The organism is Paenibacillus sp. MZ03-122A (assembly GCF_024213325.1).
Taxonomy (GTDB): Bacteria; Bacillota; Bacilli; order Paenibacillales; family Paenibacillaceae; genus Paenibacillus; species Paenibacillus polymyxa_B.
Map to the genome: position 1 here is coordinate 1 of NZ_JANAVI010000006.1, position 57,671 is coordinate 57,671.

A 57,671-nucleotide genomic window follows, 5' to 3' on the forward strand; every position below is an offset into this window, starting at 1 on the left:
CGTTCGTCCTGAGCCAGGATCAAACTCTCCATTAAAGACCAACCGAAGTTGGTTTATAGAAAGAGCGATAAGCTCATGTTGAAACTGACGAGATAAAATATCTCTTGTTTGATTTTGCAAGCAAAATCGTTTTACTCACTCGTTGTTCAGTTTTCAAAGATCAAACCTACATAATATCTTACTCTGTTTCACCACCGCATCTCAGCGGCGACTTAAATAATATATCATGTTTTCTAAGTCTTTGCAACACTTTTTTTAAAAGAATTTTTTAATCAATTCTGCTTTGTTTTCGTGTTGCTAACTATCTTGCAAAAGACAGCTATAAGAATATACCACAAAATTACGCTAATAGGCAACACCTTTTTTAAATTATTTTCTCATCTTTAGAATTAATGCATTTAAATAAAGAGACCATTATTCCCACAAGCAGAATAACAGTCTCTTTAACATTCATTTCTTCCTCTTAATGAATAATAAAGCCGGGCACTACCAGGAGGTTCCTCTCCTTTTACATATAGCCACGTCAGTCCTTAATCCACGGATTTTTACGCGAACGTGCATTATAGGATGAGGAGCCGGATTTTTGCTTTTTATTAGTAGCATTTTTACTGGAAACCTTGGCTTTGGATGTCTCTTCTTTGGATGTACTGCCAGAGCTGTCTTTTGATTTACCTTTACGCACGCTACGATCCTTTGATTTAGAAGAAGAACCAACTTCATTTTGGGATGCAATAGTCAGATTGTTACCAATCTCCTGCGATCCTGGAATTGCTGGTGCCGACTGGACGTTCTCTTCCCGGCATCCACAGTCTGGCATAAACATGTAGGGTGTTGTATATCCCTCTAATGGATACATAGGTGCATTCCCATGCGCAAACGGATGATAAGGGGAATTCGCAGATTGTTGTCCTTGTAGTTGGCTATAGTCGGACACGTGCCCACCCGCAGGCGAACCATATGGAGGTCCTCCCCATGCCTGGCTCCATTGACTGCCCTGGACTGTACTCTCTGGATACTGCTGTGGATGCCCTTGATGGATAAATGGAGGATAGACAGGGTAGGATGCATTTTCAGACGCCTCATGACTCGGATAATATCCAGGGGCGCAGCAATCTGAATAGGCAGGATAAGGTGTTGGATGGGCATTTATAGGTGGTGTCTGCACAGGCCCCCAGCACCATGGATGCTCACAATCATGATGATAGCCCTTATCAGAAACTACAGTAGGAGAGGCGTGTTCTGCTAAGGAGGTATTTATAGGCGCATTCCCCCAAGTTTGAGGAGACTCAATCCCCGGATACCACGAGTTCGGCATTGCATTTATTTGTGGGCTATAATCAAATGTCGGCTGTTGTATCGACCACTCGGAATTTACCATCGGCTCCGATTTTGTGCAGCCGCAAAATTTTTCAGCTACAGGTTGCTTCACAATAGTTATAGGAAGCTGTGGCTTAGATGCGATGGGTTGGGTAACTATAGGTTGCATTTGAGGTGGAGCAGGTGGAGTAACTATGGGCTGCATTTGAGGTGGAGCAGGATTTACGGGTGCCATAGGAACTTCAGGCAGTTTTAATTCAGGAAGCTTAGGAGGATTCACTGTTTCTTTCGGCTGTGTCATCTCTTCTTTGGGGCTAGGCATATTTTCCTGCTTAGGCTGCGTTAACTCCTCCTTGGGCTGGGTAAGTTCTTGCTTGGTTGGGGATTCAGGTTTAGGCTGTGTCATCTCTTCTTTGACTGCGGTATTTTTTTTATTCTCCGTAAAATCAGACGTCTCTTCTTTGTAGTGTGGAATATTAACTGTTTCTCCAACCAGAAGTGCGTTCGGGTTTTTAAGCTGGGAATTGGCATCAATAATTAGCTTAAGCGGTACGTTCCACGCCTTGGACAATTTCCACAATGAATCTCCTTGCTTAACCTTGTGTTGATATACCGTTGACGGCTGTGTTTCCATCGTAACAGGGTCTGTTGGAATTTTAATTTTCTCGCCGATACTCAACTGATTAGGGTCTGCCAATTGGGGATTGGCGGCAATAACTTTCTCCAGCGTCACATTATACTTCTGTGCCAGCAAGTACAGAGTGTCACCTTTTTTGACGATGTGTATTTTCACAGGTCACAAACCTCCTAGACTTTCGTTCGGGCGGGATAAACGCCCGGCTTCTGTTATTACATCCTATGCACCTCCCGGGCGAATGACCCCATACAAACAAAAAAATCCTTTTAACCGAATACTCACGCGAGCATTCAGTTAAAAGGATTCGGTTTTATTTTAGTCCTGCCACACTTTGTAGCCATCCTGATCCACAATCTTACGGAACTCAGCCAAGAGCTTCAAAGTCACTGGGCCAGCAACGCCGGAGCCGATCGTACGACCATCCACTTCATAAGCTGCAATAACTTCTGCCGCAGTTCCTGTAAAAAACACCTCGTCCGCAACATATACATCATGCAGTGTAAAAGGTTGTTCCTTAAGGGGGTATCCAAGCTTAGCACACAAATCGATAATAGCATTACGAGTAATCCCTTCAAGCGCCCCCAAATAGCAAGGAGGTGTATATAACACTCCGTTTTTGACAATGAAAATGTTGTCCGCAGAGCCTTCCGTCACATACCCTTGGGAATTGAGCATAATAGCCTCACCTACACCAGCATAGTTAGACTGGATCTTCACGAGGATATTGTTGAGATAGTTCAATGATTTAATCTTCGGATTCAAAGCGTCTGGGATGTTGCGACGCTGAGAGACAGAAATTGTCTTCAGGCCAGTCAAGTAAGCTTCTTCCGGGTAAATGGCGAGCTGCTCCACGATAATGATGACACTCGCCTTCGCACAACGAAGAGGATCTAAACCTAGATTTCCTGCACCTCGGGATACAATCAGACGGATATATCCGTTACGCATTTCGTTAAGACGAATCGTTTCAGCCATTGCTTCCAACATTTCATCAGGAGACAAAGGAATGTTTAACTGAATGGATTTCGCAGAATCATACAGACGCTCCAAGTGCTCCTTACATTTAAAAACATTCCCGTTATAGATACGAATGCCCTCAAATATACCGTCTCCGTACAAGAATCCATGATCATATACGGAAACCTTTGCGTTTTCCTTAGTCACATGCTGCCCATCCAGATAGATCCATTGTTCTGCCATTAAAACCACACCTCCGATTAATGTTCCTTTAAAATAGGTTCGATCGCTGCTTCAACATACTTGTAGCTTGGATAAGAGCCAAGAACACGTACATGGCACCCCAAAGCCTCGATCTCTGCAAAGGCTGCCGGAAGCAGCACGGAATGCAGAGATTCCAAAACTTCAATGTAAAAATAATAATTCCCCAATTGCTTTTTGGTCGGACGCGATTCAATACGGGACAGATTTAACCTGCGCCATGCAAATGCGGATAAAACCTGATGCAGCGCTCCCGGGAAATCCTGCGGCGGCGTGACCAAAATACTGGTTCGCTGACCTTCAGGCGTACCCGGGAGACTTATAGGTTGATGACCGATCAAGACAAAGCGGGTAAAGTTGTTATCGTGATCCGTCACTTTGCTGGCCAAAATATCCAATCCGTGTTTGGCAGCCGCAAGCTTGGTTCCGAGAGCGGTCCAGCCTTTACCGGGGTTATGTTTAACAATTTCGACGGCTTCTGCCGTACTTCCTGCACTCTCCAACTCGGCCTGAGGAGCGGAAGCCTGTATGAATTCTTTACACTGGGGAAGCGCCACAGGATGAGACATAATTTTGACCACTTTGCTCAAATCCAGCTTGTCCAAATCCTTCGTAAATTCACTGCGATGACCAATAAGATTTTGAATTGAAGGATATACCCATTCCGCCTGCATTTGAATGTCTACTTCATGTACAAGCCAATCCATATGCAAACTTACAGAGCCATCAATCGTATTTTCAATGGGAATTACACTATAGTCTGCCTGACCCTTGTCTACTGCCTGAAATACGTCCGCAATATGTTTGTAAAAAAGTAATTCATGGGACGTATCTCCTAACAAATACTTAATCGCTTCATGAGAAACAGTCCCCTCAGGAAGAAGTGCAATTCGTTTCATATCGTAAGTTCCCCTTTAATCATATCCATAAAAGAGAGAGTATTCCCTTCTGTATATACTTTAACTCCTTCATTCTCAGGGCGCAATTTTAAAACAGAAGCAGTGATCCCCTCTTTGTTCATGGTATCCGTTAAATACTGCTCCAGCTCTGCTTTCCGATTTTCCCGCCGATCTGTCAATGCCAGCAACGTTGGTCCAGCCCCACTTAGAGCCACACCCAAAGCACCATAATGGTGCGCATCCTGCAAGATCTCTGTCATACCTGGCACAAGTGCCGCGCGGTAAGGCTGATGAAGCTGATCACGCATCGCTTCGGCGATTAAATCGGTTCGTCCTGACGCCAATGCTGCTACCAGCATGGAAGCATGACTTATATTATATACAGCATCCTTCAACGATACATGAGCGGGTAGAACCTCTCTGGCTTTCGACGTGGACAGCTGAAAATCTGGAATAACTACCATAACCTCCAGATTGGCATCTGGTTCAAGCCGTAAATGCCTAGCATGCTCGCCGTCCCACATCGCTGTAATAATACCACCAAACAGGGAAGCCCCAACATTGTCCGGATGTTTTTCAATGGCGCTTGCCATATCGAACAGCTTGGAATTCGGCAGAGGCGAGCCAATCAACGTATTGGCAGCGACCAAGGCGCCCACAATAGCAGAAGCACTGCTGCCCAAACCACGAGTCAGCGGAATATCAGAGTACATCGAAATATCGAGCTCAGGAACAGATACACCTGCTTCCCGAAAAACCATTTGTGCTACCTTGAAAATCAGATTAGTTTTATCTTGGGGAACACCATTCATTTCATCTCCGTATAAATGAAAAGCCGTCTGTTCGGCCTCCTTCATTTCAATCCATGCATATAAGGACAATGCCATGCCCAATGTATCAAAGCCGGGACCCAAGTTGGCCGTACTCGCAGGCACACGCACTCTTGCTGTTTTTAAAACGGTCATACAGACAATTCCTCCTGCTTTTATTGACTATCCCTCTACTCGATATACGCTCTTGATGCGACGAATGACGTCTAAAGTTTCAAAATGCTCCAAAACCTTTTTCATACTCGCTTTACTGGCTAAATGAGTCACGATAATAATTTCAGCATCGGGGTTAACCTCATTCGGTTGCTGCACAACAGATGCCAGACTGACATTAAATTCAGCAAATACTTGCGTAATCCGTGCCAACACCCCTGCTTTATCATCCACATGCAGAAGCACGAAGTTTTTGAAATACACATCTTCGTCGTTACTAATTTTTTTAGGGTTGTAAGGAACGATGGCTTTAAGCCCATTGACACCAAGTTTGAGATTTTTCACTACAGCTACTAAATCAGCTACAACCGATGTTGCCGTCGGCATTTCACCTGCACCCGCACCATAAAACATGGTTTCACCCACTGCTTCACCATGCACATACACCGCGTTGAATACCCCGTTCACCGAAGCCAATGGATGCTGCTTGCGTACCATGGTCGGCTGAACATTAATCGTAAATTCATCACCCTGACGCTCTGCAATGCCGAGCAATTTCATTTCATATCCTAGTTTTTTAGCAAAAGCAATATCTTCACTGGTTACCTTTGAAATGCCACTGACACTTACATCCTTGAGCTCTACATTAGAGCGGAAACCGAGCGTGCCGAGAATTGCCATTTTACGAGCTGCATCCAGTCCTTCCACGTCTGAGGTCGGATCGGATTCAGCATACCCAAGCTCCTGCGCTTCCTTGAGAACTTCCTCGTACGAGGCCCCTTCCTGACTCATTTTTGTTAAAATAAAGTTGGTCGTACCGTTCACAATCCCCATAATGCGGGTAATACGGTCGGAGGAGAAACCTTCAATGAGTGTACGAATAATCGGGATACCGCCTGCTACACTAGCTTCATAAAAAATATCACATTGCTTTTCCTGCGCCTTTGCCAATACTTCAGAACCGTGCAAAGCCATTAAGTCCTTGTTAGCTGTTACGATGTGTTTACCCCGCTCCAACGCTTCAAGAATGTACTCCTTCGTCTGATCAACCCCGCCCATGACTTCGATAATTACATCAATTTCAGGGTCTCGAATAACTTCCCATGGGTCCTCAGTAAGCTTGGCCGTGTCCACTTCAATGGAACGATATTTTTCTATGTTTTTTACAGCTATTTTTTCAATGATGATCGGTGAACCGACTTGTCTGCTCAAATCTTCCTGATTGCCTTCTACGATTCGAACGACTCCCGTTCCTACCGTCCCCAAACCTAACAATCCTACTTTGACCGGTTTCATCCATTCCCCTCCCGCAAACTTATATCTAATGAACTGTATTGCCTTAACCTTGCCCAATCAGGCGAACACGTTTGACTCCAGAGATGTCCTCCAAGCCCTCCAGTAGAACACCCAACTCTTCACTGAGTCTGGACATTTCTACCGAGATAACTACGTTGGCTCTGCCTTGCAGTGGAATGCTTTGCTGGATCGTCAGCACATTGCCTCCGAAATCAGCCACTCTGCCAAGCACCCTGGACAACATTCCGGATTGATGTTCTAAATCAATAGAGATATTGACAATTCGCTCACGCTCCAGCTGGTTAACCAAATGTATGCCATCCTTATATTTATAAAAGGCGCTTCGGCTTAGCCCAACTTGCTCCACGGCATCATGCACGGTTTTAACATCTCCTGAAGCCAGCAGCAGTTTCACCTGTATGGTCTTAACAATAGCTTCAGGCAAAATATCTTCCCGTACCAAGTAATAGCGCTCTTTCAAGAACGTCCTCTCCTCAAAGACTTATGTTTTTGTATAGAGGACATTATATCGAAACTCATGAAAATCGGCAAGCTAACAATGCAAAAAACGGCTACTGCCTTCTATAGAGTTTCCTATAGTACAGTAACCGTTCAGGTTTTAGACCTTTATTTGATTTTTAGTAGTAGCTGCTGCCTTCAACAAATTCGAACTCGAAATCAGCAATGCGTACAGATGTACCATCTTTGGCGCCACGCTTGCGTAACTCAGCATCCACACCCATGTGGCGTAACGTTCTTGCTAATTTCAAAATGGCATCATGCGAGTTCAACTGCATGCGCTTCATCATGCGCTCAATTTTAGGGCTCTGCACCACGAATGTGTCGTTTTCACGTACAATTGTAAAGCCATCGTCTTCTGCTGTATCCAGCTTAAATACCTTACGTTCATTGACTTCTGCTACTTCCTCAACAACTGGCTCGTCCGGTATTTGATCCAACAAATCAGCAGCCCGGTAGAGCAGTTCCTTCACACCTTGACGTGTCAGTGAGGAAATAGGCATGACTTCAAGATCAGGACGTATAGAAGCAATCTTCTCTTTGAAGTGAGCCAAGTTTTCTTCAGCTTCTGGCATATCCATTTTATTGGCCGCTACAATTTGCGGACGCTCAGCCAATGCTGCATTATATTGCTTCAATTCGTCGTTAATTTTAGTCCAATCTTCAAACGGGTCACGTCCTTCGGAGCCCGCCATATCCACGACATGGATAATAATACGCGTGCGCTCAATGTGCCGCAGAAATTCATGTCCCAGCCCAATACCTTCATGAGCTCCTTCAATCAAACCAGGCAAATCCGCCATCACAAAATTACGATGATCACCCACATCCACAACACCCAGATTCGGAGTAATCGTTGTAAAGTGGTAGGCCCCAATTTTCGGTTTTGCGGAAGATACAACCGACAACAAGGTAGACTTCCCAACACTAGGGAACCCGACCAAACCTACGTCAGCCATTACTTTTAACTCAAGCGTGATATAACGTTCTTGTCCCTCTGCACCGTTCTCAGCCAACTCAGGCGCTGGATTACTCGGCGTAGCAAAACGGATGTTCCCGCGTCCTCCGCGTCCTCCTTTAGCTACGACGACTTGTTGACCATGACGTGTCATATCTGCTACTACTTCACCAGTATCATCATCTATGATGACCGTTCCCGGTGGTATACGTACGATCATGTGCTCCGCATTGGCTCCGTGTTGGCTTTTGTTGCGACCTTTTACTCCACGCTGGGCTTTAAAATGACGTTGGTACCGAAAATCCATCAAGGTACGCAAACCCTCATCCACACGGAAAATTACATCTCCACCGTTCCCTCCGTCACCACCACCTGGGCCACCTTCAGGAACGTATTTCTCACGGCGAAACGCAATTAATCCGTCTCCACCGTCACCGCCTTTAACAAAAATCTTCGCTTTATCTACAAACATGGTTACACCTTCCTTATGTCTGGCACTGCATCCGAATTTGAAGCATTTCGCCCGTAGGAAGCTTCTCTGTTCGAATGCGTTTACTTCCGGGTACGGATCTGACCTGCTTTAGGATATTCAAATCCGCAGGTATGTCACTTCCTTCAAAACGGACGATAACATCATTCTGATCCATACCGAAAAAAAGTGTCAATCTGCGCACTTCTCCCCAGGACGACCGGCCCCCGCCATATTGATACGCACGCACCGTTTCTATGACGGCCGAGGCAAGCGACTCGCCGTCTTCGGGAGACATGACAGCGTCTAACTTTAACTGCTCCTCAACCTGTACCGACAATTGTAAATTACCGGCGTTCACGCGAAAAGACTGCAAATAAAACACCAGTGAGGGAATACCCAACTTAGATATTTTACTGTCTTCCGCCACGCGCCCTTTTATTGTTTCCACATAAGCAACAGATTTATCATGCTTATTCATACGAATATATCCATAAAGCACCTGTAAGTCATTCATCCAGTCATGCCGATGATGGTTAAGCATTGAAATCGCTGTACGTTCAAAAGAACGCAAAGCAGCTTTCCGTTCATACTCAACCTGTCTTTGCGTATACCACATACCAAAGCATGCAGCAACTACAGACCATACTGCTAATAAGATAATCGTTAATACTTTAGGATAGAGCAGTGAAAAAACCAAAGGAATCAGAATGGAACCCAACGCCAGATAAGGCGCTCTTATCCGCTGGAACATGGCTTCTCTCCGTTCTGCGAAATTAAATGGATTATTAAAGAACCTTAATCCAGTATAGCACAGACTAACTTTCCAGTTCATTACCATCATGCAAAAAAGCCTCCGACAAAAGTGCCGGAGGCTTTTCAGCGTGTCTAAGCCGCTATTAAGCTTCTACAGTAGCTGCTACTGGAGCAACGTCGATCGGGTAGATGCTCACCTTTTTGCGATCACGGCCCCAACGTTCGAACTTCACAACGCCGTCCACTTTCGCGAACAGAGTGTCGTCCTTACCGATGCCCACGTTCGTGCCCGGGTGAATTTTCGTTCCGCGTTGACGAACCAGGATGCTACCGCCGGTAACTGCTTGACCGTCAGCACGTTTCACTCCAAGACGTTTCGATTTACTGTCACGTCCGTTTTTTGTGGAACCTACACCTTTTTTCGATGCGAATAATTGAAGATCCAATGTCAATTTCAACATGATGTCTACCTCCTTCTTTGATTATTTTCTATTTGAATATACTTACCGTATGATTCAGCAATACTTGTCAGCATAATCACCATGGACTCCAGCAACAGTTGAACCTGTGCGTTCGCATCATGATAACTTTCAGGAGAAAGATACGCGCTTAAAAAGCCGTTTTCCATTTCCGTTTCCATCTCAACGTCCGTAAGAGCTCCAATCGAATTGACAGTTCCTACTGTTACCGCCGAAACGCCAGCACATACGATATCCTCGCCAGATTTAGCGAAATTTGCATGTCCTTTAACGGAAAACCCCTGTATGCTGCCATCCTCCAGTCGTGTAATACGCACGATAATCACTTATCGCACCCTCTTACGCTTGGATTTTTTCAATCGTCACTTTCGTGTACGGTTGACGATGACCTTGCTTCACATGGTAGTTCTTTTTAGGTTTGTATTTGTATACGATGACCTTTTGACCTTGACCATGCTTCTCAACTTTAGCTGTTACAGAAGCTCCAGAAAGAAGCGGTGTACCTGCTGTCAAGCCATTGTCGCCGGACACTGCCAGAACACGATCGAACGTTACAGTTTCACCATCATTAGCTTCCAACTTCTCGATGAACAATACGTCGCCCTCTTGAACTTTGTATTGCTTACCACCTGTTTCGATAATTGCGTACATTTGCTTGCACCTCCTTATGTCTCAGACTCGCCTAATAGCAGGTGGCAGATTCCCTTAGGATACTGCACTTCAGTACCTGATTGGAGCGGTTACAGCATGTGCAGCCAATCTTACGCATCACACATACTAAATGATTGTAGCACAAGCTTGGTACACATTCAACCTTTAGTTTTAAAATGATTTTTGGTTACGCATCCTCTACACGAGCGTCTTTTCCTCACGCACTTTTTTGCGGGTCATTTCCAGCAAACCTAACCGCGTCCAACCGACAACATAAGATTTGGTCCGATCCTTCTTCAATCTTGCTTCCAGCACAGAGGATACTTCCCGACGGTTCTCCTCTTGTTCCATGTCAATAAAATCAATGATGATGATACCACCAATATCACGCACACGTACCAGGCGGGCAATCTCTTCAGCTGCTTCAATGTTAGTCCGGGTCACCGTTTCTTCCAGATTACTGCCTCCCGTAAACTTCCCGGTATTCACATCAATGACGGTTAATGCCTCCGTATGATCAATGACAATGTATCCGCCGCCCTGCAGCCATACCTTTCGCGCAAAATCGCGTTCCAGCTGCTCATGAATGCCATAAGCTTTGAAAATTGTTTCTTCTGGACCACGAAATATACTTACATGAGCTTTCGCAGGACCGATCTGTTGCAGCATTATTTCTGCATCCTTTGCTTGCTCTTCACTGTCAATGACCAGTTCATCCTGTTCAGGTGTAAACACATCCCGAATCAACCGCTGAACAATACTTAAATCCCGGTGTAATTCGCACGGAGCCGAGTGTTCACCAGCTTTACGCTGAATAGCCACCCACTGCTTACGCAGTTGATTTAAATCATTTTCAATCGCCTCTATACTCATGTCCTCCGAAACGGTACGGATTATGAGTCCTTCCTCACTTGTGCGTAGCTGCTCTCCCATTGCTTTCAAACGGGTACGTTCGCCCTCACGTTCGATCTTCTTAGATACGGCCACATAATCAGCACGGGGCATATATACGATCCAGCGACCCGGAAGTGAAAAATGAGTGGTGACCCTGGCTCCTTTACTACCAACAGCCTCTTTTAATACCTGCACTACAATTTCCTGCCCTACCTTTAACACTTCAGAAATGGATGGCTTTACCTCCGGCTGCTTGTCCAAATGAGCATGAAGTACGTCATCTACATACAAAAAGGCATTCTTTCGCTGTCCAATGTCAACAAAGGCGGCTTGCATACCTGGTAGCACATTGACCACCCTCGCTTTGAAAAAAGAACCTAAAATTCCCCGTTTTCGCGGTAGTTCAGCCGCATATTCAACCAATCGTCCCTCTTCCAACAGCGCCATTTGGGTCATCTGCTGCTGGCATTGTACAATCATTTGCTTCATGGTTTTTCAACCTCTCTGGATACAGCCTCTTCCTTAACTCATAAAACATTATTTGGGCTTGGGTTCTCCACCATCTGGCGGGCGTGTCGCAAAATAAGAGCGAATAAGACGTTGCTCCGGCAATACGGCTACAATCCGTCCCTGTTCATTCATAACATAAACCATATGATACCGATCTCTTCTGAAAAGACGCAAAATAGGCTCCAAATGTTTCACTGGCAGGGATACAATAGGTAAGGCAATACTTCCCTTAGCTACTTCGTGGTAAAAAAGCTCGTCCCTCCCCAGCAAAAACCGTATAAAACGGTAAGGGATATTCCGATAATCCACAATATTAGAATAAAGCAAAAAAATCCCTACCGCTAGCAGATTTAAATGGATAGGTCCATTTTGCCTTAACAACGGCGAAATACCATATATACAAAATAGCAAACTCGTTACGATACTGGCTCTAAAAGTCCACACTAATGTGCGGTGATAAGAACAAGATAAGCTAATCAGTGCCTGCAATATTTTTCCACCGTCAAGTGGTAAAATGGGCAGCAAATTAAACAGTGCAATAACTGCATTCCCCTGAATGATATAATTTACATAATCATACTCCAGTCCACTCACATTTCTGAACCACAAAAGGATGATGATCATGATTCCGTTTTGCAGGGGGCCCGCTAGCGCAATGACAATCTCCTTCCACGCATTGAGCTTCCCCTGATCCTCAATGACCGCCACTCCTCCAAAGGGTAACATCTGTATGGAAAGCACCCGCGCACCCAACAACGAAGCAGCTGTCGCATGGCCTAGCTCATGAATAAACACCAATGTAAATAAGGTTATGATCTCGATAAAATGTCCCGTTAATATAGAGGTCAGCATAACCAATACAAACAGTGGATGTAGTGATAAGGTCACCCCTCGGACATTAATCAAGGGCTACCACTTCCGACGGGTCAATGTATTGATCCCCTCTTTGAACTGCCAAAAACAAAGTCGCCGCCTCGCTGCCGCTGTGACTTGCTGGCAGTACACCGATCTCATCTCCCTCCTGAACCCAGTCGTTCACTTTTAAGGTAGAGCGGGAAAGCCTTCCGTAAGTTGCTGTGATACCGCCAGTGTGTCGAATTGTAATCGAAATCCCGCTTTTGGGATGATTTAATATGTCTAATACTCGACCTGCATCTATACTTTTAACAGCGATTGCCCCGTTATCGGTAACATTCGGCGTAATTTCTACCCCTTTAAGGCTCAGTACAAAAGGTTGTGTTATATTGCCTTCAATCGGTGGAGAGCCCTTTCGACTTGCGTCTACCTTGTGCGTTTCATGCTCCTCGCCAAAAATCGGCAAAAAGGAAGGTGCTCCGTCAAAATAAGTTTCATACCATTGTCCGACGGCTGCAAAATCCATATCCTTATTCAAGGCATCCGCAATAAACATTCTCAAATTCACTGCATAGGGAATATCCCAACGAAACATTCCCCATACCATTCCAAATAACACCGTTGCTATGACTGATCTTCGCCAAAAGGAAGTCCAAAAAGACGGACCACGATTCGTCCCAAAAGATTGCTGCCAGCGTTGCCGCTCATTTTTCCACTCAGTTTCTGGGTCTCTGGGCGAGTTGGCACTGTCTATAGGCATCGACTTCATATCTTTATCCCCGTGCCTGTTCTGATATATGCCAGAGGGATACGTCTCCGCTTTGCTTCCCGCGATTAGCTGCTGTATACGTTCTTCTCTGCGCTGCTTGATTCCGGAATTTTTATTCATCCTGTTCAGCCCCCTCAGCGAGGTATGTTTGATACATCTTATGAGGACGGGCTTCAACTTATGTTGTCCGGTTCGGGATTACGCACCTAAAAATCAAAAAAACCGGCGCTAGCGCACCGGATATGTTTTGTATTTATGATATTTATGTAGTGACCCTAAATTTTGAGAAACCGTATTATAGGAATTTAAAAAGATAAACCAAAAACACTTAAATAAGATTATCACTTATTTAAGTGTCTAGTATTACAATTTTCTCATCCACCCATACCAAAAAACTTCTTAAAGCGTGTCATCACGCTTTTCTTTTGGTCTAGCTGCATGAGGGGCACTGTATCGCCCAAGATTCGTCTCGCAATGTTACGATAAGCAATCGCGGCCTGTGAATCTGGATTCATAACGGTAGGCTCCCCTGTATTAGCGGCTTTAATTACCATTTCATCATCCGGCACAATCCCAATAAGGTCTATGCTAAGCACTTGTAAAATCCCATCAATATCCAACATATCTCCGGATTTAACCATGCTATTGCGAATGCGGTTAACCACCAGCTTGGGTGATACCACATGTGAGCTTTCCAGTAAACCAATTACCCGGTCTGCATCGCGTACGGCTGCATTTTCCGGGGTGGTCACAACAATGGCCTGATCGGCCCCGGCAATGGCATTTTTAAAGCCCTGTTCAATACCCGCAGGGCAGTCGATCAATATATATTCAAAATCCTTTTTAAGCTCCAAAATAATATCCTTAACTTGCTCCGGCGTAACAGCACTCTTGTCCTTGGTTTGAGCGGCTGGCAGCATATACAGCTCCTCAAAACGCTTGTCCTTAACCAGTGCCTGATTTAAACGGCAACGACCTTCCGCTACATCAACAAGGTCATAAATAATCCGGTTTTCCAGACCCATTACAACGTCTAGATTACGCAAACCGATATCCGTATCCACCAAACATACCTTCTTGCCGAGCAGTGCAAGCGCTGTTCCTATATTGGCTGACGTCGTCGTTTTGCCGACGCCGCCTTTTCCTGAAGTGACGACGATAGCCTCTCCCATGTGCTACACCCCTTTGAACACGTTAAAATCGCGGCCCAGACGCACAATATTGCTCATTTTATCTATTTGCATAGCGCCATCCTTGAGATACGCAAATTCCATACCGGATTCACGTGTCTCCCATTCGTCTGGTGGACGGCTGATCATTTCGGAAATTCGCAGCTGTGTCGGTGCAAAATAGGAAGCCGCAATGATCGCTTCACTATTTCCCTCCATCCCTGCATGCGCCATGCCTCGCAAAGCGCCGAGGACATAAATATCACCAGTACATGTTATAATTCCGCCCGGGTTTACATCTCCCAAAAAGAGTAGGTTCCCATTGTGATGAAGCACTTGACCAGAACGGATAATCCCTGTCACCGTGTGAATAGGGGGCTTTCCCTGCACTTCCACAGGCAGTCCAGGTGATTCTACAGACCTGATGAGCAGATTCCCCTTTTGCTTCAAGATCTCCAGAATACTTTCCTTCTGTTCCTCTGTCACTTCTCGGCTTCCCAGCTTAATATCCACATGAATGATCGGGCCTGTTAAAATATTTTGATGACTGTGCTCCAGCTTAAAACGCAGCTCACCTAGCAAATCCTCAAACTCGCATTGATCGTCCAGCAGGAATACCAGGCCATCTTTGATGCCTTTAATCGTGACATGATTCGATTTCGCCGCCATTAGCCTGTCCCTCCTATCTCAATCATTTCGTCCCCGGGACGTCAAATCCCTGCTAACCCGGACAAAATGTGTGTAAAAAGACCTAGACGGCCTCTTCCTTTTTCACACGGGTACCCAAACGCTGCAATTGCTTGCGAACTGGGACATAAATGATGAGGGCGAACAGAAAATGGATAAATAAATCAGGAATCATATATTGAGCAAGTGCCCAGTTGAAAGTCTGATGATTCAGCTGGAACAGCTGATCAATGGCAAATAGCATAGAATCCAGCAGGAAACTACCAATCAACACGGCTGCCATCATAATGGGCATCTGCGCACGTCGAGCTGTAAAAACAAGCCCCAATAAGTATGCAGACAACCCCATTGCAAAAGAATAAGGTCCAATGATAAACCCGTAGAACACTACATCATGAATAAGTCCAAAAACAATACCTAGCACCAATGCTGTATGACGGCTGTAATACACAGACACAAACAAGATCACGACATACACAAAATTCGGAACCATTCTTGAATGCCAACTATCCGGAAGAAGCCACGGAAGAATCGTCCCTTCAGCTATAAACAGTACAAACAGCAGCAGTATTAGAACCTGACCGCGCATCTTCATTATTCCGGTACCTCAGGAGTGTAGAGGATGAGCAATTCTTTCCAATCCACAAAGCTGGCTGCCGGTTTAATAATCGCTGTCCGTGTTTTGCCAAACTCCCCAACCTGAATCTTCTCTACCGTTCCGATCATTAGGTTTTTGCGGAATTTCCCGCCTGCACCAGACGTAATAATCTGATCACCCTTTGCGATTGGATCTTTTTCCTCAATGCGAGTCATTTGAAATCTGTTCGTACCCGGATCATAGCTTTCAATCATACCAAACGATTGATTTTCCTTGCCCAAGACTGTCGCTGCAATGGCATAAGAATTCGGATTTTTAGGATCCAGTGTAGTCAACAGTGTAACGGTGGACGTAAAATTCCCCGTTTGACTAATGACTCCTACAAATCCTTCAAGCGAACTGACTTCCTGACCAACCTTCGCTCCGTCCTTCTCACCAATATCGATCACAAGCGTTTTGGAATCATTGCTGACACTGTTCACTTGAGCAACACGATAATCATAATTATTTTTCGCCTTTTGCGTTTGGGTGAACTTCAGTTCATTCTGCAGTCTGGCATTTGTTTCAACATAATTATGGGTCTGAATCTGGTCACGAGTCAGCTTTGCTACAGCAATTTTTAATCGTTCATTTTCTTCGTAGATGCTGCGCATATTTCCGATATCTTCAAAGAAGCCCGCTATTGCTGAAGCGGGCCTGTAAAAGATACCTTGCACAAAGCCAATTGAATCTCTGGCGAACTTCTCGGGCCAGGTTAAGGAATTTCTCTGTCCAAGTGTAATCCCCATAAGGGCAATAAACAGAACGATTCCGATCAATAGAACAAATAGTCTTTTATTGCCAAACAGCTTAAACAGTTCCTACACCCCCGATTCAACGTTTGGAACGGACGGCAGAACTGCTGCGCGATTTGAACAAATGAATATTTTCCAGCGCTCTACCTGTACCGATTGCCACACAATCCAGAGGATTTTCCGCTACGATCACCGGCATTCCGGTTTCACCTGCCAACAGCTTGTCCAGATTACGCAGAAGTGCTCCACCACCAGTTAGTACGATTCCTCTATCCATGATGTCCGCTGCCAACTCGGGAGGGCATTTTTCCAGTGTTACTTTGACCGCATCCACAATTGCATTGACTGTATCCGATAACGCTTCGCTAATTTCATCAGAAGTAATCGTGATCGTCTTCGGCAAACCTGTTACCAGATCACGTCCGCGGATTTCCGAGGTTTCCACTTGCTCTAATGGCATAGCTGAACCAACTTCCATCTTCAGTTGCTCTGAAGTCCGTTCACCAATCATCAGATTGTATTGGCGCTTCACGTATTGGATGATGGACTCGTCCATTTCATCGCCAGCCACACGCACGGAGCGGCTTGTTACAATCCCGCCCAAGGAGATGACTGCCACCTCAGTTGTACCTCCACCGATATCGACAACCATACTTCCTGTTGGCTCCCATACAGGAAGATCAGCGCCAATTGCTGCTGCAAACGGCTCCTCTATCGTATATGCTTCTCTTGCACCTGCTTGCTTCGTCGCATCTTCAACAGCACGCTGCTCCACTGCAGTAATGCCTGAAGGCACACAAACCATCACGTTCGGATGACGTGGAAACAAAGAGCGTTGGGCTTGCGCCTGACGGATAAAATATTTGATCATCGTTGCTGTTGTATCAAAATCAGCAATGACACCATCCTTCATCGGACGAATCGCACGGATATTTCCCGGTGTGCGACCGATCATTTTTTTCGCAGATTCACCAACAGCCTCAATGGTTTTTGTATCTGTACGCAAAGCAACTACAGATGGTTCACGAACCACAATTCCTTTACCTCTTACGTATACAAGCGTGTTTGCCGTCCCCAAATCTATTCCCAAATCTTTTGTAAAGCCACCCAGCATGATGTAATCTCCTTTTCTCTTCCCTGAAATCTGTTATCCATGTATAAACGGTTTATTCAGGCCGGATTATCCGGTCGTGTTTAAATGTTTGATTTAAATATTATATTATATCAGACCTTGTTCCTTCAAACTTACAAAGGTCCCGTCCCCGATCACAATATGATCAAGCACGTCGATACCCACGATGTTGCCCGCTTCCATCAGGCGGCGAGTCAACTGAACATCCTCTGGGCTTGGCTTCGGATCACCGCTCGGATGGTTATGAGCGCAAATTATTGAAGCACTGCTGCATTTGATTGCTGCCCGAAATACTTCACGAGGATGCACGATGGCAGAATTCAGGCTACCCATAGATAGTGTTTCCTGAGCAATGACATGATTTTTAGTGTTAAGGAACAAGCATACAAAATGCTCTTTCTGCAAATAACGAAGCTGCTCAAACAACAGATCTGCCACATCCCGCGGGCAACTAATCACCGGGGTCTCCAAATGGCGAGACAATGCTAATCGACGCCCCAGTTCGATACCCGCTTTTAGCTGTATCGCTTTAGCATCCCCAATGCCCTTAATCTGGGTCAACTCGCTCAAGCTCATATCCACCAGTTGACGCAAATTTCCTGCCTGCTGCAAAATACGCTGCGCTAAATGTACCGAAGACTCATTTTGCGTTCCTGTACGCAGCAATATTGCCAGCAACTCCGCGTTGCTTAAGGCATCCGCCCCATATGTCATCATGCGCTCTCTTGGTCGTTCTTCATGGGGGAGGTCGCGAAGCATCAGTATTGGCGACTCCAGCATATGTTTATCCCCTTTATGGACGCAACACATTCACTCCAAAATCGGACAGCATGTCCGACAGCAAGGAAAGCGGCAATCCTACGACGTTAAAATAACAACCCTGAATAGATTCCACCAGCGTAGCACCCATGCCTTGAATGCCATACGCTCCTGCTTTATCAGACGGTTCACCAGTATTCACGTATGCCACAATTTGCTCTTGACTCAGAGGCTTCATTGTAACCTCCGTTTGGCGATGTCTGACAAGCATTTCGCCGGTTCCGGTATGTATGCAGGCTACCCCGGTGTACACACGGTGTGTTCTTCCCTGCAATGCAGTCAGCATGCGAACCGCGTCCGCATGGTCGGCAGGCTTGCCCAGTACCGAACCATCCAGCACGACAATGGTATCACTGCCAATCACCAGTCCGGCTTCCTTCGACTGAGTGGCGGTGTTCACGACCGCTTCGGCTTTGCGTGCCGCAAGGGTCTCCACGATTTGCTGAGGCGTCCAGCTCTCAGGCGTGCTCTCATCCGCATGACTCGGCACCACCTCAAAGGGGAGTCTCAAAAATGCGAGTAATTCCTTCCTTCTTGGTGAAGTCGATGCCAGAATAATGCGGGGCGTAATTTTCCCGTCCATAAGGGAAGCTCCTTTTCATCAGTTAGAGCCTGCGGTACAGCCAGAACGCGGCAATGATGCCGATCAGACTAAGCAGGCTCAATTCAAAATTTATCGTTATGTTGTAGCTGATAATATCCAGGTCCGCTCTCGGCGACCAAGATATCCTAGTGGGGTGGGTCAGAAAGGAAAGGAATTTGATCGATTGAAGGGCTTTGGCAATCCATGCACCCAGGAGCCAACCGAGCAACAAAAACAGTATAAGCATTCCTACATTTTTTTTCATCCTGATCTTCCCTCGCCATTTTTTGACACCTTCATTATTATACGGTGATTTGTACTGCAATACAAACAGAAATCCGGCATGGGGAACTATTTCCAGTTCCTTGCCGGAAAATATGGCTAGTCTATTGTTTTATGAATTGGATAAATTCCTTCTCACGCAAAACATATTCCATCATGGAGGACTGAATCTCCCAAATGTGTTCCTTGGCTGTATTCTTATTATATTCCCCAAGTGCAGAGATCGCGCTGTTCATCGCCTTTTCAAGTGAGGTTGCGGAAGCAACCGCTTCCTTTGGAAGACCGGTAGGAAGTGCAGTGATAGTTTGTGTCCACTGCTGATGCAGGTCGTTCAGCTCCTTCATGTCGGAGGCTGGCACCGTATTCGCACCTCCTTCTCCCAGCAAGGTTGAGGAAAGTCCGCTCAACTTACCCACCAATGAACTACTTAACTGAAAAAAGCCAGTGAGTTTATCGCCTTGGCCTCCGTAAGCCGCTTTTTCGAATCCAGGCAATTCAAGCTCACGAACATACAATTCGACTCCTTGTATTTTCAACTGATTGCTGAGCAACTTGGCTTGCTCCCTATCCGGTGATATTCCTGCATATACCCGGTTTTGGTCCTCGGTATCCCCTCCTGCTGCAATGCCTGCTTTCAACAGTTCTTCTTTTGCTTGTAAGGCCCGTTCTGGAGTGCTGAAAACCCCATATTGCAGCAAATAGTAGGTTTGTGGAGGTACCTGAGCCTCTATGACAGTGACAGGGACAGAATTCTCTTTTGCAGATATTGCATCCACACCAACGGATTCTTTAAAGACCGGTACAGCCTCCTCTACTGAGGGATCTGCTCCCGGGACCATGCCTCCTCCGTTAAACAGTAACAACATAATATATCCAAACATCCCCCCGGTCACCAGTGCGCTGGCTACAGAACCAACCAGTTTCCATCTAGAAGGGTGGGGCGGACGTTTTCTGTACTCTTGGCCAGAATGATAAGCTTCCTCATTCTCTTCTAGGCTATCTGGTAGAACGTCCGCATCTGACCAAGAAGCCGCCGAACGGCCAAAGGGGTCATCCCATCCCTCTTGTACTCTTAATGTCGGAGCAAAGCGCCGACTTGAAATGCGTTTATTCAGATCCTCAGGCTCATTGAGCTCTGCTTCTTGCGTAGTTACAGTATTTTTCTTCATTCCTCTAATCCGTTCCGTTCCTTTTTGCGGGTTATCAGTTTCACGCTGTTCGTTCGTAATCGACTCGTTTTTGTACGGAAGCACCTGTAGCTTATCCTCCCGGCTTGTCTCCGGCAACTGTTGGTCGAACCGGAATGTCATCTTGGTCTTGTTCATGGATGCACTCCCCCCTTGTCCCATACTTCCTCATAGTCTGTTGTATGAGTCAAGCTAAGAATATATGCCCCAGCATTACAAAAAAAGGTATCCCGAAACACAGTCGTGTTCGGAATACCCTTGAATAAATGTAATTCATTGGCGTAACAGCTCTTTTTTATACGTATTACACTTGCTGTCCGCGAAGATGGCGCGCTAACGCGTCACCTGCTTTCCAGATATCTCCCGCTCCCATCGTCAGCACAAGATCACCCGGCTGTAATCGATCTTTCAACTCCTCGATCACGGCTTCTTTGGTCGGCAAATAGATTGCATTAGCATTGCTGTTTTGGACGATTAAATCCACGAGCTTGGAAGAATGCACGCCTTCAATCTGTTTTTCTCCCGCTGGTGAATAAATATCGGTAATGATGACTTCACTAGCCTCGCTAAACGCACGGCTAAACGCATCGAGCAGGAAAAAGGTGCGGCTATAACGTTGCGGCTGGAATACAGCAATAATACGCTTGCCAGTCGCTCTCGCTGCGCTAATCGTAGCCTCAATCTCTGTTGGGTGATGCGCATAGTCATCAATAATCAGTATGTCATTGCTTTCTCCTAGTACTTGAAAACGACGCTTCGCTCCGTGAAATTCTACAATAGTAGCAGCGATTTGATCGAATGGAATCCCTGCTTCCAAACAGGATATCACAGTAGCCATCGCATTATACATGTTATGTTTACCCGGCACTGATAGTTCGATCGTTCCGAGTGCTGTTCCTTTACGACTCATAGTGAAGCTTAATCGACGGTCACCTAATTGGATATCTGTCGCCATATAATCCGCTTCATGCTCCACTCCATAAGTAATGACCCGAGTCTGGAGCTGAGGCAACATTTCCCGGATGTTCTGATCATCTGCACATACAATAGCCGCTCCATCCGGTCGAATTTGACTCAAAAACTGTACATAGGCACTTTTCAGACGATTAAAGTCGCCATCGTAATTTTCCAAATGATCCGCTTCAATATTGGTTACAATGCCTTGCCAAGGATGATATTGCAGGAAAGAACCATCACTCTCATCCGCCTCAGCAACGACAAACTCGCTTTTACCTGCTTTGGCATTCGTCCCCAAATTCGTGATTTCGCCGCCAATAATATACGTTGGATCAACGTTACATCTTTCCATAACCAGAGCGATCATGGAAGAGGTTGTCGTTTTACCGTGCGCACCCGCAACAGCTATTCCCTTACGTTCGTTAAGCAAGCGAGCCAGCATCTGCGAACGATGCAGAGTTGGAATATTCAATTCCTCCGCTGCCACCCGCTCCACATTGTCACGTGACAATGCTGTTGAATAGACGACGATATCCGCGCCTGCAATATGCTCAGGTGTGTGTCCAATATATATTTTTGCGCCTTTTGCCGCCAGTTTTTCTGTCAGCTCCTGTGATGCCACATCTGAGCCAGTCACGGTATAACCCATCTCCAGCATGACCCGAGCAATCGCGCTCATCCCGTAGCCGCCGATACCGATAAAATGAACATGTTCCGAAGTAATCAACAAATTTCACCAACCTTTTTCCGAATCGGTTTGATACATAAGGGTAGCCCGTACATCCGCAATAAGGTACAGCGTGCCGGACACCACCCCCAGATCTTCCGCTTCCGTATGTGACTGAAGCAGGCCAAGAGCCTTTTTCCAGTCACCTTCTACAATTATTTTTAAATCCGTTTTGGCATAAGACGGCCGCAGCTTCTCCACGAGATGAGCCAATTCAGCGGCATTCATTTTGCGGCGAAAATCGGGCTCGGTCAGGATAAGCGTATCCACTAGTGGCAGTATATGCTGCAAGTATGCTTCATGATGCTTGTTTGACAGCATTCCCATCATTAAAACCAATTTTTTGTACGAATACACTTGAGGAAGACTCTTGGCCAGCGTCTGTGCTCCTTCTGGATTATGAGCTCCATCAAGGACAATCCTCGGCGAGGTACTGACTTGTTCGAGACGCCCTGCCCAGGCAGTTTGCCTAAAGCCCTCCAGCAATTCTGCATCATCCAACACAAAAGCCATATACTGACGTAGGACCTCAAGTGCCATCATAGCTCCTGCCGCATTAGAACATTGGTGCTCGCCTAACAACGTGATGTCAATTTCCATATGTCGGAAGGGCCCCGCGAATGAAAAGGTCTGAGCTGTTTCATCCCCATTTAGCCGTTCATACGTAAACTGTTCTCCTGCCAGGTACAAGGTAGCTCCTTGCTTTGTCGCCGTTTCACGTATGACCTGAATAGCCTCGGGTTGGGAAACACAACTGACGACAGGTACACCCGGTTTGATGATACCGGCCTTTTCCCTTGCAATCTGTTCGAGCGTATCTCCCAAAATATCCGTATGGTCATAGCCGACATTCGTAATAACTGAGACGATTGGATTCACGATATTAGTTACATCCATCCTTCCCCCGAGACCTGTCTCCCATACCACAACATCTGGGAAAGATACCGTAGCATAGTATAAAATAGCCAATGCTGTCGATACCTCAAACATTGTAGGTGATCCCAATTCACTATCTGCGATTTCTTTCACCAACGGATACAAGCGATTGGCAAGCAAAACCAGCGTTTCATCGGGAATATCAGTCCCATTGAATTGAAAACGGTTCGTAAATCGGGTGATGTACGGAGACGTAAAAGTTCCGACATCGTACCCACATTTCAGTAGCACAGAGGTCAGAAAGGCACAAGTTGAGCCTTTACCGTTGGTTCCCGCAATATGCACAAATTTCAGATGTCGTTGCGGATCACCCAATTTACTCATTAGCTGTTCAATTCGTTCCAATCCGGGTCTGATACCAAACGGAATCAAGCCGTTAATCCATTCCACTGCTTCATCATAGCTTTGTAAAGGAGCCGTGTCTCCGCCCCTGATCGTATCTGACATCCTCTTCACCTTCAGGTCATTTTATTGTGAGTGAAATTATCCCTTGAGTTCTTCAATACGTGCGATAACTTTAGCGCGCTTATCTGAGTAATCGGCTTGCTTGGCCTTCTCTTCCTCGATGACTTTAGCTGGTGCCTTTGCCACAAAGCCTTGGTTAGATAACTTTTTCTCCACGCGCTCCACTTCACTGTTCAAATGCTGAAGTTCTTTTTCCAGTCTGCTAATTTCCTGGGCAATATCAAGCAGTCCGGCCAGCGGCAGGTATAGCTCTGCGCCGCTAACTATAGATGTCATCGCTTTATCTGGAACGGTGAATTCTAATCCCGCGTCGAATTCAGACGTATTACAGAATCTACGTACATATTCCCCATTGCGGTTAATGATATCGAGAACGGCTTGATCACCGGGTTTTATGAGTAATTCAATTTTTTTACTCATCGGCACGTTGACTTCAGCACGGATATTGCGCACAGCGCGAATTACGTCGATCAGCAAATTCATTTCTGCAACTGCATCCTTATCCTCAAAAGAAGGATCATAAACAGGCCAAGCGGCCAGTGTAATCGTCTCTCCCGCATGCGGAAGATGCTGCCATATTTCCTCAGAGATAAACGGCATGAACGGATGAATCATGCGCAGTGTCCGATCCAATACATATGCAAGTACGGACTGCGTTTTCTTTTTCGCCTCTGCATTTTCGCCATATAGGGAAAGCTTCGCAAACTCGATGTACCAGTCGCACAAATCATCCCAAATAAAGTTATACAGAAGGCGGCCTGTCTCGCCAAATTCATAAGCATCTATTAGACGCGTGATGTCGCGTGAAGTTTCGTTTAGACGATGCAAAATCCAACGATCAGCAGTGCTTAAGTCACCAGTAATGTCTATATCTGCCGAAGTGACGCCTTCCAGATTCATCAGCGCAAAGCGTGACGCGTTCCAGATTTTATTGGCAAAGTTACGGGCCTGCTCCACACGCTCCCAGCGGAAACGAAGGTCTTGCCCAGGCGTGCTACTGGTAGAAATCATATAACGCATGGCATCGGTACCATATTGGTCAATCACGTCGAGCGGATCAACACCGTTGCCGAGGGATTTGGACATTTTTCTACCGTCCGCATCACGAACCAACCCGTGCATAAGTACGTCCTTGAACGGAATCTCTTCCGTAAACTCCAACGCGGTAAAAATCATACGCGATACCCAGAAATAAATAATGTCATAGCCTGTAACCAAGACATTAGTCGGATAGTAGCGTTTGAGGTCCTCTGTCTGCTCAGGCCAGCCCAGTGTCGAAAACGGCCATAAAGCCGAGCTGAACCAAGTATCCAGCACATCCTCATCCTGTTTTAGCTTTCTGCCAGCATACTCAGGCAAAGTTGTAGGGTCCTCCGCCGATACAATAACTTCTCCGGTTTCTTCATCGTACCAAGCCGGAATACGGTGTCCCCACCATAATTGCCGGGAAATACACCAGTCACGCACATTTTCAATCCAATGCAGATAAGTACGTTCAAAGCGATCCGGTACAAAGTTTACGCCGTTGCCAGCCTTCTGCACTTCAATCGCTTTAGCTGCCAGAGGCTTCATTTCCACAAACCATTGTGTGGACAGATAAGGTTCTACAACTACACCTGTACGTTCGCTGTGGCCTACTTGATGTACGTGCTCTTCAATACGAATCAGTACGCCCTGCTCTTTCAGATCAGCGACGATTTGCTTACGGCAATCGCTACGATCAAGGCCCTGATATTTGCCTGCTTCGGCATTCATCGTTCCCGTTTCGTCCATCACCGTAATTTGTGGTAGCTGGTGACGTTGTCCCATTTCAAAGTCATTCGGGTCGTGAGCCGGTGTAATTTTAACCGCGCCGCTACCGAAATCTTTATCAACGTAGTCATCCGCAATGACCGGAATTTCCCGTCCGATGATTGGGAGCACAAGCGTTTTGCCAATCATTTGCTTGTAACGTTCATCTTCCGGGTGTACAGCTACAGCTGTATCGCCCAGCATCGTTTCAGGACGTGTAGTGGCTACCGTAATAAATCCGCTACCGTCTTTCAGTGGATATTGCAGGTGATACAGATTTCCGTTCACCTCTTTGTATTCCACCTCAATGTCCGATAATGCAGTACGTGCAGCAGGGTCCCAGTTAATGATGCGTTTACCGCGATAAATCAGACCCTTCTTGTACAGTTTAACGAATACCTCACGTACCGCTTGGGACAGTCCCTCATCCAGCGTAAAACGCTCACGAGAATAATCGAGAGAAAAGCCCATCTTTTCCCATTGGTTATGGATATTATCTAGATAAAGATCCTTCCACTCCCACACTTTCTCCAAAAACTTCTCGCGGCCCAAATCATAACGTGTCAGGCCTTCTTCACGCAGCTTTTGCTCTACCTTTGTTTGGGTAGCAATACCCGCATGGTCTGCCCCTGGCAGCCACAAGGCATCATACCCCTGCATCCGCTTGGCGCGAATAATAATATCCTGCAAAGTAAAGTCAAGAGCATGTCCTATATGCAACATACCTGTAACATTCGGTGGTGGAATAACGATTGTAAAAGGCTCTGCCTCTGGATGTTGCCCAGCGCGGAAATAGCCCTTCTCCATCCACGTTTTGTACCATTTTTGTTCTGCTGATTTTGGATCGTACGTTGTTGGCATTTCCAAGGTTGTCTTGTTGTCTTGTTCTGACATATCAGGATACCTCCATGATTTTTCAATTGGCAAACAAAAAAAGCCTTTCATCCTCAAAGGACGAAAGGCTGTTCTCTCGCGGTACCACCTTTGTTTCACCCCTAGTGTATGTATCCACTGATCCATTACACATGGTGTGACACTTTATGCAGATAACGGTTGCGGACCGGCCTTATTCTACCGTGAGCCTCTTATCTTCCGTAGGAATTAAATGAGGAACCGTTCAAACAGGCGACTCCCGGGTGACTTCGGCCAGTAGCTTCCTGCGGAACCTCACAGCGCTGCAATTCCACTCTCTGAAGGGCTTGCTGCCTACTCTTCCCGATCTCAGTCTTTCAATAACTATACCACATCATACATTTCCCATTGACTATAGTCAACACCCGCCGTGCATTTTTCAGCAACCGGATCAAGGGATATACAATACCTGTCCTTCTTCCACATGATGCTCCGCCAATCTGTTATACAGTTGAAGCTCACGTGTGCTGAGCTGATAACGGTCAGCTATGGTTTCCAGTGTATCCTCGCGCTGTACAATGCATAACCGCACCTTGCGAAAAGGTGTTTCATCTTGTGTATGAAAAAAAAGGTTCTTCCACTTGGCATTCTCTCGCTCTTCTTCGGCTTTCTGATCCTGATCCTGCGGCTCCTGCTCCAACTGCTGCTGGTATTCGGCTTCCTTCACCGAACGGCTGGATTGGAGTAATGATGAGTAGACAACCGGGTCTGGCTCGTCTGCCCTTTCATCCTTTTTACTGTTGAGCGCTACACGCATCTCTGGCTTATCCTCAGTAAAGGTGTCATGGGCCTCGTGGTTAACCTGTTCTGACGCTTCAGGCCTGAAGTCGAAGTTATCTACTTGACTCGCTTCCAACTGTGGCTCCAGATAGACCTCGGACTCCGTGGCAGGATGCGGTTCAGACAGCAAAGGTTCATATACTATATTAGGAGATGCGGAAGATACTTTGGGCTCATTTCCCCCTGCCCATGCTTCCTCTTGCTGAAATCCCCACACTTCCGGAGACCCATGCTCATGCTTGACCTCGGGAGAGCTGTCTTCAACTGCTTTGCCCGTCCAAGGCTCATAGAATCGGTTAGGATCTACTGCCGACTCATAAGCTTGCTGTTCCGACAATGACTTCTGTTCCTCATGTTCCTCAGACGGCTGTTCCCAAGAAACGGACTCCTGTTGTGCTGGCACCCTGTAGGAAGTTTCAGGATCTGTAACGTAATCGGAGGACGAGTCATTGGTAGAATAGGCCTCTGCATGATGCTCTCCATCGGCGGAAAGGGATTGAACCGGATGCTCAGGTGCATGCACTACGGTAAATTCCTCATCCAGCCAAACCGCCGTCTCCTCCGCGTGCGAGCTTTCCACGCCATGCAAAGAAAGAACGCCTGTAATGTTTAGACTACGTAAAGAAAGCAGGTCCACATCAAAATTTTCAATCTCGACAGAGATATCTTCCAATCTCCCTACGCGGTTTAGCGGAATGGTAATTTCCACAGGGATCAAATGATGAAGCTCGCTCGTGATCTGTTCAGGTGTGCGGTACACGCCCTCCAGCAGCAAATGCCCTCGCAAAGCGGCATGGTCGCCGTGGGTTACAACCTGAATGCGTGGCAGAAGCTCAATTTCCTCCAACTCAGCAATCCCGGCAGCTTCCTCCGTCAAATGAATGCGTTCATAAATATCAAAACGCAAGCCTTGCGGCTGATCATTCTGTTGTTTGTTCAAGGATGGCATCCTCCTTTGGGCAGTCTCCGCACATCCTCTGACTTCTGGTCAGGCGCACGGAAACTCCATATTGCAAACCGTTTCTAGGTTCAAGTATATGCGCCAAAATAGAAGGCATGCCATCTTTTATAGCTGTTTGTGTAGCTTTTGAAAATCATCCGGCCAAGCATCCTCCACGGTAATCGTTTCGCCACTCAGCGGATGACAGAAAGTAAGACGCTCTCCGTGCAGCGCCTGCCTGCCAAAATCAGTAGCCCGCCCCCCGTATAATACATCCCCAAGCAATGGGTAGCCAGCATGACTAAGATGTACGCGAATCTGGTGCGTCCGGCCTGTCTCCAGCGTCAGATATACGAGACTCACTGCACTTGGACCGCTTCCCCATACTTCTCCGAGTTCAATATGGGTAACCGCCTTTTGCCCAGTTGGAGATACACGACGGCGCTGCTTATGATGCCTGTCCTTGCCAATCGGCCAATCCAACGTTCGCAGCGATGGGGGTACTTTCCCTCGTACCAAAGCCACATACCTGCGGCCTATATCCTTAGCTCGCATTTGCTCGTCCAGCTTGAGCAACGCAAATTCATTTTTGGCATATAGCACTGGGCCCGTCGTATCCACATCCAGACGATGTACATGCCGTACCGCCGCATGAATGCCATTCATCTCATAGTAGGATGCGACAGCATGATCCAACGTCAGCGGACCATCCTGCACAGCGCCATCCGGATGTACTGCCATACCTGCCGGTTTATGCACTACCAGGCAAAAATCATCTTCATACAGTACCTTCAAATCATACCAGCGAGGGGTGATTCCAAGGTTCATTACAGGAAAAAGGGCCAGCCGCAGCCGGTCCCCTGTAAGTTCAATCTCTTTTGCATGACGCAGTCTGCGCCACAGCTTTTCCGGTAATTCCAAACGATTCAGCAACCACTGATCTACAGCATCAGCATTGTTTTTTTCCCCGTCTGTGATTTCCCGTCCTGGCGTGACTTCCAGCCACGGTCCTCTTCTTTTCCAGCCACCTTGCCAGCTCATAGACGTTTGAGCGCGCGATAGTTCGCCTCAATGGTGGCATCAATATCCTCTACCGTATGCACGCCCGACACAAACATACCCTCAAATTGAGATGGTGCCACACTGACTCCCTCATTCACCATTTCAGTAAAGTAACGGCGGAAGTGGTCCTGATTACTCGTTTTAGCTGTGTCAAAATTGACAACCTTTTCTTCTGTAAAAAATGGACAAACCATGGAACCCACGCGATTGATCGTGACAGGGATACCCAGCTCGCTCGCATTACGTTCGAATCCGGCTTGAAGTCTTGCTGCCCGCTCTTCCAGGCGATCGTATACTTCTGGCGTCAGCAATTTAAGTGTCGAATAACCTGCTGCCATAGCCAGCGGATTTCCGCTAAGCGTACCCGCTTGATAAATTGGCCCCGATGGAGCAATCTGTTCCAGAATATCGCGACGTCCGCCGTAAGCACCTACAGGGAGTCCACCACCAATCACTTTACCCAGACAGGTAAGATCCGGCGTCACACCAAAGCGACCTTGAGCCGAATGAAGTCCAACCCGGAATCCAGTCATCACTTCATCAAAAATCAGCAGACTTCCGTACTGCTGGGTTACCTCACGCAAACCTTCCAAAAATCCAGGCTGTGGCGGTACAACTCCCATATTGCCTGCTACTGGCTCGACAATAATTGCGGCAATCTCTTCGCCAAATTTCTCAAAAGCTAGCTTCACCGAAGCCAAATCATTATAAGGGACGGTGATGGTATGGGTAGCTACGACTTCAGGTACACCCGGACTATCGGGCAAGCCTAATGTCGCAACACCAGAGCCTGCTTTAATCAGCAAGCTGTCCGCATGACCGTGATATGATCCCTCAAATTTAAGAATTTTACTACGGCTCGTAAATCCGCGTGCGAGTCGAATCGCACTCATAGTCGCCTCAGTTCCGGAGTTAACCATACGTACAATGTCCATAGAAGGAACACGCTCACATACGAGCTTGGCCATTTCGGTTTCTGCCAACGTTGGTGCGCCGAAGCTGGTTCCCTTTACAACAGCAGCCTGTAGAGCTTTAACCACTTCGGGATGTGCATGGCCCATAATAAGCGGTCCCCATGAACATACATAGTCTAAATAGGATTGACCATCAATATCATATACACGCGATCCTTCGCCATGGTCGATATATACAGGTGTAATCCCAACAGATTTAAAAGCCCGTACCGGGCTGTTAACGCCACCCGGAATGTATTGTTTTGCCTCATCAAAGGCTACTTTGGAGTTCGTATCCTTGCGCACTTTCCGTTGTTCGTCGATCAATCTGACCACTCCTATCTTCTGAAAATAGACTTATTGCTTCAACCATCTTGCCGCATCCTTGGCCGAATAGGTAATAATCATATCTGCACCCGCACGCTTCATGCTTGTCAGAATCTCCAGCACCATTGCTTTTTCATCAATCCAGCCTTGAAGAGCGGCTGCCTTGACCATGGCATATTCACCACTAACGTTGTAAGCCACCATAGGCAGATCAAATTGATTCTTAATCGTGCGCATCACGTCCAGGTAAGAAAGAGAAGGCTTCACCATCAGCATATCCGCACCCTCCAGCACATCAGACTCCGCTTCTCGCAATGCTTCACGTGCATTGGCAGGGTCCATCTGATAGGATTTGCGGTCACCAAACTGCGGCGCAGAATCTGCGGCTTCCCGGAAAGGACCATAAAAAGCAGACGCATATTTGACGGAATACGACATAATCGGAATATGTGAAAAGCCTTCCAGATCCAGCCCCTGCCGAATCGCTTGTACAAAACCGTCCATCATATTAGATGGCGCGATAATATCCGCACCAGCTCTGGCCTGAGAAACGGCTGTACGTACCAGCACCTCCAGAGATTCATCATTCAATACTTCACCGCATACCTCACCATCATGCTCATGCATGTGTACCATACCGCAGTGTCCATGGTCCGTAAACTCACACAAACAAGTGTCAGCCACAACCAGCAGTTCGGGATAACGAGACTTGATCAAACGAGTAGCTTCCTGAACAATACCATCGTCCACAAAAGCCGAAGTCCCTACACTGTCTTTTGTTTCCGGTATGCCAAACAGGAGCACGGCGGGAATGCCAAGCTCACTAATCTCTTTTAGTTCTTCCTCCAGCCGATCCAGAGAAAAACGGTATACACCTGGCATAGAGCTAATTTCCTGTTTCACCCCCGTGCCAAATGTTACGTAGATCGGTTGGATAAAATCAGCGGGATTTAATACCGTCTCACGCACCATACTGCGAATTGCAGCCGACTGACGCAAACGACGATGTCTAGTAAAAGGAACACTCATGAATACAAACCTCCATTTTTTATACATTCATTAGCAAAAACAAAAAATTATAATGTCATAAGAGTACTTGATCGTTTCCAGTCACATAACGATTGGATCAGACTTTCAATGGTTGCCTTCTCTGACATAAAACTCACAGTCAAACCGGCTTGGGTAGCTGTCTCACCGGTCAAAGGACCTATTACAGCAATCGTAACTCCCTCCAGCAGCGTCAACGGATCATGGATCCCCATTTGCCTGAGCGCTTCCAGAAAAAAGGTGACGGTTGAGGAACTCGTAAACGTAATCGCGTGAATGGCTCGTTCCTCAAGCAGCTTGAGGAGCTCGTCATCCTGTGTGTTGGCTGCCAGCACAGTTTGATACAAATCAGCCTCGGTCACATGAAGCCCCATCTCCCTCAGCTTTTCTGGCAGCCAAGGCCGAGCTAGATCACCTCTAGGTAGAAATACATTCTGCCCTGCCTGCAAATCCTGCTCAAACCCTTCGAGCAAACCTTCTGCCTGAAAAGGGCCTTCGATCTGTTCTGCCACAATTCCGTGTGTCCGAAGCGCAGCTGCTGTAGCTGGTCCGACTGCGGCAATACGAGCTTTGAACAGCATGCGTACGTCCTTGCCCTGTTCCTTTAAGTGCGTGAAAAAGTATTCAACTCCATTAACGCTAGTGAAAAACACCCAATCATATTCAGGTAGTCGCGCAAATGCCTCTTTAATCTCCTGTTTGGTTGGCTCGTCCGAGGGGGCTACCGTCTGAATAACTGGAAATTCATATGGCTCGCCACCAAGCTCCTCAATCCGGCGAACCAGACTGCTGGCCTGCGCACGCGCGCGAGTAACCAAAATCCGCTTGCCAAACAAAGGCATGTCCTCAGCCCATTTTAACTGTTCACGTTGATTGACCACTTCTCCGACAACGATGACGGCGGGAGGTTGAAAATTCGCGGCCTTCACCTTAGCTTCAATATCCGCCAGCGTACCCACCAGCGTATCCTGCTCGGCGCGGGTCCCCCAACGGATCAAGGCAACAGGAGTATTTGACGGCTTGCCGTGTTTTATCAGCTGTTCACTGATATAGCCGATCTTGGCTACACCCATCATAAAGATCAGTGTGCCCGTTGCGTTCGTCACTTTATCCCAATGAATACTTTTGTCGAGTTTATCGGGACTTTCATGACCTGTAATGATAGACAGCGATGAGGCCATATCCCGGTGTGTGACTGGAATGCCCGCATAGGCGGGCACACTGATTGCTGATGTGATGCCGGGTATAATTTCATAGGAAATACCATGTTTACGCAGTAGCCCGGCTTCCTCGCCGACTCGTCCAAATATAGTGGGGTCTCCCCCTTTAAGACGAACAACTGTTTTTCCTTCCAAGGCCAAATCCACCAGCAGCTGATTAATTTCCTCTTGCTTCATGGTGTGACGATCTGGCAACTTGCCGACATAGATTTTTTGGGCACCTGGCTTCATCAATCCCAAGAGGCGCGGGCTTGCCAGTCTGTCGTACACAATGACATCGCCCAATTGAATGCATTCCCAACCCTTGACCGTAATTAATCTTGCGTCTCCGGGTCCTGCACCTACCAAATATACTTTTCCTGCCATGCTATCATCCCCTCACCTGCGCAAGAATCTGTTCCGCTCCTTTGGCTATCAAACTGGCCGCCACCGCTTCTCCCAGCTTTAGCGGATCATTTCCCTGGAGCGTTTCCTTCAAAATAACCTCGCCATCTGGCGAGCCTACCATGCCCGTGAGGCTGATTTCTTGATCAGCCCAGACCGCATGAGCCCCAATCGGCACTTGGCACCCCCCATTTAACACGCCTAGAAAGGTTCGTTCTGCCGCAACGGTAGCCGAGGTATCTCGGTCGTTGTAAAGGCGCAGCAAGGCCAATAGCTCTTCATCGCTCGCACGACATTCAATACCTAGCGCTCCCTGCCCAACCGCCGGCAAACAGTCTTCTTCCGGTATATAGGACGTAATTCGCTCTTTCCAGCCCATCCGATGCAAGCCTGCTGCCGCCAAAATGATAGCATCAAAACCTTCCGTCTCCAGCTTTTTCAGACGGGAATCAATATTACCCCGCACAGGCTCCAATTGTAGATCAGGTCGCATGGACTTGATTTGACTGGCTCTGCGCAGGCTGCTCGTGCCCACCTTTGCCCCTTGAGGCAAATCCTCCAGGCTCTTGGCGCCCAATGTGATCAGGCAATCACGTGGGTCCTCACGGCGCGGCACAGCGCCGTTGACAAGCCCTTCCGGCAATTCGGAAGGCATATCCTTCATACTATGTACTGCCATATCAATCTCACCAGCCAGCATGGCCTGTTCAATTTCTTTGACAAAAAGCCCTTTGCCACCCACTTTGGACAAGGTTACATCCAATATTCGATCACCCTTGGTCAGGATTTTCTTCACGACAAATTGCAAATCCATTCCATGCTTCGCGCACAGCGCGTTCAAATCTTCAATGACATGCCCGGTCTGAGTTAACGCCAACGCACTCTGTCTGCTGCCTACCACAATTGTTCGCATGTTATTCCTCCTGATTTTGCGCAATCCATAGGTCTATTTCTTTTTCGGTCCAAGCCATAAATTCATGACGCCGTATTTGATCCAAAATCCCGCTACTCGCCAGGCGCCTCAGTAGTTTGGTCCTTTGCTGTGGGGAACTTATCTTACGTTTGATGATCTGTCGCATATCGTGCATGAAATCCAGATATGGCTCGTATTCGCTACCAAACAACGTATTCAAAGCTGATGTAATATCAGTGGTTACAGCAGGGCCAGCCCCTTCTGTGGAAATACTAATCGTCAGTCTTCCTCGTCGAATGGTACCCGGCGTTATAAAGTCTCCCTCTTCCGATCGATCCGCCACATTTACCAGTATACCCCTTTGTCTGGCCTCATGCGCAACCTCATAATTCACTTCTCTCTGGTTCGTCGCCGCATATACAAGAAAGGCTCCCTGGAGGTCACCCTCGCGATATACGCGATTTACCCAGTGGAGCTGCTTGTGATCCGCCAGAACCTGTAAATCCGGCGTTATATTCGGGCTAATGACGGTAATGAATGCCCCACTTTCCATCATCCCCTTTACCTTTCGTTCCGCAATCCTACCGCCACCTACAACACAACAGATCTTATTCTTACAATTCAACGAAATCGGGACAAAATGCTGCAAAAGGCTTTTCACTCTCCCGTCCACTGATGAAATACAGACCAGGAATTCAGCAAAAAATTAAGAATCAATAGCGTGTAGCCCACCAATGCCCACTTTGCCATTACTAGCCCTGAACGCTGATTCAATCTTTTGCTCACTAAAAATATAATATACACGCACAAGGCAATCGCTGTCATCAGCACCTTGGTATCTAGCAAGAGACGCCAGCGTTCCTCGGCAATAATAGAAATAACGGCAACTACAATAGAGACTCCCAACAAAGGAGTACCAATCAACAGCGCCATATGCGTATACCGGTCCATCATTTCCAGACTTGGCAGGCGTCTGATCGTGTCATTCCATTTCTTTACTTTCAATTTACGATGCAAAAACAGATATAACCCCGAAAATACAGCTGCTACCGTCATCGCTACAAAACCAAGGTTAGCCAGCGCAATATGAATCAGGAGCAGTCCATGCACGGTATGCCAATTTCCAAGCGGGTTGTCGAGAGGCTCCATCCATATATTGTTGAGCACTAGCACTGCAAAACTAATAATATTAAGCAACAATACCGCAAATTCGGATCGCTGATAACGTGTCAGAATCAAAGAAATCAGTACCAAAATAACTGAGAACAGAAATAGAAAATCGTAGGTCACGAAAATAGGAAGATGCCCTTCATTCCAGGTTCTTATCCCCATATAAGCAAGCTGGAGCACCAGAACGACAACAAGAAGCCCTGTACCTGTCCGTTTAGCATTCGCATTGCGACGAATCCCATCCGAGAATACAAACAGAAGGCTCAGGGCAAAAACATAAATCATTGAATCATATATAAGCATGCCTGAAGCCACTTCTGTTCACCCACCTTTACAGGCTGGCCGGCGCAAACGACGCTGGCAAAGCCTGAGCCTGAACGGTTTTTTCATGAACACCGGCTTCCGGTTTCATTAACGCAGATGCATCGCTTTTATCTACTTTCTGAGCGGCGTCATCCAAACGATCCTCCAAAGCAAAAATATGGCTAAACATGTCTAGGGCCTCATTCCCCTGCTTTTGAACAGCCAGTTCTTTTACCCGATTGATCGGATCATGCATCATCTGATTCAGCATACTTTTCGTCAAGCGGCTAATCACTTTGCGTTGCCGTTCATCCAGCTCAGGAAGCTTATTGAACAAGCTTTCCAACGTATCCTGATGTACAGACTCCGCTTTTTCCTGTAATGCACGAATCACCGGACGCACTCCCATCGTTTTCAACCATTGATAAAACTCGCTAAGCTCATCTTCGATCATATGCTCGATTTTTGTAGCTTCGGTACGGCGCATTTCCAAATTGCTCTCCACGATCCCTTCCAGATCATCAATATCGTACAGGAAAACATTCTGTAATTCACCAATAGCCGGGTCGAGATCACGCGGAACCGCAATATCAATCATAAACAAAGGACGGGACTGTCGACGTTTCATACTTGCTTCAACCCGAGTCCGATCCAGAATATAACCCTGGGCACCTGTCGAACTAATGACAATATCCACATCCGCCAACCGATTCATGCCTTCCTCCATCGTAACCGGCGTTCCATGGAACTTGGAGGCAAGGTCTTCCGCACGGGACAGGGTTCGGTTTGCTACAATAACCTCAGCTGCTCCACCGCTGTACAAATGCTTAACAGTAAGCTCGCTCATTTTACCAGCACCGAGAATCAGTACCTTTTTATCGGTAAACATCCCGAAAATGCGTTTGCCCAGCTCAACTGCTGCATAGCTGACAGATACGGCACTTTCTCCAATAGACGTCTCCGAATGGGCACGCTTGCCCAATGTGACGGCCTGCTTAAACAACATATTAAACCACGTTGCCGTAATTTTCTGGGATTGAGCCTGAAGAAAAGCATTCTTTACCTGTCCCAAAATTTGTGTTTCTCCGATTACCATAGAATCAAGGCCACAAGTCACACGGAACAAATGCCGAATCGCCTGCTCGTCCTCATATATATATAAATGTTGTGTAAATTGATCACGCGGAATGCCAAACCATTGCTCCATAAAACTGCGTATAAAATAACCGCACATGTGAAGGCGGTCCACCACAACATATATTTCAGTCCGATTGCAGGTTGCGACAACTACGCCCTCCAACACACTTTTGGTAAGTTTGAGTTGTTCCAGCGCTTTTGGCAAATCTTCTTCTGCAAATGTAAAACGCTCTCTGACTTCCACAGGCGCCGTACGATAATTCAACCCAACAACGACGATGTGCATTGCAAATTCACCTGCCTAAACTGTAATAAGAATAACCACTGTTATCATAGACTATGTTAATTATATCACAGAAGTCCGAATCTCCTCCGGCTGTTTTATGAATTGTTTATGAAAATTGGATGGCTTTCATGAACATCTAGCACATTCTGTATGATTTGATCTAGTGTAGACCACTTTTAAAACAAATAACCATGGAAATGTTCCATGGTTATAATATAGGACGCACAAATGGCTCCATAAAGAACGATTTACACCAACTCAGCCAGCTTGCACTCCGGTGATTCCACCTGAAGTTCTCCCAAGCCGCGAATCAGCTTCTTCGCATATGTTTTTTTCGGTTTTAGAACGGATACCAGGTAATCAATAGCCAGCTGTGGATCGACAGTCTCACCGCAAGTATAACAATCAATAGCGGCAAATCCTCTCTCAGGATACGTATGAATAGAGAGATGACTCTCCGACAACAGTACAAGCACGGTAGCTCCCTGTGGTTCGAATTGCTTGGATTGCACGGACATCACCGTGGCTCCGCAAGCTTCAGCTGCTTCAACTAATTGAGCCTCCAAAAACTGCGCATCATTCAGTAATTCAAACTCAACACCCCAAGTATCTACGGCAACGTGTCTTCCGAAAGTTGAGTACTCCAATTCCATCTTTCGGTTCCCCCTTCCTAGGAATAAAATGTTTAAAAAAATTTCATCCGCTAGGACCTACGTCATTCACTTCCCGAGGGAATAACCTCTCGCAACATTCAATGTCCTGAGTGAATCCTGGTTCCTATATTCATTTTCAACGAGATTAAAAATAACATCTATGTGCAGCAAATGCAATCATTTTTTTGGAATAAAAAAGCCCCTTTCGGTAAAGAAAGGGACTACACTGCATAACGATTCATTCTAGATGTTCAAGTCTTTTTTAGGCTTCCAGTGCAAATAATTTCGAGCAACTCATTCGAAGCTTGTGATCAATCTGTTCCAACTCCGAGAAAGTACGCGCCAAATTCCGCTGGTCAAGCAACGAATTAATGAGATGATATACGTCTGATATTTCATTTTCGACGTTCTGATGCTGAAAAAGCTGTTGCAGTTCCTGAACCGTATTTTTATATTCAAATACCAGCCTGGAGCCTACGGCATTCTTCTCCATAATTTTACGAACCGTACCTTCATTATAAAAATACACCATAGTGAATCCTTGATACATTCGGTAAACGATGCCTTCGCCCTTAAAACGAACAAAAAGTTTGCGTATAAACAGGGTTAGTTGCGGATGAATTAAGCGGCAAGTCAATTCACACACAAACGCTCCCTCTTGGGCTTCAAAAAACAAATGAACTTCCTCACCCGCATTATGCTCCAGAACGATTTCCTGTCTTCCGTTATCTAGAACTTTAATATAGTAATGCACCTGGGGATCATCCACTGCCCGCAAAAATTCGTCCATTTGAGTTTCCGACAAGGTCAAAGTGGTTTTAACATACTCTGTGGCTAACCGCTGAGCCATACCAATCTCCTCAATTCTTTCCTGAACCTATAAGTTTAAGCTTTATGCTTTATTATACATCAGACCTACAACGCTTTTCTTGCACATCAAATCATAAATTTCCGCCATACATCGGAAATAAACAGAAAATGATGGGGTTAAGACTGCATTATCCCCCATATCCTCACTTTTCTGCTTAAATTCCATCAGTTCCTTTAGTTATTATATATTATTCCTACCCATTTAGTGAGTTTATTTTTTTTGAAGCCTGAATCATGAAAAAGGGACGCCCTCAAGGACGTCCCTAACCTTACAATTCCGTCTGCTCTTCGTCGTCATTCTCTATATAGCTGGAGATGACAGACCACAGCTCTTCCTTGCCCATACCTTCTTCGGATGAAAAGGGGATAAACAATCCCCCGGGAAGTATTCCTAGTTCCTGCTTGATTACCTTATAATGCTTTTCTCGCCGCGTTTTAGGGATTTTATCTGCCTTAGTGCCTACAACGCAGACTGGAAGCCCGTGATGGCGCAGCCAATCGTGCATCATGATATCGTCCTTGGACGGCGGATGACGCAAATCTACCATTTGAAGCACCAGCTTAAGTGGCTCACGCTCTAGCAAATAAGACTCAATCATCTGCCCCCAAGCCTTGCGGGACGTTTTGGATACCTTGGCATAACCATAACCGGGAAAATCGACAAAATAGAGGTCATCATTAATCCGGTAATAATTGAGTTGCTGGGTTTTACCTGGCGTAGAACTGGTACGCGCCAAATTTTTACGGTTAATCAACCGATTAATCAGTGAAGACTTTCCTACATTGGAGCGCCCCGCCAGAGCAATCTCTGGCAAAGCGTCCACAGGAAACTGATCGGGGCCAACCGCACTTATTATAAATTCTGCTTTTGTTACTTTCATTGTGTTCTTAATTCCTCTCTAATGTACCCTTGCCTGCTCAACCAAAGCATGCTTTAGCACCTGATCCATATGGGCAACGGGGACAAATTCAACATCCTGCCGGATACTGTCGGGAATATCCTTCAAATCCCGTTCATTATCTTTGGGAAGCAGAATTTTTTTGTAGCCTGCCCGATGGGCAGCCAGCGACTTCTCTTTCAAACCACCAATCGGCAATACTCGGCCGCGCAAAGTAATTTCGCCCGTCATAGCTACATCCTTGGATACATGACGGTTGGTCAAAGCTGAAATTAATGCGGTAGCAATAGTAATTCCCGCAGATGGGCCATCCTTCGGAATCGCACCCTCAGGAATATGAATGTGGATATCATTTTTCTCATAAAAGTCCAGTTCAATGCCCAGATCAACTGCTTTGGAACGAGTGTAGCTGAATGCCGCCTGGGCAGATTCCTTCATAACGTCTCCCAGTTTACCCGTAAGAATCAGTTTACCATTACCAGGTACGACCGTCACTTCAATCATCAGTGTTTCACCACCGACCTCTGTCCATGCCAAGCCTGTAACCGTACCGATCTGATCCTCCAGTTCTGCAACACCGTAACGGAATTTAGCGATACCCAGATAATCCTTCAGATTATCCGGTGTGATTTGAATCGGCCCTTCGCCACCAGATACAACGGACTTCGCCGCCTTGCGGCACAGAGAAGCCATTTGCTGTTCTAGATTCCGCACACCGGATTCACGGGTATATTCACGAATGACACGCAGGAGCGTATCCTCCCCGATGACCAACTGTTCCTCGTTCAAGCCATGCTCTCTCTTCTGCTTGGGCAATAGGTACCGGTTGGCGATTTCCAGCTTCTCCAGTTCGGTGTAGCCTGGAATATAGAGTGTCTCCATACGGTCCATTAGCGGACGCGGGATGTTGTGTGCAGCATTGGCTGTCGTTACAAACATCACATTGGACAGATCAAACGGCAGCTCGACAAAATGGTCACTGAACGTATTGTTTTGTTCAGGATCAAGCACTTCGAGCAATGCTGCCGATGGATCCCCCCGAAAATCGGAAGCCATTTTATCAATCTCATCCAGCAAAAATACCGGATTAGACGTTCCTGCGGTCTTCATCCCTTGAATGATCCGTCCCGGCATCGCGCCAACATAAGTCCGGCGGTGACCACGGATTTCCGCTTCATCCCGCACACCTCCGAGAGAAATGCGAACAAATTCCCGACCCATGGATTTGGCAATCGAACGGGCCAACGAGGTCTTGCCGACCCCTGGCGGGCCTACGAGACACAGAATCGGTCCCTTAATGGTCTTCACCAGCTTACGCACAGCCAAATACTCCAATACACGTTCCTTGGGTTTATCGAGTCCGTAGTGGTCGTTATTGAGTACCTCTTCAGCTTTGACGATATCCAGATCATCATCGGTAAACTTGTTCCACGGCAAGCTTAACAACCAATCAACATAATTACGGATGACGCCACCCTCGGCAGAGCTTGCCGGCATTTTTTCCAGACGATCGATTTCCTTTTCAACCTTCTCCTTCACCGGAACAGGTAGCTCCAGTTCACTTAGCTGGTTGCGCAGTTCTTCAACTTCTCCTGCGCGGCCTTCCTTCTCGCCAAGTTCCTTTTGAATCGCCTTCATTTGTTCACGCAGATAATACTCCTTCTGCGTCTTCTCCATTTGCTTCTTCACACGCTGGTTGATTTTACGTTCCAGCTCCAGTACTTCACGCTCATTGTTCAAAATATCCAGAAGCTTCTCCAGACGCTGAGTAACGTCGATCGTCTCCAGTATATCCTGCTTTTCCTTAATTTTGAGCGTAAGATGACTTGTGATCACGTCTGCAAGTCGTCCCGGCTCCTCAATATCGGATACCGCAGCGAGAGTCTCTGGTGTTACCTTTTTGGACAAGTTGATATAATGCTCGAACTGAGTTAATACAGTGCGCATAAGCGCATCCGTCTCAGGCTGTACGTTTTCTGCCTCGTGCAGCTCCTTCGCCATTACCTCGTAATATTCTTCATTGTCCGTATATTGAATAATCTCGGCGCGTTCCAGCCCTTCCACCAATACTCGAATAGTTCCATTAGGAAGCTTGAGCATCTGGCGTACCTTGGCTACCGTGCCGACTCGAAAGATGTCCTCTTGTGTGGGTTCTTCAATATTTACTTCTGATTGAGAACACAGGAGAATCAAATTGTCTTCAACCATCGCTTTTTCCAAAGCCTTGACCGATTTTTCCCGGCCCACATCGAGATGCAGAACCATGCTCGGGTAGACCAGAAGTCCTCTTAAAGGCAGCAAAGGAAAACGACGACCTTTTGTCTTGGTGGGTCCCATCGCTTTCGCACCTCCAGTGATTCTCAGGTTCCGGATTTTACAATCCTCACGTTGTTATCTTTCATATTTTATCAAATGTTTTATGAAAAAACCAATGAAAGGGTGGTTCATCAGCAAGATCCTGTATCTGATATCGTCCCGTTATGCGTTCCATCAGCCTGTAACAAGGAAGATTGGGATGGGCGAAAAGTCTCAATTGGCGCATGCACAGGCAAATCTGACGTCATCTCTTCCCCAAACACATGTCGGAACACTTCGGTAACTGACTGTACAGGAATGACTTTTAAACCCTCAATACCGTCAAAAAGAGCTTGCCAGTTGTCCTGCGGAATGATCACCTTTTTGGCTCCAGCCTGAAAAGCGGCTTCAACCTTGGCTAATACACCACCAATCGGTTTGACACGACCATGGATGCTAACTTCGCCAGTCATAGCAATTTCATGATCCACCGGAATTCCCCGCATCGCGGAAGCAATGGCTGTTGCCATCGCAATTCCTGCGGATGGGCCATCTACTGGCGTACCCCCAGGGAAATTGATATGCAAATCGTAATTCGATGGAGATAATCCGAGCGTACGCAAAACGGTTAAAACATTTTCCACAGAACCTTTAGCCATGCTCTTACGGCGCAGCGTGCGGGACCCACCTCCAATTTCTTCCTCATCCACGACCCCCGTAATATTATAAATTCCCTTTCCCTCAGGAACCGGAACTGCTGTAACTTCAATTTCCAGCAGCATCCCCATGTTCGGGCCATATACAGCTAATCCGTTAACGAATCCGATTTGCGGCAAGCCCGGTATTTTTCGGTCAGGACGTGGTTGAATTTGACTGCTGCCCGCTACCCATTCCACGTCGGAAGCATTGAGACGCTCCCTTTTCTCGGTAAGTGCCAAACCAGCAGCCAGCTGGATCATATTGACCGCTTCCCGACCGTTCGTTGCGTAACGCTGTACAACTTCTACCGCCTCAGGGCAAGGGCCAAAGCCTAGCTTGTGGACAGCATCCTCTGCAATACGAGCAATCTCCTGTGGCTGCAAGGCACGGAAATAAATCTCCATGCACCGGGAGCGAATCGCAGGTGGCAGTTCATGCGGCGAACGGGTCGTCGCACCTACCAAACGAAAATCGGCTGGCAAACCGTTTTGGAAAATATCGTGGATATAAGCAGGAGTGTTCGAATCTTCCGAGTTGTAATACGCACTCTCCAAAAATACCTTGCGATCCTCCAGTACTTTCAACAGTTTATTCATCTGCGTTGGATGCAGCTCACCAATCTCATCAATGAACAGCATACCCCCATGCGCCTTCGTCACAGCTCCGGGCTTAGGTTGCGGGATTCCAGCCACCCCCATCGCTCCTGCCCCTTGATAGATTGGATCATGCACTGAACCTATCAGCGGGTCCGCAATACCGCGCTCGTCAAAGCGGGCCGTCGTAGCATCAATCTCCGTGAATTTGGCATCTCCCTTGAACGGGGAGGACAGATTCTTCTTAGCCTCTTCCAGCACCACGCGTGCAGCAGCCGTCTTCCCAACACCCGGTGGGCCATAAATAATGACATGCTGCGGATTCGCACTACATAACGCTGCCTTGAGTGCGCGCAGTCCGTCCTTCTGACCCACGATATCCTGTAATGTGGCAGGACGTGTGCGTTCAGCCAACGGCTTAGTAAGTGAAATAGATCGCAATTTGCGCAGCTTATCCAATTCCTTGCGGGATTCCCGATCCACCGCACTACGGTTCGTTTTCTGGCTCCGCAGGAGGTTCCAGAAATACAGACCAATTACAATCCCGAAAAACATTTGCACCAATAGCAAAATCATAGTCAAGTCCATCGTATTTCCTCCGTTTCTCATCTCAGCAATTTGAAAAATGCCGCTCTATGAAAAACAGTATTTCCTTTTCCGCGATAGCTAAACGGCGGTCTTTCAAAAGATCAGAGAGAAATATAAAAACGCCGTGAAGAACAGTTCTGTAGCAGAGCTGCTCTCCACGGCGTTTAAATGATGACAATAGATTATGACTATGCCTCTTTATATAACTGCTTTGCCTACACCTTCTCGGCGGTATGACGTTCTTCACGTCCAGGGATTTTCCCTGTTTCCTCATAAGCCTTGACGATGATATCAATTTCTTTTTTCAATTCGTCGACCATATCAGCCTCAGGTACTTTACGAATCATTTTTCCATAACGGAACAAAAGGCCTTCACCGCGTGCCCCAGCAATACCGATATCAGCTTCCTTCGCTTCACCCGGGCCATTTACTGCACAACCCAGTACTGATACTTTAATCGGCACCTTGAGTTTCGCAATGTAGTCCTCCACCTCGTTGGCAATAGAGAACAGATCTATATCCAGACGTCCGCAAGTCGGACAAGAAATCAGTGTAGCTGCGTTTGTGATCAATCCAAACGTCTTGAGTAACTCACGTGCTACCTTCACTTCTTCCACCGGATCGGCACTGAGCGAAATACGCATTGTAGAGCCGATGCCTGAGGCCAGCAAAGCACCCATACCTGCCGCGCTTTTAACCGTACCAGTAAAGAGCGTACCCGCTTCGGTAATACCCAGATGGAGCGGGTACTTAATAATTTCAGCAGCCTTCGTATAAGCTGCAATCGCCATAGGAACGTCAGACGCTTTCAGTGACACAATAATGTCATGGAAATCAAGTTCTTCCAGTATCCCGATATGATACAGTGCGCTTTCTACCATCGCTTCTGGCGTAGGGTAGCCATACTTATCCAGTAAATGCTGTTCCAATGATCCGGCGTTCACACCAATCCGAATCGGAATCCCTTTTTCCTTACATGCCTTCACGACAGCTTCCACTTTTTCACGTCGTCCAATGTTACCTGGATTAATGCGAACCTTATCAATTCCATTTTCAATTGCCAGTAGAGCCAGCTTGTGATTAAAGTGAATATCTGCAACCAACGGAATATGAATCCGTTTTTTTATTTCCTTAATGGCTGCGGCAGCTTCCTCATTGTTGACGGTAACCCGCACCAGTTGACATCCAGCTTCTTCCAAGCGAAGAATCTCGGCTACAGTTGCTTCCACATCTGCTGTTTTGGTTGTACACATACTTTGGATGATGACTTCATTGCTGCCGCCAATCGTCAGATTCCCGACTTTAACGGGACGTGTGTCTTGTCTTAAGAACATGTACTTTTCTCTCCCATTAACGCCAAACCTCCACCCCTTAAAACCTCATACAGGTTTAGTGAAGTGGAGATCCGGCTTCTCATGTTTTAGAGATCGCGAAGTATCAATCCTTAGGCGCTCTCTTCTTGTTTTTTATCCTTATCTGTACCACCGAGTTCCGGTGCAATTTTGTCTTTTACAACCTGCTCATTGATGACGCAAGTAGTCACATCCTCACGGGAAGGAACCTCATACATTACGTCCAGCATAATACCTTCGATGATCGCACGAAGGCCACGGGCACCCGTGTTACGCTTGATCGCTTCACGAGCAATGGCTTCCAGAGCATCTTGCTTAAACTCCAGTTGCACATTATCCAGCTCAAGCAGCTTCTGGTATTGCTTGGTTAACGCATTTTTCGGTTCGGACAGAATACGAACCAATGTGTTCTCATCAAGCGGCTCGAGCGTAGAAATTACTGGCAAGCGTCCTACAAATTCCGGAATCAGGCCGAATTTCAAAAGATCCTCAGGCAATACCATTGAAGTATATTCGCCTGGTTTCAGATCTTTTTGTTCGCTAGTAGCGTTGAAGCCGATAACCTTTTTACCGATACGGCGTTTGATCATTTGCTCCAGACCATCAAAGGCACCACCGCAAATGAACAGGATATTCGTGGTGTCAATTTGAATGAACTCTTGATGTGGATGCTTGCGACCGCCTTGCGGAGGTACAGAAGCAACTGTGCCTTCCAAAATCTTAAGCAACGCCTGCTGTACACCTTCACCCGATACGTCACGCGTAATGGACGGGTTTTCGGATTTGCGGGCTACTTTATCAATTTCGTCAATGTAGATAATGCCGCGTTCGGCTTTTTCCACATCATAATCGGCAGCTTGAATCAGTTTCAGCAAAATATTTTCAACGTCTTCACCCACATAACCTGCTTCCGTAAGGGAAGTGGCATCTGCGATAGCAAAAGGAACGTTCAAAATTTTAGCCATGGTTTGCGCAAGCAACGTTTTACCCGAACCAGTAGGTCCAAGCATCAAAATGTTACTTTTTTGCAGTTCCACATCATCAATTTTGTTTTGAGTATTAATACGTTTGTAGTGATTATATACCGCTACAGACAACGATTTTTTCGCTTGATCCTGACCAATGACATATTGGTCCAGAATGTCACGGATTTGCATTGGTTTCGGAATGTCTTTCAGATCTACTTCTTCTTCATGACCCAATTCCTCTTCTACAATCTCCGTGCACAACTCAATGCATTCGTCACATATATATACGCCCGGTCCAGCAACAAGCTTGCGAACCTGATCCTGAGATTTACCACAGAAAGAACATTTCAATTGTCCTTTTTCATCATTAAATTTAAACATAGAGCCACCCCTTTACAGATTAATCGGTTTAGACAGCACCTGGTCAATGATACCGTATGCTTTTGCCTCTTCCGCTTCCATGAAGAAATCCCGGTCAGTATCACGTTCGATTTTTTCGAGGGGCTGACCCGTACGCTCTACATAGATTTGATTCAGCTTAGCACGTGTTTTGATAATCCAGTCCGCATGAATCAGCATATCGGAGGCTTGCCCTTGAATGCCACCGAGCGGCTGATGGATCATGACTTCACTGTTGGTAAGCGCGTATCTCTTGCCTGGCGCACCCGCTGTGAGCAGCAACGAACCCATACTTGCAGCCATGCCTACACAGATCGTCGATACGTCCGGCTTAATGAATTGCATTGTATCATATATACCCATGCCCGCAGTTACAGAACCGCCTGGCGAGTTAATGTACAAATTAATATCCTTCTCTGGATCTTCCGCAGAAAGGAACAATAACTGTGCAATGACGAGATTGGCGACATCGTCATCAATCGGGCCACTTAGGAAAATAATACGATCCTTAAGCAACCGCGAGTAAATATCGTAAGATCGTTCTCCTCGATTCGTTTGTTCCACAACCATAGGGACGAGACTCATCACGACCAACCTCTTTTCTTTATTAAAATGAACACCTGTATTCATCCGCTTCCTTATGTCCCATTAAAACGGAAGCAGCAAGCATGAAACGTGAACACCTTACAAAATATTTTAACATGTTCAGAGTCTCGTGTCATATTTGCATGCGCTCATATATGCAGTGCGGGCTGTTTAAAGTACACTCTGCCGAGACCTTCTCATATTTAACCATGTTTCGTATGTATGTGCAAATATACGGTAGTGACTTATGTAAAACAAAAAACACGACTCACAGCACTTTCCATAAACGACTAAAATTTGGGTTACCAAAGGTAAAAATAAGGCACGTAACTTTCACTACGTGCCTTATCCCTATCTAATTGCTACGTTGCAGCTTGTTACAGCATACTCCGTATATTTTATCGTCTGAATTATTCAGCAGCTTCAACTGGCGCTTCTACTTCTTTGCTGTTTTCCACCAGCAAAGCAATCGTTTTGCGCAGTGAAATTTCTTCTTTCAGGTTAGCGAACGAGCCGTTACCTTCCAGAATGCTGCGGATTTCCTCAACTGAACGTTTGTAAGCTTCAGCCATGTTTTTCAGTTCTTCATCAATTTCCGCTTCGGAAACTTCGATGTTTTCTGCTTTAGCCACTTGCTCCAGCACGAGGTTGTTACGTACGCGCTTCTCAGCATCAGCTTTCATTTGCTCTTCCAGGTCTTCCTTGCTTTGACCAGAGAATCCGAGGAACATTTCAAGGTTCATACCTTGGCTACGCAAACGGTTGTCAAAATCGCGAACCATGTTTTGCACTTCGCTCTTCACCATTGCTTCAGGAATGTCGATTGTTGCATTCTCAGCAACTTTCTCCACTACAGCACCCTCGCGGGCTGCTTTAGCTTCGTTTTCCTTACGATCCAACAATTGCTTTTTCAAGTCTTCCTTGAATTCAGCCAGTGTGTCAAATTCGCTTACATCTTTAGCAAATTCATCGTCCAGTTCAGGAAGAACTTTGCGTTTCAGTTCGTGAACTTTCACTTTGAATACCGCTTGTTTGCCAGCGAGGTCAGCAGAATGGTAGTTCTCAGGGAACGTTACTTCAACGTCCTTGGAATCGCCAGTGTGCAAACCAACCACTTGCTCTTCAAAACCAGGGATAAATGTGTTAGAGCCCAGTTCCAAAGAATACTTCTCAGCTTGTCCGCCTTCGAATGGTACACCATCCACGGAACCGTCGAAGTCAATAATAGCTGTATCACCGGATTGAGCAGCATCTTCATCAACGACAACCAATTCAGCATGACGTTGTTGCAGGCGCTCCAGTTCTTGAGCCAGTTCTTCGTCGCTTACTTCGAGTTTGCTTACAGGCACTTCTACGCCTTTGTAATCGCCCAAAGTCACTTCAGGTTTAACAGTAACCTTTGCTTTGAATTTGAAAGATTCGCCTTTAGCAAATTGGTCAATTTCAACGTCAGGGCTGTCAACCGGGAAGATGTCTGTTTGCTCTACAGCTTGGCTGTAAGCTTCTGGCAACAGGATGTCAATTGCATCCTGGTACAGACTTTCAATACCATAGCGTTTTTCAAAGATAGGACGTGGTACTTTACCTTTACGGAATCCTGGTACACTTACTTGTTTTGCCACTTTATTAAAAGCTTTGTCGAGTGCAGCGGCTACACGATCCGCGTCAACCTCAACTTCAAGAACCCCAAGGTTCTTCTCTATTTTCTCCCAAGTTGCTTTCATTTTATGCTTTCCCCTCCAACAAAATCTTCACTTAGTTTTCATTACAATCAACGCACACAAAATAACCACTATAGTATATCTAACATTACTGTCTTTTTCAAGAGCAGCCCTTTGAATGCTTCACAGGTAAACGTTTCCGGTCATTAAGGAGTGTTCATTCCCGCCGCTACGAATAGTCGCATCGACCGATACGCCTGCTCAAAACGGAAGCGCAGCGCATCTGTAATGCCATATATAGCCCGGGTTTCTTCCTCATTATTATTTCCGTTCAAACTTTCCGAAACCGTCTGATGGAGTGCTGCAGCCCAAATATCCGGCATCCCGTCCTCTTCCACCAACATTGATCTATAATCTTTCGTACCGTATACTGCCATCACAAACTGTGACCACAGCTCCTGTGCGAAATAGAATAGTGTAGGCTCGTGCACCTCAGTCTGATCGGCCACCCGTTCCAAAATACGCATAATCGACTCTGGAAAATCACCTGGCTGTAACGGAACCGTTTCAATGTCGATTTCCGCTTGTTCATCACCCCGTCTGATTTCTATCGTCCCTTCCATTCCGCGTCGTCGCATTGTCTGTAGAACACGGAATTGAAGTAAAGGATGGATTTCCCGTTCCGTAATCCAGCGAAGCAAGGCATCGTCGATTTCTGGCAGTTCCAGATAGGACAACTGCTCCAACGCTAAAATCGTCTGTTCGGATAAGGGTTCATCCATAGCCATCCGCAACAGCTTGTTGCCGTAGCCTGCATCCTGCTCCTGCTTAAAGCGTGCATGACGGCGAGCTAACTCTACTTCACTGACCTCTTCTTCCACAGCGTCCGTTACCGCCCCGCTGTCAGCGTACTGTGGAAATGCAGCTTCCAGCCATTGTAATAGAGCGTTCCATTCATCGTATTGCTTCTGCTCCTGTCCCTGACACTGCATTAAAAAACGCAGCATCGCCATCGCCTCTCCGTAACGTTCGTTTTCAAGCATCACAGTAAGTTGAATTTGATAATAGTCCAGTGTCTTCGGAAACAATACAATATTATTTTCTTTTGTCGTCACCTTGGAGTCCTTTATTCAAGGCACCCCCTCTCCTTCGCAAGCTCAAGTATTTGTAGATTATATGAGAAACAGTAGCCGAAGTCCAACCACTCGTCTTACACATATTCACCTGTATTCTAACATACCCTTTTATAAGGCAAAAAAAACTACGTCTACTCAGAATTTATGCTGTATAAAGCCTAAATAAGCGATATATGCAAAATAAGACTTGAATTTCTTTTATCCATATGATATATTAATATACGCTTGAATTTTATGTCCCAGTAGCTCAGCTGGATAGAGCAACGGCCTTCTAAGCCGTCGGTCGGGGGTTCGAATCCCTCCTGGGACGTCATAACAAGAAGCTTCCATAATGGAGGCTTTTTTTGTTCTCATGAGATAAACCACGGGGGAACGTCGGGTCATCGCTATCGTTAGCCTATACTTCGCAGCCGACCATAGGAAGAGTATCTCTCTTGATAAATTACACCAAAAATAGCTTCCGCAAGGGAGCTTTTTTTCATTATAAATAATGTAGAAAGATTAGTCTGCCCAACGCTACTTTAGGCGCTGGTTTCAAGTCTCTACTCTTTCAAAAAAACGCAGAAATTGCTATCATCTATCATGTTGCACCATTTCAGGACCATTTTGATGAAAAACCTTTGAAGTCCAGTTAGAAGATATTTATAAGCTTATGTCAACAAAGGACACACAAATCACATCGCTTGACCGCGTGAATTAGCAAGGAGATTAACAAATGAAATTAATATCTTGGAATGTAAACGGCTTAAGAGCCTGTGTGACCAAAGGGTTTTATACTTATCTAAAAGAAACAAATGCCGATATTTTTTGCGTACAGGAAACGAAGCTTCAAGAAGGCCAAATCCTCATGGAGAACATGGAGGAATACACACAATACTGGAATTACGCTGAGAAAAAAGGATATTCCGGCACGGCTATTTTCACCAAAATCAAGCCGCTCTCTGTGCATTATGGACTTGAGGAAAACGAAGAACCAGAGGGCCGAACCATAACTCTGGAATTCGAAAAATTTTATCTCGTCAATGTGTACACACCGAATACCAAACGGGACTTATCCCGACTGCCCTACAGACTGGAATGGGAAGACCGTTTTCGCAGCTACCTGCAACAACTGGATGCTTTGAAGCCTGTCATCGTTTGTGGAGACTTGAACGTAGCTCATCAGGAGATCGACCTCAAAAATGCCAAGGCTAACTACGGAAATGCCGGATTCACGCCTGAGGAACGGGAACGCATGTCACAGCTGCTAGACGCCGGATTTATAGATACCTTCAGATCCTTTTATCCTGACCGGACGGATGTTTATTCCTGGTGGTCCTACATGCCAAAGGTGAGAGAAAGGAATATCGGCTGGCGGATTGATTACTTCCTCGTCTCGGAGAGACTTCGTCCGCTTTTGATGGATGCGAGCATTGATTGTCATATTACAGGCAGTGACCACTGCCCTGTGATATTGGATTTGCAAGATATTTCAGCATAGGCCCCCCCTGTCCTGACACAAGGATTTATGAAACCTTAAAAAGCCGTTATGCTCTGCTATGGCAGCATGACGGCTTTAATTCATGGAGCTATGTCCCCAAATATACCTCGATACGGGAAATCAACCGATCTCTCAAATCTTGCGCTTCTTTTTGATCTAATACAGCCTGGTATATCGTCTTCTTTTCGCCACTGACGTAATGCAGTACATATTGGGTCACTCTGCATTCCGGTGCATAAGTATCCTTACGATCCGTATTAAAATAAGTCACCTGGCAACTTGGGCTTCAGCCTCAAGGATAGTTCCCTATGATCATAGCCAAACGGCTGCCCCGCCAGACTTTCATTCACCTTATACATACCCAGCTTCCTGTCGTAAAGCCCGCTCTGCCTGATTTGCCGATATAGCTCCTGCCCATTTACAATGTCGCCAACCACTTTCATAGCCCGAGTCGGTCCCTCTAGAAAATATGGTGTATCCTTACGTTCGAAGGAATGTATGTTTACGAGCTGGCCCCCGCAGTCATCCTCCTGCACCTCGAATTCTCTGGCTTCATAATAAAAGAAGGTTGGGTATATCCCCTCACCGATAAGCAGAGCCTTATCCATCCCCTGTTGGAGCTTACGTTCAGCTTGGCGCAAAAACACCAGTACATCTTCAAACGCTAGTGGTATTTCTGTTCCTTCAAATCCAAAACGAATCGATTCGCGGTACGCTTCTCTAGCATCCGAAATCCGTGACCAGAAGCTGTAATCCTTGCTTTCATCCCTGTAATCAGCCTCATCCGAATCGTGGTAGTATTCCTCCATTGCGAGCCTCAGCTGTTGGATCAACTTAGCAACTTCTCGCGGCAGCCGTAGCACAGAATCGCCCGAAAGCTTCTCCTGTGCATGTATTAAAAATCTTACAAGTCGCTGTAATTCACACAGTTCACTGAATCCAGAAGCAAACAGCCCCGGAAGTCCGTTCATGGAATCATTCCATCCCGGCTTGCCCGGCTCCATCTCAATTCCCAAGCCCTCTGGGTCCAGCGTGGACAGCTTGATGGCTACTAATGACAGCAGCTTTTCATATAAATTTGACTTATAAATCTCTCCGCTTCCATGTTTGGTTCGAACCCAATGAACATCGCGATCCCGGGCGTGCAGCTGAGCTTCTTTCTCCTTGCTCTCTACGATCGCCCCGTACTGACGGATACGTCCGTCCTTCATCTGCACGTATTTGTTTCGACGTGGCTGTATCCATGCCGGACTGTCGTAATACATGTACTCTCGGGTCGCGAGCAAGAGTTCCTCTTGTTTGTCTGGATAGATACTTAGATAACTTTCGATTAGATCCATGTTATATGTCCAATGGTCGATCCAGAAACCTTCACCAAAATCAGCCTCATAGCATTGTTCGGAATGCTTGAGAGCTTCGGTTACAAACGTCTCAACCGTTTGCTTTAGCGCGATGTTGTCATGAATGATATGTTTAGCTCACCCGGGGTGAACGACAATTGGAAAAAAGCACGCAAAGACGAATGATCTGCCACCTCCACCTATCCCAGCAACGGTTCCAGATCCCCATGCTTGCGTGAAAATACATGATATACAAACGGTTGCTCAGTGCCGTTGTCCAGCAGCAATGGATAACCACCACGTAACAGGTTATCCAGATAGTTCTGACGGCAGTATTCGTCAAATAACGGAATGGATGTCCGGGTTGCCATTTCATCCGTCAACTCTTCGATCAACGCTTTGGCTTCCTCCGCCTTCCGCTCGATATAAGGCATGGTTGCGATTTCCGTAATCCGTTCATTGATAGAGTGAATATCATTCACATGCCCGATGATCGTACAGTGATTGACGGCAGTACCTGCTGCCAGTCGTGCTGTGTAGCCGCTAAACCCACAAGGCACTTTATTCGTCGTCACAGGCTGCTGTGAAACCAAGTCTTCGACGCCTTTTCTATTTAAAACCCGTTATTCGCCATCACTTGCTTGAACCACAGCGCACTTTGTTTGGGTGTCCGTTCCTGCGTGTCGTAATTGATGTGTATAATACCAAAACGTTTGCTGTATCCCCAGGCCCATTCAAAGTTATCGAGGAATGACCAGACAAAATAGCCCTTAAGCTGACCTCCCTCCCCAATAAAGCGATGGCATGCCTTTAAATGTTCCTCAATGTAATACTGACGTCCAATGTCCTCAATCTTTCCATTCACCAGCTCGTCCTTCATCGCTGCTCCGTTTTCCGTAATCAGGATGGGTAATCCCTTGGAAAAATCCTTCTCAATCCGCGTTAGCAGCTTATAAAAGGATTCAGGGTGAATCTCCCATCCCATATCCGTTACCGGTTCCTCTATGGAAACCTGCTCGACCTGAAGCAACGAAGCGTCTGTAGTCGCTCGAATGATACTGCGGGCGTAGTAGTTGATGCCCAAAAAAAACCCTGGCTGCTGAATCAGCTCCATATCACCAGGCTGTACAAAATCCAATCCGTTCAAGTGCGCCCCGTACCATTCCACCATATCCTCAGGGTATTTCCCGTTAAACAATGGTTCGGCAAACCATCGATTAATAAAACCATCCCGCCGGACAGCAGCGGCTACATCTTCGGGGTGTTCAGAGGCTGCATCGACATGCTCCATGTTCAGCGTAATACCGATGTTGCCCGTCAGTCCCTTTTCCTTGTGTAAGTTCATGGCTATCCCGTGACACATCAGAATATGGTGAGCGGCAGTAAAGGCTTCCCTCCAGTTCTCATGGCCGGGGGCATGCTCTCCTGTGCCATAGCCTAAAATAGAGGCGCAGTAGGGCTCATTTATCGTATTCCACCAGCTTATACGCTGTCCAAATCGATCCATGATTACAGAAGCATACGTTTTAAAATGTTGGATAATCTCTCGCTGCGTCCAACCGCCTTCGTCCTCAATCCACTGCGGTAGATCCCAATGATACAGCGTCAGTATTGGAATTAGCCCGGCCGACTCAATCTCATCCAGCAGACGCTCATAGAAGAGCAACCCCTGTTCGTTAACCACGCCAGGTGCGGGAATAATGCGCGGCCAGGCCACGGAAAAACGGTAATGTAAAAAGCCAAGTTGCTTCATTAATTGCACGTCTTCCTTAAAGCGGTGAAAATGGTCACAAGCCACATCTCCGCAGTCCCCTCCTATCACCTTTCCAGGTGCTCGACAGAAAGTATCCCAAATAGAAGGCGTTCTTCCTTCCTCATCCACGCCACCTTCAATTTGATAAGAAGAGGTCGAAGTTCCCCACATAAACGTGGTGGGGAATGTATAGGTATTCTCACTCATACTCGGTATCATCCTTTCAGGAATCAAGACTTACAGCTCCGGCCATTCACCGCCGACAATAAAGCGCTGGAGGAAAATATACAAAATAACGAGCGGTAGTGTAACAATCAGAATGCCGCAAGCGAGCAGCGGCCAGTTGTTCATGTATTGTCCGTAGAAAGAGAACAATCCCTTGGTCACTGGCTGATAAGCAGGATCAGACAAATAAATAGTAGGACCTATAATGTCATTCCACGCCCCTATAGCTGTCAAAATAATGCCTGTTGCCAACACCGGCTTCATCAGCGGGACAAGAATTGTAAACAAATATCGTGAATATCCGCACCCGTCCATGGCAGCCGCTTCATCCAGCTCTCGGGAGACAGACTTGATATACCCCACAAACATCAGAAAAGCGATGCCGGTACCTGTTGTTTTCAGCAAAATAAAACCAAGCTGGGTATTGTAAAGTCCCAGGCTATTAATGAGAGCAAATTGCGGAATCAGCGAATTCTGGAGATACATGGATATCAGGAAAAGCACTTTTTCAGCATTGCAAAATTCCCCCTGTACTCTTAGAATAAATGCATTTACTTTTACGAAAGTGGTTTAGTTAATTGCAGCTACTATTATGTATCGGATAGCCTGTATTTGTAAATAGAGAATTGTAAATTATCAAATAAAACATAAATCACCGTTATTACTCCTTAAAATATTAGGCAACATCCTTTATTCACACTGTTGACTCACTTCTATGAGGTAGCATAGAATACGAGTAATCATTAAGTTTGAAATAAAAGTAAATTTAACTAAATCAGTTTAGTTACGGAGGATTCCATGAATATAAAAACAATAGCTAGCATGGCAGGCGTTTCAGTGGCAACGGTTTCGAAAATCATTAACAATTACACAGACATCAGTGGGGAAACCCGGCAGCGGGTACTTAAAATCATGGAGGAAACAGGCTATAGACCGTCCTCCTCGGCCAAAACGCTTGCTACCAAAAAATCTAATCTGGTAGGCGTTATATTTGCTGGCAAGCTGAATGTTGATTTTAGTCATCCTTTTTTTGTAGATATCATTAATGTCTTCAAAAAACAGATTGGCTTGCTCGGTTACGATCTGCTATTTTTCTCAAATGAGAAATTTCTGGATAATGGAGAGGACTATTGGGCTCGCTCGAAATATTTTTCAGTGGACGGGTGCATTATTATTGCTGGAGATGAGGTGGAGAAGAGTGTTTTTGATCTCGATGCCAGCCCTATCCCCTGCATCGGTGTCGATATTGAGCTAACCGGAGCTAGTTCCTGCTACATTATGTCCGACAATCAGAAGATTTCAATGAAGGTTGTTGAGCATTTTTACATGAATGGATACCGCGAAATGGGCTTTATAGGCATTGAACGCCCCTCTTTGGTTATTAAAGAGAGAGAGGAAGCCTTTATCGCCTCACTAAAACGGTTTAGTCTTGATGTTAGACCTGAATGGGTCGTATATGGTAAGGACTACGCAGCAGAAGATGGATACCAGGTCGCGAAGGCGTGGATACAACAAGGAAATTTACCAAAAGCTATTTTTGCAGCGACCGACCTGCTTGCTTTTGGTGCCATACGTGCTTTCAAGGAAAGCGGCTTGAGGGTACCCGAGGATATTGCTGTAGTGGGATGTGATGATATAGAAGCCTGTCGTTATACCGAACCTCCACTGACGACTGTAAAACAAGACAAGCAAAAAATAGGCCGTCTAGCCGCTATGGTGCTGTTTGACCTGATGAATAAACAAATGGATACGAAATGTATTAAAGTAGAGCCGGAACTAGTCATTCGTAGCTCCTGCGGAGCCCGGCAACATTGGGACCATACGAAGGTCAAGAGTTAGCATATGCCTTAAAAAAGATGACTCCTGATAAATTCAGAAGTCATCTTTTTGCAGTTTAATATCCAGAGACCCATCGCTTAATCTATTACTTGTAGGCCATCGTCGCATTCACAGCCTTTTTCCAGCCTTCATACAAGCTTTCACGTGTTGCTTCATCCATATTCGGGGCAAAAGAGGTTTCCACCCTCACCCGCTTGCGAAGTTCATCCGTACTCTTCCAATATCCAATAGCCAAACCTGCCAGACATGCAGCTCCCAGTGCCGTCGTCTCATGGATAACTGGCCGCTCCACTGTTGCATCCAGAATATCGCTCTGGAATTGCATCAGAAAATTGTTCAACACAGCTCCTCCATCCACCCGCAGCAATTTCACTGCAATACCTGAATCAATCTCCATGGCTGTAAGCACATCCTTGGTCTGATAAGCGAGTGACTCCAATGTGGCGCGGATAAAATGCTCCTTCGTGGTCCCGCGTGTCAAACCGAACATCGCTCCGCGCACCTCGCTATCCCAGTAGGGGCTGCCCAGTCCGACAAAAGCGGGTACAAGATACACTCCTTCCGTAGACGAAACACGGGCGGCATAAGGTTCACTGTCCTTCGCCTCACGGAACATACGCAGCCCGTCTCGCAGCCACTGGATCGCCGACCCCGCTACAAACACACTCCCCTCAAGTGCATATTGCACTTTGCCTTCCTCCAGTCCCCAAGCGATGGTCGTAATCAGGCCGTGCTTGGATTCCACTGGTTGATCCCCCGTATTCATCAGCATGAAGCAGCCTGTGCCGTAAGTGTTTTTGATCATCCCTTTTTCGTAACATGCCTGACCAAACAAGGCTGCCTGCTGGTCACCTGCTGCACCGGCGATCGGTACATTCTGACCAAAGAAATGATAATCCACAGTGTGCGCATATACCTCGGAAGAAGGTCTTACCTCAGGTAGCATGATTTTCGGAACACCCAGAATGTCCAGCAGCTCTTCGTCCCACTTTAGTTCATAAATGTTGTACATCAGCGTCCTGGCTGCATTGGAGTAGTCCGTTACATGTGCCGTTCCGCCGGATAGTTTCCAGATCAGCCACGAGTCTATCGTACCGAATAACAGGTCACCTCGTTCCGCCTTTTCCCGCGCGCCCTCCACATGGTCCAGTATCCACTTTACTTTAGTGCCCGAAAAATACGGGTCGATCAACAGGCCTGTTTTGCTGTGAAAAAGCTCCTCGTGCCCTTGCCGCTTCAATTCTTCACAGATGTCCGAAGTTTGGCGTGATTGCCATACGAGTACGTTATACACGGGCACTCCTGTATTTTTGTCCCATACAGCCACCGATTCTCGCTGATTGGTAATGCCGATGGCAGCCACTTGATTTGCTTTTACACCGGATTCGGAAAGACAGGAGGCAATGACCCCGAGAATAGAGCTCCAGATTTCATTCGCATTCTGCTCTACCCAGCCGGGATGAGGAAAATACTGCGGAAATTCTCGCTGAGCCGAGTACACTACATCTCCTTCGCTATTGAACAAAATCGCTCTTGAGCTTGTCGTTCCCTGATCTAGTGACAAA

The 57,671-nt window shown here is 46.5% G+C and carries 52 protein-coding genes, 1 tRNA gene, 1 pseudogene and 1 other annotated feature (1 of these 55 running past the window's edge); of the genes and pseudogenes, 3 read left to right on the forward strand and 51 right to left on the reverse strand.

The window, feature by feature from the left end:
* Positions 1-523 precede the first annotated feature (523 nt).
* The 45 genes from NLX74_RS14245 to NLX74_RS14465 form a co-directional block, all read right to left on the reverse strand.
* On the reverse strand, positions 524-2,110 hold the full coding sequence (locus tag NLX74_RS14245; protein ID WP_254329124.1) for a LysM peptidoglycan-binding domain-containing protein: 1,587 nt from the start codon (positions 2,108-2,110) through the stop codon (positions 524-526).
* Positions 2,111-2,269: 159 nt separating this feature from the next.
* Entirely contained in the window at positions 2,270-3,154 is an 885-nt protein-coding gene (gene ilvE, locus NLX74_RS14250; protein WP_254329125.1) for a branched-chain-amino-acid transaminase, read from the reverse strand.
* Between the two features lie 17 nt (positions 3,155-3,171).
* Positions 3,172-4,071 carry a prephenate dehydratase gene (gene pheA, locus NLX74_RS14255; RefSeq protein ID WP_029518431.1) on the reverse strand — a complete coding sequence of 300 codons (900 nt, stop codon included), beginning with the start codon at positions 4,069-4,071 and terminating at the stop codon, positions 3,172-3,174.
* The gene (thrB, locus tag NLX74_RS14260) at positions 4,068-5,036 is read right to left on the reverse strand and encodes a homoserine kinase (protein ID WP_254329126.1); all 969 of its coding nucleotides are present in this window, start codon (positions 5,034-5,036) and stop codon (positions 4,068-4,070) included. Before thrB ends, pheA begins: the two co-directional genes overlap by 4 nt.
* 27 nt (positions 5,037-5,063) lie before the next feature.
* Positions 5,064-6,350, reverse strand: a complete 1,287-nt coding sequence (locus NLX74_RS14265) for a homoserine dehydrogenase (RefSeq protein WP_069290208.1) — start codon at positions 6,348-6,350, stop codon at positions 5,064-5,066.
* Positions 6,351-6,393: 43 nt separating this feature from the next.
* Positions 6,394-6,831 carry an ACT domain-containing protein gene (locus NLX74_RS14270; protein WP_013311587.1) on the reverse strand — a complete coding sequence of 146 codons (438 nt, stop codon included), beginning with the start codon at positions 6,829-6,831 and terminating at the stop codon, positions 6,394-6,396.
* A 157-nt stretch (positions 6,832-6,988) separates the two neighbouring features.
* A complete protein-coding gene (obgE, locus tag NLX74_RS14275; RefSeq protein WP_235308625.1) occupies positions 6,989-8,299 on the reverse strand; it encodes a GTPase ObgE in 1,311 nt (436 codons plus the stop codon).
* A 13-nt stretch (positions 8,300-8,312) separates the two neighbouring features.
* Positions 8,313-9,050 carry a Spo0B domain-containing protein gene (locus NLX74_RS14280; protein WP_061828886.1) on the reverse strand — a complete coding sequence of 246 codons (738 nt, stop codon included), beginning with the start codon at positions 9,048-9,050 and terminating at the stop codon, positions 8,313-8,315.
* A 145-nt stretch (positions 9,051-9,195) separates the two neighbouring features.
* Positions 9,196-9,513, reverse strand: coding sequence for a 50S ribosomal protein L27 (gene rpmA / locus NLX74_RS14285; protein WP_039272574.1), 318 nt, complete (start codon positions 9,511-9,513; stop codon positions 9,196-9,198).
* 5 nt (positions 9,514-9,518) lie between these two features.
* The gene (locus NLX74_RS14290; protein ID WP_013311591.1) at positions 9,519-9,857 is read right to left on the reverse strand and encodes a ribosomal-processing cysteine protease Prp; all 339 of its coding nucleotides are present in this window, start codon (positions 9,855-9,857) and stop codon (positions 9,519-9,521) included.
* A gap of 13 nt (positions 9,858-9,870) precedes the next feature.
* Positions 9,871-10,182 (reverse strand): 50S ribosomal protein L21, encoded by a 312-nt coding sequence (gene rplU, locus NLX74_RS14295; protein WP_013311592.1) that lies wholly within the window; start codon positions 10,180-10,182, stop codon positions 9,871-9,873.
* 13 nt (positions 10,183-10,195) lie between these two features.
* Positions 10,196-10,283: a sequence feature (ribosomal protein L21 leader region), on the reverse strand.
* A 97-nt stretch (positions 10,284-10,380) separates the two neighbouring features.
* Positions 10,381-11,565 carry an Rne/Rng family ribonuclease gene (locus NLX74_RS14300; protein WP_235308623.1) on the reverse strand — a complete coding sequence of 395 codons (1,185 nt, stop codon included), beginning with the start codon at positions 11,563-11,565 and terminating at the stop codon, positions 10,381-10,383.
* 48 nt (positions 11,566-11,613) lie between these two features.
* Entirely contained in the window at positions 11,614-12,492 is an 879-nt protein-coding gene (locus tag NLX74_RS14305; protein ID WP_165179233.1) for a M50 family metallopeptidase, read from the reverse strand.
* Complete coding sequence (locus NLX74_RS14310) at positions 12,485-13,330, reverse strand: peptidoglycan DD-metalloendopeptidase family protein (RefSeq protein ID WP_235308621.1); 846 nt, start codon at positions 13,328-13,330, stop codon at positions 12,485-12,487. The genes NLX74_RS14305 and NLX74_RS14310 overlap by 8 nt, the downstream gene beginning before the upstream one ends.
* Before the next feature lie 254 nt (positions 13,331-13,584).
* Positions 13,585-14,382 carry a septum site-determining protein MinD gene (minD, locus tag NLX74_RS14315; RefSeq protein WP_061828810.1) on the reverse strand — a complete coding sequence of 266 codons (798 nt, stop codon included), beginning with the start codon at positions 14,380-14,382 and terminating at the stop codon, positions 13,585-13,587.
* A 3-nt stretch (positions 14,383-14,385) separates the two neighbouring features.
* Complete coding sequence (gene minC / locus NLX74_RS14320; protein ID WP_254329127.1) at positions 14,386-15,048, reverse strand: septum site-determining protein MinC; 663 nt, start codon at positions 15,046-15,048, stop codon at positions 14,386-14,388.
* 82 nt (positions 15,049-15,130) lie between these two features.
* Complete coding sequence (gene mreD / locus NLX74_RS14325) at positions 15,131-15,661, reverse strand: rod shape-determining protein MreD (protein ID WP_023989951.1); 531 nt, start codon at positions 15,659-15,661, stop codon at positions 15,131-15,133.
* A complete protein-coding gene (gene mreC, locus NLX74_RS14330) occupies positions 15,661-16,482 on the reverse strand; it encodes a rod shape-determining protein MreC (RefSeq protein WP_023989952.1) in 822 nt (273 codons plus the stop codon). The genes mreD and mreC overlap by 1 nt, the downstream gene beginning before the upstream one ends.
* Positions 16,483-16,537: 55 nt before the next feature.
* Complete coding sequence (locus NLX74_RS14335; RefSeq protein WP_013311600.1) at positions 16,538-17,572, reverse strand: rod shape-determining protein; 1,035 nt, start codon at positions 17,570-17,572, stop codon at positions 16,538-16,540.
* Positions 17,573-17,677: 105 nt separating this feature from the next.
* Positions 17,678-18,370: a RadC family protein gene (gene radC / locus NLX74_RS14340; RefSeq protein ID WP_025722728.1), complete on the reverse strand. Its 693-nt coding sequence runs from the start codon at positions 18,368-18,370 to the stop codon at positions 17,678-17,680.
* 13 nt (positions 18,371-18,383) lie between these two features.
* Positions 18,384-18,992: a Maf family protein gene (locus tag NLX74_RS14345; RefSeq protein ID WP_061828812.1), complete on the reverse strand. Its 609-nt coding sequence runs from the start codon at positions 18,990-18,992 to the stop codon at positions 18,384-18,386.
* 22 nt (positions 18,993-19,014) lie between these two features.
* Positions 19,015-19,257 (reverse strand): DUF4321 domain-containing protein, encoded by a 243-nt coding sequence (locus NLX74_RS14350; RefSeq protein WP_023989955.1) that lies wholly within the window; start codon positions 19,255-19,257, stop codon positions 19,015-19,017.
* A gap of 121 nt (positions 19,258-19,378) precedes the next feature.
* On the reverse strand, positions 19,379-20,599 hold the full coding sequence (locus tag NLX74_RS14355) for an SPOR domain-containing protein (protein WP_254329128.1): 1,221 nt from the start codon (positions 20,597-20,599) through the stop codon (positions 19,379-19,381).
* 166 nt (positions 20,600-20,765) lie between these two features.
* On the reverse strand, positions 20,766-22,145 hold the full coding sequence (gene murC / locus NLX74_RS14360; RefSeq protein WP_013311605.1) for a UDP-N-acetylmuramate--L-alanine ligase: 1,380 nt from the start codon (positions 22,143-22,145) through the stop codon (positions 20,766-20,768).
* Positions 22,146-22,151: 6 nt separating this feature from the next.
* Positions 22,152-23,528 (reverse strand): bifunctional folylpolyglutamate synthase/dihydrofolate synthase, encoded by a 1,377-nt coding sequence (locus NLX74_RS14365; protein ID WP_039272579.1) that lies wholly within the window; start codon positions 23,526-23,528, stop codon positions 22,152-22,154.
* Positions 23,529-23,564: 36 nt separating this feature from the next.
* Entirely contained in the window at positions 23,565-26,231 is a 2,667-nt protein-coding gene (locus NLX74_RS14370; protein WP_254329129.1) for a valine--tRNA ligase, read from the reverse strand.
* A gap of 409 nt (positions 26,232-26,640) precedes the next feature.
* A complete protein-coding gene (locus NLX74_RS14375; protein ID WP_336077819.1) occupies positions 26,641-27,969 on the reverse strand; it encodes a LysM peptidoglycan-binding domain-containing protein in 1,329 nt (442 codons plus the stop codon).
* Positions 27,970-28,095: 126 nt separating this feature from the next.
* Entirely contained in the window at positions 28,096-29,010 is a 915-nt protein-coding gene (locus NLX74_RS14380) for an RluA family pseudouridine synthase (protein ID WP_250266510.1), read from the reverse strand.
* A complete protein-coding gene (gene hemL / locus NLX74_RS14385; RefSeq protein ID WP_025722720.1) occupies positions 29,007-30,311 on the reverse strand; it encodes a glutamate-1-semialdehyde 2,1-aminomutase in 1,305 nt (434 codons plus the stop codon). The genes NLX74_RS14380 and hemL overlap by 4 nt, the downstream gene beginning before the upstream one ends.
* Before the next feature lie 30 nt (positions 30,312-30,341).
* The gene (hemB, locus tag NLX74_RS14390; protein WP_254329131.1) at positions 30,342-31,340 is read right to left on the reverse strand and encodes a porphobilinogen synthase; all 999 of its coding nucleotides are present in this window, start codon (positions 31,338-31,340) and stop codon (positions 30,342-30,344) included.
* Between the two features lie 47 nt (positions 31,341-31,387).
* A complete protein-coding gene (gene cobA, locus NLX74_RS14395; RefSeq protein ID WP_235308611.1) occupies positions 31,388-32,944 on the reverse strand; it encodes a uroporphyrinogen-III C-methyltransferase in 1,557 nt (518 codons plus the stop codon).
* Positions 32,945-32,948: 4 nt separating this feature from the next.
* The gene (gene hemC, locus NLX74_RS14400; RefSeq protein ID WP_254329132.1) at positions 32,949-33,875 is read right to left on the reverse strand and encodes a hydroxymethylbilane synthase; all 927 of its coding nucleotides are present in this window, start codon (positions 33,873-33,875) and stop codon (positions 32,949-32,951) included.
* Between the two features lies 1 nt (position 33,876).
* On the reverse strand, positions 33,877-34,524 hold the full coding sequence (locus NLX74_RS14405) for a precorrin-2 dehydrogenase/sirohydrochlorin ferrochelatase family protein (RefSeq protein ID WP_061828816.1): 648 nt from the start codon (positions 34,522-34,524) through the stop codon (positions 33,877-33,879).
* A gap of 8 nt (positions 34,525-34,532) precedes the next feature.
* Positions 34,533-35,360: a cytochrome c biogenesis protein CcsA gene (gene ccsA, locus NLX74_RS14410; RefSeq protein ID WP_061828817.1), complete on the reverse strand. Its 828-nt coding sequence runs from the start codon at positions 35,358-35,360 to the stop codon at positions 34,533-34,535.
* Between the two features lie 16 nt (positions 35,361-35,376).
* Entirely contained in the window at positions 35,377-36,771 is a 1,395-nt protein-coding gene (gene hemA, locus NLX74_RS14415; RefSeq protein ID WP_069290219.1) for a glutamyl-tRNA reductase, read from the reverse strand.
* A gap of 248 nt (positions 36,772-37,019) precedes the next feature.
* Complete coding sequence (gene speD, locus NLX74_RS14420; protein ID WP_025365654.1) at positions 37,020-37,418, reverse strand: adenosylmethionine decarboxylase; 399 nt, start codon at positions 37,416-37,418, stop codon at positions 37,020-37,022.
* 268 nt (positions 37,419-37,686) lie between these two features.
* On the reverse strand, positions 37,687-38,274 hold the full coding sequence (locus NLX74_RS14425) for a hypothetical protein (RefSeq protein ID WP_061828819.1): 588 nt from the start codon (positions 38,272-38,274) through the stop codon (positions 37,687-37,689).
* A 289-nt stretch (positions 38,275-38,563) separates the two neighbouring features.
* On the reverse strand, positions 38,564-39,175 hold the full coding sequence (yihA, locus tag NLX74_RS14430; RefSeq protein WP_061828820.1) for a ribosome biogenesis GTP-binding protein YihA/YsxC: 612 nt from the start codon (positions 39,173-39,175) through the stop codon (positions 38,564-38,566).
* Positions 39,176-39,193: 18 nt separating this feature from the next.
* A complete protein-coding gene (gene lon, locus NLX74_RS14435; protein WP_235308604.1) occupies positions 39,194-41,530 on the reverse strand; it encodes an endopeptidase La in 2,337 nt (778 codons plus the stop codon).
* A 110-nt stretch (positions 41,531-41,640) separates the two neighbouring features.
* Positions 41,641-43,368, reverse strand: coding sequence for an ATP-dependent protease LonB (gene lonB, locus NLX74_RS14440; RefSeq protein WP_061828822.1), 1,728 nt, complete (start codon positions 43,366-43,368; stop codon positions 41,641-41,643).
* A gap of 215 nt (positions 43,369-43,583) precedes the next feature.
* Positions 43,584-44,702: a flavodoxin-dependent (E)-4-hydroxy-3-methylbut-2-enyl-diphosphate synthase gene (gene ispG, locus NLX74_RS14445; protein WP_025718670.1), complete on the reverse strand. Its 1,119-nt coding sequence runs from the start codon at positions 44,700-44,702 to the stop codon at positions 43,584-43,586.
* 110 nt (positions 44,703-44,812) lie between these two features.
* Positions 44,813-46,069 (reverse strand): ATP-dependent protease ATP-binding subunit ClpX, encoded by a 1,257-nt coding sequence (gene clpX / locus NLX74_RS14450; RefSeq protein ID WP_013311623.1) that lies wholly within the window; start codon positions 46,067-46,069, stop codon positions 44,813-44,815.
* A gap of 12 nt (positions 46,070-46,081) precedes the next feature.
* Positions 46,082-46,672: an ATP-dependent Clp endopeptidase proteolytic subunit ClpP gene (gene clpP, locus NLX74_RS14455; RefSeq protein WP_016324659.1), complete on the reverse strand. Its 591-nt coding sequence runs from the start codon at positions 46,670-46,672 to the stop codon at positions 46,082-46,084.
* A gap of 410 nt (positions 46,673-47,082) precedes the next feature.
* Complete coding sequence (tig, locus tag NLX74_RS14460) at positions 47,083-48,396, reverse strand: trigger factor (RefSeq protein ID WP_028541569.1); 1,314 nt, start codon at positions 48,394-48,396, stop codon at positions 47,083-47,085.
* Positions 48,397-48,539: 143 nt separating this feature from the next.
* On the reverse strand, positions 48,540-49,448 hold the full coding sequence (locus tag NLX74_RS14465; RefSeq protein WP_013311626.1) for a hypothetical protein: 909 nt from the start codon (positions 49,446-49,448) through the stop codon (positions 48,540-48,542).
* A 257-nt stretch (positions 49,449-49,705) separates the two neighbouring features.
* Between NLX74_RS14465 and NLX74_RS14470 the strand changes: the two genes are divergently transcribed.
* Both NLX74_RS14470 and NLX74_RS14475 read left to right on the forward strand, forming a co-directional pair.
* Positions 49,706-49,779, forward strand: a tRNA-Arg gene (locus NLX74_RS14470).
* A gap of 405 nt (positions 49,780-50,184) precedes the next feature.
* On the forward strand, positions 50,185-50,949 hold the full coding sequence (locus NLX74_RS14475; RefSeq protein WP_165179222.1) for an exodeoxyribonuclease III: 765 nt from the start codon (positions 50,185-50,187) through the stop codon (positions 50,947-50,949).
* An 88-nt stretch (positions 50,950-51,037) separates the two neighbouring features.
* Here NLX74_RS14475 and NLX74_RS14480 read toward each other — a convergent pair whose 3' ends face one another.
* The 5 genes and pseudogenes from NLX74_RS14480 to NLX74_RS14500 all read right to left on the reverse strand — a co-directional run.
* On the reverse strand, positions 51,038-51,220 hold the full coding sequence (locus tag NLX74_RS14480) for a hypothetical protein (protein WP_254329133.1): 183 nt from the start codon (positions 51,218-51,220) through the stop codon (positions 51,038-51,040).
* Positions 51,207-52,289 carry a hypothetical protein gene (locus NLX74_RS14485; protein WP_254329134.1) on the reverse strand — a complete coding sequence of 361 codons (1,083 nt, stop codon included), beginning with the start codon at positions 52,287-52,289 and terminating at the stop codon, positions 51,207-51,209. The genes NLX74_RS14480 and NLX74_RS14485 overlap by 14 nt, the downstream gene beginning before the upstream one ends.
* A gap of 200 nt (positions 52,290-52,489) precedes the next feature.
* On the reverse strand, positions 52,490-52,882 hold the full coding sequence (locus tag NLX74_RS14490; RefSeq protein ID WP_254329135.1) for a hypothetical protein: 393 nt from the start codon (positions 52,880-52,882) through the stop codon (positions 52,490-52,492).
* 20 nt (positions 52,883-52,902) lie between these two features.
* Positions 52,903-54,249, reverse strand: a complete 1,347-nt coding sequence (locus NLX74_RS14495) for a GH1 family beta-glucosidase (protein WP_254329136.1) — start codon at positions 54,247-54,249, stop codon at positions 52,903-52,905.
* A gap of 16 nt (positions 54,250-54,265) precedes the next feature.
* Positions 54,266-54,771 (reverse strand): annotated as a pseudogene (locus tag NLX74_RS14500) (carbohydrate ABC transporter permease); the annotation flags it as partial.
* Between the two features lie 294 nt (positions 54,772-55,065).
* Between NLX74_RS14500 and NLX74_RS14505 the strand changes: the two are divergent.
* Positions 55,066-56,106, forward strand: coding sequence for a LacI family DNA-binding transcriptional regulator (locus tag NLX74_RS14505; RefSeq protein ID WP_254329137.1), 1,041 nt, complete (start codon positions 55,066-55,068; stop codon positions 56,104-56,106).
* Between the two features lie 85 nt (positions 56,107-56,191).
* Here NLX74_RS14505 and glpK read toward each other — a convergent pair whose 3' ends face one another.
* Positions 56,192-57,671, reverse strand: the 3' portion of a protein-coding gene (gene glpK, locus NLX74_RS14510) for a glycerol kinase GlpK (RefSeq protein ID WP_061828827.1). 14 nt of this gene lie beyond the right edge of the window; the window shows 1,480 of its 1,494 coding nt (coding positions 15-1,494); the start codon falls outside the window, past its right edge; its stop codon occupies positions 56,192-56,194.

What these genes read in the sequence shown, in the direction of transcription:
- ilvE (WP_254329125.1), bottom strand. Translation starts at nt 3,154, where the DNA reads ATGGCAGAACAATGGATCTATCTGGATGGGCAGCATGTGACTAAGGAA.
- pheA (WP_029518431.1), bottom strand. Translation starts at nt 4,071, where the DNA reads ATGAAACGAATTGCACTTCTTCCTGAGGGGACTGTTTCTCATGAAGCG.
- thrB (WP_254329126.1), bottom strand. Translation starts at nt 5,036, where the DNA reads ATGACCGTTTTAAAAACAGCAAGAGTGCGTGTGCCTGCGAGTACGGCC.
- NLX74_RS14265 (WP_069290208.1), bottom strand. Translation starts at nt 6,350, where the DNA reads ATGAAACCGGTCAAAGTAGGATTGTTAGGTTTGGGGACGGTAGGAACG.
- obgE (WP_235308625.1), bottom strand. Translation starts at nt 8,299, where the DNA reads ATGTTTGTAGATAAAGCGAAGATTTTTGTTAAAGGCGGTGACGGTGGA.
- NLX74_RS14280 (WP_061828886.1), bottom strand. Translation starts at nt 9,050, where the DNA reads ATGTTCCAGCGGATAAGAGCGCCTTATCTGGCGTTGGGTTCCATTCTG.
- rpmA (WP_039272574.1), bottom strand. Translation starts at nt 9,513, where the DNA reads ATGTTGAAATTGACATTGGATCTTCAATTATTCGCATCGAAAAAAGGT.
- rplU (WP_013311592.1), bottom strand. Translation starts at nt 10,182, where the DNA reads ATGTACGCAATTATCGAAACAGGTGGTAAGCAATACAAAGTTCAAGAG.
- NLX74_RS14300 (WP_235308623.1), bottom strand. Translation starts at nt 11,565, where the DNA reads ATGAAGCAAATGATTGTACAATGCCAGCAGCAGATGACCCAAATGGCG.
- NLX74_RS14310 (WP_235308621.1), bottom strand. Translation starts at nt 13,330, where the DNA reads ATGAATAAAAATTCCGGAATCAAGCAGCGCAGAGAAGAACGTATACAG.
- minD (WP_061828810.1), bottom strand. Translation starts at nt 14,382, where the DNA reads ATGGGAGAGGCTATCGTCGTCACTTCAGGAAAAGGCGGCGTCGGCAAA.
- minC (WP_254329127.1), bottom strand. Translation starts at nt 15,048, where the DNA reads ATGGCGGCGAAATCGAATCATGTCACGATTAAAGGCATCAAAGATGGC.
- mreD (WP_023989951.1), bottom strand. Translation starts at nt 15,661, where the DNA reads ATGAAGATGCGCGGTCAGGTTCTAATACTGCTGCTGTTTGTACTGTTT.
- NLX74_RS14335 (WP_013311600.1), bottom strand. Translation starts at nt 17,572, where the DNA reads ATGCTGGGTGGCTTTACAAAAGATTTGGGAATAGATTTGGGGACGGCA.
- radC (WP_025722728.1), bottom strand. Translation starts at nt 18,370, where the DNA reads ATGCTGGAGTCGCCAATACTGATGCTTCGCGACCTCCCCCATGAAGAA.
- NLX74_RS14345 (WP_061828812.1), bottom strand. Translation starts at nt 18,992, where the DNA reads ATGGACGGGAAAATTACGCCCCGCATTATTCTGGCATCGACTTCACCA.
- NLX74_RS14350 (WP_023989955.1), bottom strand. Translation starts at nt 19,257, where the DNA reads ATGAAAAAAAATGTAGGAATGCTTATACTGTTTTTGTTGCTCGGTTGG.
- NLX74_RS14355 (WP_254329128.1), bottom strand. Translation starts at nt 20,599, where the DNA reads ATGAACAAGACCAAGATGACATTCCGGTTCGACCAACAGTTGCCGGAG.
- NLX74_RS14365 (WP_039272579.1), bottom strand. Translation starts at nt 23,528, where the DNA reads ATGTCAGATACGATCAGGGGCGGAGACACGGCTCCTTTACAAAGCTAT.
- NLX74_RS14370 (WP_254329129.1), bottom strand. Translation starts at nt 26,231, where the DNA reads ATGTCAGAACAAGACAACAAGACAACCTTGGAAATGCCAACAACGTAC.
- NLX74_RS14380 (WP_250266510.1), bottom strand. Translation starts at nt 29,010, where the DNA reads ATGAGCTGGCAAGGTGGCTGGAAAAGAAGAGGACCGTGGCTGGAAGTC.
- hemB (WP_254329131.1), bottom strand. Translation starts at nt 31,340, where the DNA reads ATGAGTGTTCCTTTTACTAGACATCGTCGTTTGCGTCAGTCGGCTGCA.
- cobA (WP_235308611.1), bottom strand. Translation starts at nt 32,944, where the DNA reads ATGGCAGGAAAAGTATATTTGGTAGGTGCAGGACCCGGAGACGCAAGA.
- hemC (WP_254329132.1), bottom strand. Translation starts at nt 33,875, where the DNA reads ATGCGAACAATTGTGGTAGGCAGCAGACAGAGTGCGTTGGCGTTAACT.
- hemA (WP_069290219.1), bottom strand. Translation starts at nt 36,771, where the DNA reads ATGCACATCGTCGTTGTTGGGTTGAATTATCGTACGGCGCCTGTGGAA.
- NLX74_RS14425 (WP_061828819.1), bottom strand. Translation starts at nt 38,274, where the DNA reads ATGGCTCAGCGGTTAGCCACAGAGTATGTTAAAACCACTTTGACCTTG.
- yihA (WP_061828820.1), bottom strand. Translation starts at nt 39,175, where the DNA reads ATGAAAGTAACAAAAGCAGAATTTATAATAAGTGCGGTTGGCCCCGAT.
- lon (WP_235308604.1), bottom strand. Translation starts at nt 41,530, where the DNA reads ATGGGACCCACCAAGACAAAAGGTCGTCGTTTTCCTTTGCTGCCTTTA.
- lonB (WP_061828822.1), bottom strand. Translation starts at nt 43,368, where the DNA reads ATGGACTTGACTATGATTTTGCTATTGGTGCAAATGTTTTTCGGGATT.
- ispG (WP_025718670.1), bottom strand. Translation starts at nt 44,702, where the DNA reads ATGTTCTTAAGACAAGACACACGTCCCGTTAAAGTCGGGAATCTGACG.
- clpX (WP_013311623.1), bottom strand. Translation starts at nt 46,069, where the DNA reads ATGTTTAAATTTAATGATGAAAAAGGACAATTGAAATGTTCTTTCTGT.
- clpP (WP_016324659.1), bottom strand. Translation starts at nt 46,672, where the DNA reads ATGAGTCTCGTCCCTATGGTTGTGGAACAAACGAATCGAGGAGAACGA.
- tig (WP_028541569.1), bottom strand. Translation starts at nt 48,396, where the DNA reads ATGAAAGCAACTTGGGAGAAAATAGAGAAGAACCTTGGGGTTCTTGAA.
- NLX74_RS14475 (WP_165179222.1), top strand. Translation starts at nt 50,185, where the DNA reads ATGAAATTAATATCTTGGAATGTAAACGGCTTAAGAGCCTGTGTGACC.
- NLX74_RS14485 (WP_254329134.1), bottom strand. Translation starts at nt 52,289, where the DNA reads ATGGATCTAATCGAAAGTTATCTAAGTATCTATCCAGACAAACAAGAG.
- NLX74_RS14495 (WP_254329136.1), bottom strand. Translation starts at nt 54,249, where the DNA reads ATGAGTGAGAATACCTATACATTCCCCACCACGTTTATGTGGGGAACT.
- NLX74_RS14505 (WP_254329137.1), top strand. Translation starts at nt 55,066, where the DNA reads ATGAATATAAAAACAATAGCTAGCATGGCAGGCGTTTCAGTGGCAACG.